We start from the raw sequence: 57,671 nt of genomic DNA on the forward strand, positions 1-57,671 counted from the left end.
TATAGGCGGCAATGTCGTTGTTATCTAAATGTGTTTTTAATGCTTTGAGTGTCAACACAAATGCTTTATACCGGCTCTCAAGTGCTGCGAGATTTTCTTTTTCACTCAAAAGAGGTTGGTTTTTAAACCTGATGTAGTCTTTCTCAGCTTCTTCGAGTAATTTATCAAAAGTCACTCTCGTTTCTTCAATCAATGGTTCGTTACCACCCACTTTATGCAGTAAAGCAATTTGCGTCAGGCTATTACGTGCTTGCATCAGGTGTTTACTGGTTTCTTCAAGCATCGCCCGCTTATCAGACCCCAAATCAATACGCTCTAAAGATTTTAATTCACTTACAACAATCCCAACAGAAACCCCGCTAGACACAATCTGCATCCCACAAAATAAAATGAGAAGTAGATACAAACTCACCGAAATTCGGATATTTTTACCAAACATAGAAATCCCCACTTGTGCCAGCTAAGAGAACTGAACCTCTGAAACATTGCCTTGTTTTCTAATGCACAGAAACGCTGCAAAACCGAGGCTTTGCAGCGAAAAACTGAGCTTAACCCTTAGAAAGTTTCCCAATTGTCATCATCTTTATGTTCTTTCGATGACAGTTTTGTCAGATCCGGTGTTTTAACGATATTTGAAACCGTTCTTGCTGCCGGCTGAATATTGCGTATTTCACTTTGTTTTAATGGTGGTAAACGGAAGATAGAGATCAGTTGCGACAGTTTCGCCACTTGTTCTTCCAAGACATTAGCTGCCACCGCAGATTGTTCAACCAACGACGCATTTTGCTGTGTAACTTTGTCCATTTCTGCAACAGCGATACTGACTTGTGCAATCCCTTTGCTTTGCTCATCGGATGCGGTCGCAATGTGCGTCATAATGTCAGTCACCCGTGTGACAGACTCGACAATCTTGGTCATCGTTTCACCTGCATCTTCTGCTTGGCGAGCACCTGTCCCTGTTCTTGACACTGAATCTTCAATTAACGTTTTAATCTCTTTAGCGGCATCAGCACTACGCTGTGCTAAGTTACGCACCTCATCAGCGACGACGGCAAAACCACGTCCGTGCTCACCGGCTCGTGCCGCTTCGACAGCCGCATTGAGCGCTAAGATATTAGTTTGGAAAGCGATGCTATCGATAACTGCGGTGATATCAGAGATTTTCTGTGAGCTATCCGCAATATTTAGCATGGTACTGACGACATTCGATACCACTTTGCCGCCTTCTTTCGCTATCACTGAAGCTTGGTTTGCAAATTCACTGGCTTGGTGGGCATATTCGGTATTTTGTTTTACGGTTGCAGTCAACTCACTCATACTGGCGGAGGTTTCTTCTAAGCAAGCGACTTGTTGCTCAGTTCGTGCCGACAAGTCATTGTTACCTGCAGCAATTTCAGTTGTACCTTGGTAAATAGTTTCGCTACCATCTAGCACACCACGAACGGTATTAATCAGTTCCTGCTGCATATGTTGAACACCATTGGCCAACTCACCAATTTCATTATTGGCAATCGTGGTCACGTTAGGTGTTAAATCGCCTGACGCAAAAACTTTAATACGTTCAATTAAGATATTGAGTGGCTCAATAATACCTTTACGAACATAGCGATAACTGAAGAAACCAATTAAGGCGAGTAAGATAGATAACGTCACCAACATATATAACGATTGGCGATAGTTATTATCTGCATTGACGACTTCGGCCTGGAAATCAGCAGAGATGTCCGCAAAATACGCATTAAATTGCTCTTCAAATTTCACTTGGTGCCCTGAGGTTCTGTGTGCATAAAAACCTTCAAGATCGCCTTTTTCCGCAAATTCACCTAACTTGATTAATGCGTCTCGATAGGTTTCATAGGTGCTAAACAGTTTTTCAAATTTGGCTTTATCATAATCTGAACTTTGCATCAGCTTGTTATAGCGGACATAAGCATCATCAGCAGCTTTAAAGTTACGTTTAGCGGCTTTAATCAAGTCTTCTGTCGTTGCATCGTCTTGAATTTTACGACCTTCAAGTAAATAGGCATTGATAGAGCGGTTTAAGTTTGCCCGAGCTTGTAACAAATTGACCCAGCTTTCTGTTAATACTTGTCTTTGGCGTTGTAATGAATTCAAATAACTGATGCTGTCGCTGTTATCGCCCAGTTTGGTAAACATCAACCCACTAGACACCAGTTGCAGCAAAATAAAGATAAAAATGACGGACAAAAGTCCCGATACGATTTTAATTCGACTGTACATGACGTTTTACTAACATAATTTTGTTGTATTTTGGATATCGGTAATCCAACCAAAAACTTTAGTTAATGACTTATTATTATTTGAACAATTATTGGGGCTGAGAGTTACTCAGCCATGCTGTCAATCAGCGCCATTTCATCGCTAGTTAATAATTTTTCGATATCGACTAAAATCAACATACGGTCATTTAATGTTCCGAGCCCTGTCAAATATTGAGTCGATAATGTCACGGCAAAATCAGGCGGTGGCGCAATTTGTTCTTCATTCAAAACCAGCACATCTGAGACGCCATCGACCACAATACCGACGACACGATCTTTTAAATTCACGACAATAACGACCGTGTTATCGTTATACACCACGTTTTCATGGGAGAATTTCACCCGTAAATCAATAATCGGAATAATGACCCCACGTAAGTTAGTCACTCCTTTAATAAAATCAGGGGTATTCGCGATACGAGTTACTTGTTCGTAGCCACGAATTTCCTGCACTTTTAAGATCTCAATGCCATATTCTTCTTCACCCAAGGTGAAAATAAGGTAGCCTTCGCCGTTTTTTTCTTCTTCGTGTTTATTTAAATCATCATCTAACATAGACATGGTGTATGGCCTCTATTTAGTGCACGACAGGTTGAGAAACCTGCTGTTTCTTTTTAATCAAAATGCTGTTATTCATTTTTTGTAGCTCAGCCACATCTAAAATCAATGCAACAGAACCATCGCCCATAATCGTTGCTGCAGAAATACCGGGGATCTTGCGATAATTACTTTCGATATTTTTTACGACGACTTGTTGTTGCCCAACTAATTTATCGACTAACAACGCAAAACGGTGGCCTGCATTTTGAATAATCAGCACAATACTGTTATCTAGATTTCGCTCGGCTTCTTCGATGGAAAATACTTGGTGTAATTCAACAAGTGGTAAATATTCACCGCGCACAAGCAACATTTTTTCCTCGCCAGCTAAGCGATAAATATCCTCTTGGCGAGGTTGCAAGGTGCTGATAATGGCACTCAATGGGACGATGAAAACATCCTCCGCAACTTTCACAGACATACCATCCAAAATGGCTAGAGTGAGCGGTAATAAGATGCGGATAATAGTCCCTTTGCCTTCGGTAAAACCGATTTGAATACGGCCGCCCATGTCTTGGATATTTCGTTTAACCACATCCATTCCAACGCCACGTCCCGAAACATCCGTTACGACTTCTGCCGTTGAAAAACCCGGAGCCATAATCAGCATCGCAACTTCATCATTGCTCATACCATCATGCACACTCATGCCTTGTGATTTCGCTTTCGCCAAAATACGTTCACGGTTTAGCCCAGCGCCGTCATCACGAACTTCAATGCAAATATTGCCACTTTGGTGTGCTGCCGCTAAGGTCAATGTGCCAGCTTCTGGCTTACCATTTGCCACACGAACTTCAGGCTTTTCAATCCCATGGTCGAGGCTATTACGAACAAGGTGATTCAGGGGGTCGACGATGCGCTCAATCAAACTCTTATCCAGCTCAGTTGAGCTTCCTTCGACTTTCAGCTCGATTTTTTTACCTAATTTGGAAGCTATATCGCGTACCATCCGCGGGAAACGGCTAAACACGTAGTCCATTGGCATCATGCGAATTGACATAACGGATTCTTGCAAAGCGCGGGAATTACGCTCTAACTGTACGATTGAGCTTAACAAATCACTGTATTCGTTCTGATCGACATGTTGACTATGTTGGGTCAACATGGATTGGATAATCACCAATTCCCCCACTAAGTTGATCAACTGGTCAACTTTCTCTACGGCCACACGAATGCTGCTCGAATCCCCTTTCGGTTTAGCGACTGCCGTTTTTTTAGCTGGGGTAGCTGACACGGGTACGGTAGGTTTTACCGAGGTTTGTGGCGTATCTTGCGATTCTGCGACGTCACTTACCTCTGTTTCAATTTCACTTGCTTCAACTTTATCGTCATTTAATAACGTTTCTTCTTTCGAAAAAGCGCGGCAATCTGCAAAGGAAATGGCTTCATGGTTAATTTGCGATTCATCCACCACAAAACATAGTACTCCACTAATATCATCAATATCCGTATTAGTGCCCACCCATGCTTGCAAACTATTTGCTGTTTTTTCAGTGTGATATAAATGCCCAAATAAACTGAGTTCATCCGCCAGTAAATCAACTTCATTTTCTTTGAGCTGATTTAACGAGATCATAAAGTAGTGTGAATATTCACCTTGCTCCGTGGAAGTTTCTTTAACAACCGTATTCTCAACTTTAGGCTCAGGTAGCGCAGCATCTATCTCAGCAACCTCTTCTGCTCTATTTTCAACCCGGCTAAGCACCTCACAAATGCGTTTGAAAGTGTCTTCATCTGGCAAAGAATCATTTTTATAGGCATCTAACTGTGATGCCATGACATCCTTAGCATCGAGAAAGACATCAATTATGTCAGGTGTGAGCGTTAACTCATCATGACGCGCCTTGTCTAAAAGATTTTCCAATGTATGAGTCGTATTCTGCAACTGAGTGAAACCAAAGGTTGCAGCCCCTCCTTTGATTGAATGGGCACTGCGGAAGATGGCATTTAGTTGCTCGCTATCCGGGTCAAAAGGATCAAGATCAAGTAAATGTTGTTCCATATCCCTGAGCAACTCATCAGCTTCATCGAAAAATGTTTGATAAAACTCGGTAATATCCATGGTTTTTATCCAATTTCGCTTAAGTTTCACTTAACGCTGACTGCCGAGCAACCCGGCAGACAACTAAACAAGTTATGTAATAAATTCAAATAACAGCAATTCATCACGGTATTTTCACCGCAGCGACAACACCCACGGCCGTTTCTGGCATGGGCTTTTGCGGTTTATTGAGCACATCATTAATCGGCTTCGTGCCATCGTATTCACGGAGAATTTGTTTAGTTTCTTCATCATTCAACACAATGATGCTTATCCGACGGTTGATCGGGGCAAAGCCATCTTCTTTATCTAAATGAATGGCTGAAGCCATCCCCACCACGCGTAAGACTTTGTTTTCATCCATTCCACCGCGGATCAACTCGCGGCGCGAAGCATTTGCACGATCTGATGATAATTCCCAGTTGCTATAATTAGCCCCGTTGGCATAAGCCAGATCATCGGTATGCCCAGAGACACTAATTCGGTTTGGTACATCATTAAGAAGTGGCGCTATTGCACGCAAAATGTCGTGCATATAGGGTTCAACCGCTGCCGAACCCACTTTAAACATCGGTCGATTTTCACTATCAACAATTTGAATACGTAGCCCATCATTAATCATGTCAATCAGTAAATGGGGCTTTAATTCGTTCAAACGCGGATCTTTTAAAATAGCCTGCTCAAGAGACTCTTTTAATTTTTCAAAACGATAATTTGCATTACCATCAATAATATTATTAGGTTCAGGCATCACATCCCCATCACGAAAAATAGGGTCTTTCCCCCCACCAGGGATCGGATTTGTGGCATCGCCACTTTTACTTCCTGGGTTGATAGCTGTACTTAAGGGGGTGCGAAAATATTCAGCAATTTGTGTTAACTCTTGAGGACTTGAAATTGAGATCAGCCACATCACTAAAAAAAACGCCATCATCGCTGTCATAAAATCGGCATAAGCGATTTTCCATGAACCACCATGCCCGTTTTGCTGATGCGAACTGCGCTTTTTAACTCGAATAACATGAGGTGTATTGGCTGCCATCCGTTAGTTACTCCTCTGTTGTTTCTTGTGAGCGAGCACCTACTTTCACTTCTCGAACTTTATCCTCGAGTTCAACAAATGAAGGCCTATCTGCGCTGAATAACACCTTGCGGCCAAATTCAACCGCTATTTGAGGAGCGTAGCCTTGCAATGCTGAGAGGAAAGTCACTTTAATGCATTCCATCATTTTCAGTTGTTCACTACTACGCAACCTAATCAGTGCAGCTAAAGGTAAAATAAAGCCATAAGCCACTAAAATACCTAGAAATGTCCCGACCATTGCATGGGCAATTAAAGCCCCCAACTCACCCGCAGGGCGATCCGCTGAGCCCAAGGCATTAACAACCCCCAGAACAGCCGCAACGATCCCAAAAGCTGGCATAGAGTCACCGACCATATTTAAACCTGAAGCTGGCACTTCATTTTCTTGACGAAAGGTTTCTAACTCTTCATCCATTAAAGCTTCAATTTCATGGCTTTGTAAGTTACTACTCACCATCAGACGTAAGTAATCCACGATAAACATCATGGTGGACTCATCTTTTAAAATACGGGGATATTGGGAAAAAATTTCACTTTCACTTGGATTATCAATGTCTTTTTCAAGTGCTAGCAGCCCTTGTTGGCGTGATTTATTCAGTAATTGAAATAACAACGCCATTAAGTCCATTGACATTGTTTTATTGTAGGAGGAACGACGGAAGAGTTTTGGTAATACTTTGCACAAGGCGACGATGGATTTGCCACTGTTACCAACAACAAAGGCACCTAAACCTGCACCTAAAATAATGACAAATTCAGCGGGTTGATAAAGCGCACCTAAATGGCCACCGACCATTAAGTATCCGCCAATAACCGCAACTGTAACAATGATATACCCGATGAGTATTAACACAATATTCCCTTTCACTCCGTTGGTTAACAGATGGCAGTCAAAGGGAATATTAGGAGTGACAGGCAAAACCTTTGCCTGTTAACCAAATCAATCCAATTACATTACCGCTTTAGTAATGCCATCCTGTCGATATACCGTAATATCGGCTAGATGCTCGGAAAGTTTACGTTTTTTTATTGCCCGTGATGGCGGTTGGCATAAACTGCAAGTGAAGCTATTTTCAGGAATATATGCGTAGGTAATAAAAGAACCATGGCAACAACTACATTGTGAACTTTGTAACATACCACTTTCCACAAAACGGACTAGGGTCCAAGCACGTGTTAAAGCCAACAAAGGCTCTTCACCGGGTTCTGGTATACACTGTTCAAGATATAATCTATATGCTCGTAATATGGCATCAACACCGCGACATTGGCCACTTTTAAGTAAAAATTGATAAGCATTATAGAACATGGATGAATGAATATTCTGTTCCCACGTCATAAACCAATCTGTGGAGAAAGGCAACATCCCTTTTGGTGGAGGGCAACCTCTCAGCTCTTTATATAAACGAACTAAACGGCCACGACTGATTTGAGTTTCACTTTCTAACATTTGAAGGCGAGCGCCTAAAGAGATCAATTCCATGGCTAGTCGAATATCATTCGCTTCTTGGACAATACTTTTTTCAGCTGAGGTACTCATCTTTTTCTCGCTATTTCGGTGTCGCCCTCATTATGCGTTTGCAATAATCGGGTCGAAAGTAAAATACCTGTATGAATTTGTTGTAATTCATCAACTCTTGAATCACGGGTTAGCTTTTCAATTGTGTCACTATTATCAAATCTAAACTGGCAGATTAGCTGGTTTGTCTCTGCTAATTTGACTAATTGAGGAAGTGTAAGGTCTGCTAAAGTAGTTGCCATTGCATCAGAGATACCTAGACGAAACATCGCAGAGGCTTTCTCTTGAGAGATGAGTTTTTGGGCTAATAGCAAATATGAGAGGTTAATATCGTATATATGCTTCAGAAAATCTGTCGTCGAGCTCATTTTTTTTCCTTTCCGAATATTATCAACATCTGTGCGATCTGTGTGCAAAAAGAACAAATATGAATTTGAAAGTATTGTGTAATCAAATTATTAAATTTAAAAAGTAATTAAATTGGGTAAATGTAATTCCATTATTTTCCCATGTCATCCATTCAAAAATACCCAATTTGGAGTATAGATACACTAATTTCCAAACCTAAATTAAATATATTTCCTGAATACCTACAACAATAAGGAGTGACCAAAAAATTAGCGATTTCCATAAGAATCAGAAATTACTGATGTCATTATTAGTCGCCAATTATTATGCACCACTAAATTAACTATTCAAGGTACTTATGTTTCTTTTTGTACCAATGAGATGATTACCCATCAATTCATTAAATAATCTTCATTATTTCTTTATCTTCTATCACCTTATCCTAAATATCAACAACATTTTCAGTCACCCTAAGCAAAATGACAGGATTTTAATCAAAGCAACAACTCTTTAGATGCGATAACTAAGCAAAAAAAACCAAGCACAACATCAAAAACAAAATATTGATCCAAATCAATTTTTAGCATTAAGAAACTGAGTTGCACATAAGTGCATTAAGCCGTTATCGGCATTATTGGAATAAAACTTAATCATTAATTTTCAATAAGTTTAATCTATACTCCAACCATCGTTCAAAATTATTCAATCGTAGTTATCATAAAAACACTCATTATATTGTCATACATATTAAGTGTTCGCTTCTATTTTCATTAGATTCATTAAACAATGATTTTAATACCACCATATGACAATATTAATAAAATTTATAAAATTCACATTATTGACCAGTAATAAAAATCTATTTAGCTTAAATGCATCTGTTAGATCATTTTACTTATTTGGTAATTTAAGTAATTATCTTGTTATTAGTTCATTAAAGTAATTTTTTTGATTAATTAATATTTACTTTTTTATCTAAAATAACTGAAGTCTCATTTTTTTTAATAAAAAGATCAACCTACGCCAACCTGCCACTTTTGAGTCGAGAGCAAAAAATGAAGGTTTCAATTGAGAACATTCCGCTTTCCATATGTTTTTTATATCTCTTTTAAAATATTTGATCGGCACTTAAAATAGAAAGAACTAAAGATATTATTACTTGCCTTCATGCCTATCGTTTTTAGCTATTTTCACGTAACACCTCAAATTTAATTAACGTTAGTTATAGTAACTATTGATTACTATATACTTTTATTTTAACAAAATACCCTAAACAGCAATCAAACTTAAGTAAAATCGCTTAATCGAATAATGAAAAATTAAAAATTAAATTACTTTTAGTTAAAATAATTCAGTGAGGAACCTGCTTATAAAAGAAGCTAATTTATTACAATTTTTATGGTCAAAAAATTTTTTCAATTTGGGATAGCCCTCACACTTGTTTTCTTTATTTCTCAATAATTTCCGAATAAAACGATTCTCACATTGGTATATTTATGTTAAGAAGATCACATTAATCATTTCCAATGACGACCAGTGAATAAAATACAGGGCCAATAGACATAGAAATAAAGGAAGAAATGACTAGTTAAGTGAAGTGATAAACTTGTTTTCCTCATACGCCAATGCAACACTTAACACACTGGAATATAATTTGAAGGAAAAACATGTTCACTTATCAAGCAGCAGTTGAATTTATTGAGGAAGAAAATATTTATGAAATCAATTTTAGCGATTTTCCTGACCTACAGGGTGTTAGCTATTGTAAAGAAGACGTTGAGTTAGAAGCCCAAGAAATTTTGCTAGCCACTTTTGCGGAACATATTGAGCTCAGGAAACCAATTCCACTCGCAACGCAAACAAAAAGTGATGCAACCTTTACTGTTTATTTACCTATAATCTGCTGCTTAAAAATTGCTTTGCATAACGCTATTCTCAACTCTGCAATACAACGTGTCGATCTCGCTCGCAGGTTGAACATCAACGCACAACAAATAGAACGCTTACTAGATATTCATTACGCATCCAAAATTGACCTTTTAGAACAAGCCTTATATCTATTAGGCGTCGAAGCTTCAATCACTGTGACGCAAAAATTGCTTGATAACAGCTAAACTAACCATAATTCAAAGCCAATATAATGAAAATCTCATGGAAAAAACTAGGATCCCTTTACTGATTTCTTACGTATACTAATAAGTGCTAATGTAATAGCAGAGACTTGAGTTAAATTTAGCCCCTAATATCTCAAACTCTGCAGTTACAATAATTCTTGTTTATTCAGTGCATTACAGAATAATAGTACCCTATTTCAAACCGCCTCTTTTTAACTGCTCAAAACTCAATCAAATTTTACGTTCCCAACCAAAATCAACTCTCCTTTCAAATAGCCTCTCAGTTTTTTAGTTCCGCGCTCTAATAGCCTGTGATTTTATCCTGCCATTGAGTGCTAAAAAATTAAGCGATACTTTATATTCCGTTCCTAAACTAGCTAATTTTTCACAATAATAGTGAGGTAGTAACGCAAAAAGACTAATCAATATTTGACAGGTATTTACCCATTCTATAATCCTTAAAATAATTCATTTCAAATTAAAACCTCAATGAGGTACAATTAATTAGTTTTTAGATAGGGTATATGTATGAAGAAAGAAAATAGCTTAATCTCAAATATAAAAAATAGCGAGCAACCATACTGGCCTACACTAAAATTAATGTTAAGCTCATTAATTGTTTTTAATTTTTATTTAAATTTAGTTGATAAAAACAAATATTCATTGCTTATTAATGCTTTTGACTTAACATTAATACCTATGTTTGTATTTATAGTCGCATTTATAACAAAAAATACAACATGGAAAGAGTTACAATCTCACCTTCTTCCTGCTTTTATAATTTACTTTACGTTTCAAACAATCGATATGCTCCCACTCTATTTTACCGGTGAGTTAACGTTAAAAACATATCTATTTTCTCCTCAGTACGGAGTTTGGTTTTTTTTAGCAACACCTATATGGCAAGCTATCTTTTTATTACTACCAAAAAGCGTTAAATCAAACAAATTCAAGCTATCTACAATCTTAGCTATATCACTATTAATTTCATTAATAACAAAAACTTACCTTATGCCGATCTCAGGTTTTTTCTCGGTTATTTTATACTTTCCTTTTTTTGTAATAGCTTACTTCATTAACAATGAAAATATATCTTCGCTAAGAAAAACTCCTATTATTTCTATTTTCTGCATAACAACCTTAACTATTTTATTCCTTAATTATCGAGAGACTTTCTTTGAATCAGTATTCAACAAAATTAGTTCATATTTATTCCTCGTCTCATTTTCTGTCTATATTTTAAATTTTGCAATAAGCCTAATATTAGGTTTGAGCATTATTTACTTTGCTTTATCAACCCATAAATATGCAAAAGTATCAAACAATGCCTTAGGTGTTTATTTGATCCATCCTATTATTTGCTTTGTTATATTACAAACTTTAAATTATTTAGGCATAGAACTTAGCTTGCCCCTAATAATAACAGCGACTCTAGTCACAATTAGTTTAGCACTTTTATTAGCGTCAAACTCAATTATTCATTGGTTTATTGAGCCAGTATTTCGCTCTAATAAATTGAAATAATAAATTCATGAAGGATGTAATAGCACCCTCTTAAATGTCAAATATATTATTGGCATAGATAATGTGAACAGAACCTTTACAAAACTTGTAACCCATTTAATATTCATTTGATAGTATCCCATTGAATTCATCACAATGGAGTGTTTTATGCGCAAATATATTGCACCTTTAGCGGTAATCTCAATCACACTATCTACGTTCGCTATGGCCAGCTCTATACAAACCTCATCAGAATCTGTACAGGTAAAAAATGGTGTTATTAGTGCCCCTGAAGTCACCATTAAGTTAAACGGAACACAATCAGACAAAGGGTCACAGGAAAAGATTATCGTAGAAGCTGATTCTATCGAAATTGTCGATGGGGAACTGCGAGCAAAGGGCGCTAAATTATATGAACAGAATAAGGAAATAGAATAAGTAACTTATTGCCTGGGCAACGACAGCTCAGGCAATAAAAAACCCACCAGAGTATTTTTTTATTCCAACTTCGTATTCTTCTTTATACTCATTCTTTGTTGCAACACATAGCCACTTATCTGTGGATTTGCCATTTTCACTTCTATGTGCCCTTATTTGTTCTAGAATTTTCCCTTGCCTCTATCAGCTATGCAAGAAAGGGGCGATTAGAAAAGTATTGAAATGGTTCTGCGATATGCATACTTAGCACCAGATCACTTAAGCAATTGCAAGTAAATCCTAAAAAATTGTTCGACCTAATGAGCCATAGCAAATGGATTTACCGCCGTATCGGTTCGGTTTGGATTGGCTATCAAGATAAAATCCAGCAAGACTTACTTGAGCATAAAGTTTCTGTAGTAAAAAATCGCACTGGTGAAGATAAGCAAGTGTCACAAGTTCGTGTTACTGCCAAAGGTTTATCTAAATTAGCAAAACTGTTAAGCGTGGAGGTAATGGCATGAACGCATTAACCGTTCAAAATTTACCGCCTGTTCAACATAACGGGTTTCGTGTAATCACCACCGAACTCTTAGCTAACGTTTATGAAACTGAAATTAATAATATTCAGCAAAATTTTAAACGTAATAAAAAACGCTTTATCGAGGGCAAGCATTACTTCAAGGTTGTCAGTGACGCACTCAATAATTTGCGACTGACAGTGAGTCAGTTACAAATATCAGCCAAGGTTAGAAGCCTTATCCTCTGGACAGAATGCGAAGCTTAACCCTACCTAAGAGTATGAAGTTACGCGCAGACTGGCAGAAATGAATGGTGTTATTTACGCCAACCTCATGAGTCCGCAAGGAACTAAATCAGGCAAGCTATTAGCCTAACCACCCAGCCCAAGGACGGGCTAGATTTGGTTATCATTTTGGACTTCTACCGTTTGCATCAATCAACTTCCAGACCCCGCTATTGTATTGAAATGTCATTGTGAATTGATTATTTACCATCTCAGACCAGTAATCCAATATGACGGTATTTCCTTCAATATAAATAACATTTAAATTGTGAGGAAAGTCAGATTCTTTGTTTCTGTGATAAAAATACCTTTGAACTTGATTATCAAAATCTGGAATAGCTTTGCTAATTTCTACTATAAAACCTTTTAAGCTTTCAAAGTTGTCTACTTGCTCTGGCTCTAGCCCAATAACAATGTCGTGCTTTTGGGATACAGTAACCTCATCGTAATTGAGAATTACATCACCCAACGTTGTAATAAAATCTTCAGCTTGATACCTATTTATTCTTTTCATCTCACCATCCTATCAATTAGTTTCAGTAATGCTAACTTAGCGGGAGTGCGAATTGAAGCAAAGCACACTTTCAGATTATGCGTTTAAGTGATATTTTATTTTCTCTAATTTAATAAGGGTGACTGTATGGGCGTAGAATTTCATATAACTCGTTCTGAATGCTGGTTTGATAGTGAAAGTAACCCGATCAGTAGCGATGAATGGCTACTTATCTAACTCATGGCAAGCCAAAGAACTTGATGAGACTGGCGACTCAGCGGCAGAACAAATGGGGTTGATAGCTGACGCAGCTTACTTGATGGCAATTCAATGTTAAAGGCTAGGGGCGATTGGATAGGAGGCTCAAATCATGCCATTCATATAGCCAATCTTAACCACCAAATCAAACACTACAAACGGGTCACTCAATGTTTGCATATACCCCATTCCATTGAACGTAGTGAAATTAATAATAAAAGCAGCGTAAGGTGACATTTTTATACCTGAAGAAAAGTAAAATTATCAATCAATAATAATTTACAAGAATTTTTTCTCAATCAGACAAAAGCTAAATACCCCACCACAACACATTTCATATCGCTATTAATAGTGAGGAATACGCATATTTAAGGAATAGAAAATGACGATTCAAGAATCAGATGAAGCATGGAGCGCTTTTTTTGAGACTGAAAAAAGCGAAAGAAGGTTATTGTGAGAGAGGGAGTTATTTACGGGCTAAGTAATGAAGACTATCACAATGATGAGGCTATAAGCTCAACGTCAGTCAAAGCTATTAGCGTTAGCCCTGCCAATCTGTATTTTAACCCATTTAAAGGAAGTAAATCGGCGCAGATTGGAACGGCAATTCATGCAGCATTACTCGAGCCAGAGGTATTTGAAACTGATTTCATACTTGAGCCAGAAATAAAAACTCGCGCATCCAAGGAGTATAAGGAGCTAGCGAAAACCTACAACGCTGACAATATTCTAATAAATGGCGAAGTAGAAACAATCACACCGATGATTGAGTCTGCAAGGATGAATACCGACTTTATGGATTACATGGCGGCAAAGGAAAAATCAGAAGTATCCATGTTTGCCACCTGTCCGATTACTGGATTATCACTAATAATGAATGCCAAAACGTGATAGCTAAGATGAAAAACAGGGGGGCACAAAAAGGCTTTCCCTCACAGTCATCAAAGTATTCACACTTGGCATTTATTCGCTCACTACTGAGAATCGCTGCTAATGAGTGGGGGTGGCTGACTCGAGAACAAGCTACGGCGTTAATTGATAATGCCGCCGATTACCTAAAGCCAGTTATTACCTTTGCATTAGCTACTGGTCTGCGAAGAGGGAATATACTTTGCCTTGAGTGGAGTCAGGTTGATTTAGTGAGAAAAGTAGCTTGGATTAACCCCGAACAATCCAAAAACTATCGCGCGATAGGTGTTTCGCTCAATGACACTGCCTGTCAGATTATTCGGGATCAGATAGGCAGACATACTAAATATGTTTTTGTCAGAGAGCGTAAGCAAAATGGTGTTATTGATTTAGTGCCAATGACGGTTAACGCAAACAAGGCATTTAATTCTGCCATGAAAAAAGCTGGTATTGAAGGGTTTCATTTTCATGATTTGCGTCATACTTGGGCGAGTTGGTTAATTCAAGCTGGTGTGCCATTATCAGCATTGCAAGAAATGGGCGGATGGAAAAGCATAGAAATGGTAAAACGATATGCCCACCTATCACCCATTCACTTGCAAGAACACGCCAAAAACATCGATGATATTTTAAATCTGAATGGCACGAATATAGCACGCAAGATAATTTAAAAAATCACAATCACACCTAACTCATTGAAAATCTTGGTGGGTTGTGGGGGGCTCGAACCCCCGACCTAATGATTAAGAGTCACCTACTCTGCCAACTGAGCTAACAACCCGATACAAATTATTTAACGCCTAACAATTGCTACAGTCAATATGATTCTGCTATTTTTATTACCTAAGTTAATTTTAAGTTGCGAATGTAAAATTTAAGAAAACTAATGCTTGAATAAACATCACTTCGTTCCTAACAAGATAACTTTTCCTTACTCTAATTGAGATTTGTGTCACAATATTTCACGCAAACATAACCACAAAATTAAAAAAAAGACTGTGGCTAATTATCACAAACCACTACGGACATCTTTAGTATGGAAGAAAATGCGAATTCACTATCAACACAACCCAATACTGATCGTAATCAACTAAAACGTAGCCTTAGTAACCGCCATATACAACTTATTGCAATTGGTGGTGCAATTGGTACTGGCTTATTTATGGGTTCTGGCAAAACCATTTCACTCGCAGGCCCATCGATTATCTTTGTATATATGATAATTGGCTTTGTACTATTTTTCGTGATGCGCGCAATGGGTGAACTGCTACTTTCTAATCTGAACTACAAATCATTTAGTGATTTTTCTGCTGACCTTATCGGCCCATGGGCAGGCTTTTTTGTCGGTTGGACATACTGGTTCTGCTGGGTTATCACCGGTATTGCCGATATCATTGCGATTACAGCCTATGTGAGCTTTTGGGCTCCTGATTTTCCTGAATGGGTAACCTCGTTTATCTGCGTGGTCACCTTATTAACGCTCAACCTAGTTTCTGTCAGGCTATTCGGTGAGCTTGAATTCTGGTTCGCCATGATAAAAATTGTGGCCATTGTGGCTCTCATTGCTGTAGGCGGCACATTAATCGCCATGAATTTCCAATCCCCTACTGGCCATACTGCATCTTTAAGTAACATTTGGAGCGATGGTGGAATGTTCCCGATGGGGATCAGCGGCTTCTTTGCTGGCTTCCAAATTGCTATTTTTGCATTTGTTGGAATTGAATTAGTAGGTACGGCGGCTGCGGAGACACGTGATCCTGAGAAATCTTTGCCAAAAGCTATCAACGCAATCCCTATCAGGATCATTGCATTTTATGTCTTATCTTTAATTGTCATTATGGCTGTCACTCCTTGGCGAACCATATTGGCCGATAAAAGCCCATTTGTAGAAATGTTTGTCCTGATAAGCCTACCGGCAGCGGCAAGTATTGTTAACTTTGTGGTTCTAACTTCTGCGGCATCTTCAGCAAATAGTGGTGTGTTTTCCACCAGCAGAATGCTGTTTGGGCTTTCAAAAGAAGGTGATGCACCAAAACAATTTAGCCAATTATCTAAAAAAGCAGTGCCTGCTACCGGGCTAATTTTTACTTGTATCTGCCTCAGTTTTGGTATTGTTCTGATCTATTTTATTCCTGATATCATGCATGCATTCACGCTAGTCACAACCGTGTCTGCTATTCTCTTTATGTTTATTTGGAGCATGATTTTATATAGCTACTTAAATTTCCGTAAAAAACGCCCTGAAATGCACAAAGCATCTCATTACAAAATGCCTGCTGGAATTGTGATGTCATGGTTAAGCCTCGCCTTTTTCGCCTTTATGGTCGTGCTATTAGCATTTCAGCACGACACAAGACAAGCCTTAATTGCCACACCAGTTTGGTTTATTCTATTATTTATTGGTTACCAATTCGCCAAGCGTAGAAAAAACCATTAATGATAAAACGTAAAAAGGCCGAGTAACAATACTGTTAGTCGGCCTTTTGATTTTATAAGCTCGCTCGATTAGCTTGCTTTATATTCTGCCTCAGCCTCATCAAAACGAGCTTGAGCTGCTGCACTTGGCGCTTTAGTCATTAAACTCACAACAACAATAGCGATTGTTGCTAATAAGAAACCAGGAATGATTTCGTACAAATCAAACCATTTGTATTTCATCCAAACTAGCACTGTCACAGCGCCAACTAGCATTCCTGCAAGTGCCCCCGTACGGGTCATTCGTTTCCACATTACAGAAATTAAAACAACAGGACCAAATGCCGCACCGAAACCCGCCCACGCATTACTCACTAAAGCCAAAACTTTATTATTTGGGTCACGAGCAATATAAATGGCAATTGCAGCGACCAACAACACCATAAAACGCCCTACCCACACTAACTCTTTTTGACTCGCACTCTTACGGATAAAAGGCTTATATAAATCTTCCGTTAACGCGCTTGCACAAACTAATAACTGGCAACTTAACGTACTCATTACCGCTGCTAATATGGCTGATAATAAAATACCAGCGACCCATGGGTTAAACAAAATCCCCGTTAACTCCATAAATATGCGCTCATTATTTTGCATGACCGACCCCGCTAAAGCCGGGTTATTTTCAAAATAAGCGATACCAAAGAAACCAACCGCAATTGTTCCACCTAGGCATAACACCATCCATGTCATACTAATACGTCGAGCAGAACGAATAGTACGCGCAGAGTCTGCTGCCATAAAACGCGCTAAAATGTGAGGTTGCCCAAAATAGCCTAATCCCCAACCTAGTAATGACAGAATTGCGATAATATTCATGTCTTTAAACATATCAAGATATTCAGGGTTTTTAGCTTTAATGACTTCAATAGAGGTATCTATTCCCCCTAAAGAAAGGATCACAACAATAGGTGTTAGAATCAATGCGAAGATCATTAATGAAGCTTGAACTGTATCAGTCCAACTCACCGCTAAAAAACCACCTAAGAAAGTGTAAGCAATGGTCGCGAGTGCCCCTAACCACATCGCTTTCTCATAACTCATATTAAATGTGCTTTCAAATAATAAACCACCTGCGACCACACCTGATGCACAATAAATCGTAAAGAAAACTAAAATAACAACAGCAGAAATAATACGTAAAATCTTACTATTATCTTCAAAACGGCTCGTAAAATAATCAGGTAATGTTAGTGCATTATTATTTTTTTCTGTTTGGACACGTAAACGCCCTGCAACAAATAACCAGTTAAGATATGCACCGAGACTCAAGCCGATAGCAATCCAACTTTCAGAAATCCCAGCTAAGAAAATCGCACCCGGTAACCCCATAAGCAACCAACCGCTCATATCTGAGGCTCCAGCGGACAATGCAGTTACGACACTGCCTAAACTTCGTCCACCCAGAATATAATCGTCAAAGTTTTTAGTTGAGCGATAGGCTATATAGCCAATTAGTAACATGCCAGTAATATATACGACGAACATAATGATCATCGGAGTGCTTACAGTCATCCTGTTTTCTCCATTGAGTAGCTTTAAAATTATTAGTTATCTTTATAAGTTGCCGTTGATAACTTGTAACTTCATGGTGTTGCACTTTATTGCACATATTTAATTTATCTGCACTAACACCAAATAGGTTGTGATTGTTTGTGTTGCACTAACTTAATATCTTAACTGCCCCATCCTAGACAGACTCACATTAAATTAACAAGAAATTAACTATTTTTTATTGCATAAATAGAATCCATATCACAAATGTTAAAATTTAAACTAAAATTCACAATCAGATGTTTAACTGTCCCGCCTAAAAAAATAAAACGTAACCACATGTAAAATATAACAATTAAATAAACACTAATTTAATTGAAATTATTAAAACTTAAAAAACTCGATATGTTTCACATTTCCTTCAGAAACCACACTTAACAATGTTGCACAAAGTTGCAACATTAAGATAATGTGGTGTAACTTTTTTGATTAAAATGACTCGTGACCTAGAGGAATTAAGATGAGTAGCACTACAACTATGGGTGTGAGACTTGATGAAGCAACTCGTGAACGCATTAAAAATGCCGCTCAGCGTCTTGACCGCACATCACATTGGCTTATCAAACAAGCTATTTATAATTACCTAGAACAACTCGATAATGGCCAAGCCTTTCCAGAGCTATCACCCGGTATCGATGTAAAAGAAAATCAAACTTCTGATGAAGACACCACTGTTGAATCTAACTATCAACCATTCTTAGATTTCGCAGAGCACATTTTACCACAATCTGTAAAACGCTCTGCAATTACTTCTGCTTACCGAATTCCTGAAACACAAGCTGTGCCAATGTTATTGCAACAAGCACAACTCCCTACAGAACAAGCTGAAGCCGCTCATAAATTAGCGTATTCAATCGCTGAAAAACTGCGTAATCAAAAAAATGGCATCGGCCGTTCAGGCTTAGTTCAAGGTCTACTTCAAGAATTTTCACTTTCATCTCAAGAAGGTGTCGCATTAATGTGTCTCGCAGAGGCCTTATTGCGCATTCCTGATAAAGCAACGCGAGATGCGCTTATCCGTGACAAAATTAGCAATGGGAATTGGCAATCACACCTTGGCCAAAGTAGCTCAATGTTTGTCAATGCCGCAACTTGGGGATTGCTGTTTACGGGTAAGCTAGTTTCTACACATAATGAAGCAAAACTATCAACCTCACTTAATCGCATCATCAGTAAAAGTGGTGAGCCACTAGTGCGCAAAGGCGTTGATATGGCAATGCGCCTTATGGGAGAGCAATTCGTCACTGGCGAAACTATCTCCCAAGCACTCGCTAACGCACGCAAACTCGAAGATAAAGGCTTCCGATATTCTTACGATATGCTAGGGGAAGCCGCATTAACGGAAAAAGATGCGCAAGATTACATGGTGTCTTACCAGCAGGCTATCCATGCTATTGGTAAAGCATCAAATGGCCGCGGTATCTACGAAGGCCCGGGTATTTCAATTAAGCTATCGGCACTGCATCCACGTTATAGCCGTGCACAATACTCTCGCGTGATGGAAGAGCTTTATCCACGCCTGTTATCCCTCGTATTACAAGCACATCAATACGATGTGGGGATTAATATTGACGCCGAAGAAGCTGACCGCTTAGAAATCTCTTTAGATTTGCTAGAAAAACTCTGCTTTGAACCACAACTTGCGGGTTGGAATGGGATAGGCTTTGTTATCCAGGCTTACCAAAAACGCTGCCCATTTGTGATTGATTCAATTATAAATTTGGCTGAACGCAGCCAACGTCGTTTAATGATCCGCTTAGTAAAAGGTGCTTATTGGGACAGTGAAATCAAGCGCGCTCAAATGGATGGACTAGAAGGTTACCCAGTTTATACGCGTAAAGTGTATACTGACGTTTCTTATATTGCCTGTGCGCGAAAACTCCTATCGGTTCCCAATTTAATTTACCCACAATTTGCAACGCACAACGCACACACCCTCTCAGCTATCTACCAAATTGCAGGTAAAAATTATTACCCTGGCCAGTACGAATTCCAATGTCTACATGGAATGGGCGAGCCACTTTATGAGCAAGTTGTTGGTAAAGTCGCTGATGGCAAACTAAACCGCCCTTGCCGTATTTATGCACCTGTTGGTACACACGAAACTTTATTAGCCTATTTAGTGCGTCGATTATTAGAAAATGGCGCAAATACTTCATTTGTAAACCGTATCGCTGATGCCACTATTCCTCTCGATGAATTAGTTGCCGACCCAGTCAAAGATGTTTTAGAACTGTCAAAAACTGAAGGGCAAATTGGCTTACCGCATCCAAAAATTCCATTACCACGTGATCTGTACGGCCTAGAACGTGTGAATTCAATGGGGCTTGACCTATCAAACGAACATCGACTGGCTTCGTTATCAAGTGCCCTACTGAGTGCGGCTATGCAGCAAAAAATCGCAGAACCACTGTTAGGGGGGGATTTCCAAGCTTCGCAAGCGTTACCTGAAGCGACACCGATTACTAACCCGGCTTGTCATAAAGATATTGTCGGCCACGTTCGCGAAACAACAGAACAAGAAGCTGAACATGCATTAAATACGGCTAACGATGCAGGTACTATCTGGTTTGCAACCCCGCCTTCTGAACGAGCTGCTATCTTATTACGTGCGGCGGATCTCATGGAACAACAGCTACAGCCGCTGTTAGATATTTTAGTGCGTGAGGCAGGTAAAACCTACAACAATGCGATTGCAGAGGTTAGGGAAGCGGTAGATTTTCTTAACTACTATGCAACCCAAGTCAAAAATGATTTTGATAATAATACGCACCGTCCTTTAGGGCCTGTGGTCTGTATTAGCCCATGGAACTTCCCATTAGCAATATTTTCAGGACAAATTGCTGCCGCTCTCGCAGCAGGTAACACCGTACTCGCGAAACCGGCTGAACAAACACCATTAATCGGTGCTATCGCGGTATCTATTTTGCATCAAGCGGGTATTCCTCGCGATGTACTGCAATTTTTACCGGGTAAAGGTGAAACCATTGGTGCCCAACTCGTTGGCGACACTCGTGTTCGAGGGGTCATGTTTACTGGGTCAACAGAAGTCGCAGGGTTACTTCAACGTAATATTGCAGGACGCCTAGATGCACAAGGCCGCCCTACCCCTCTGATTGCAGAAACTGGCGGGTTAAATGCAATGATAGTTGATTCTTCTGCACTCACAGAACAAGTTGTCACTGATGTTGTCGCATCTGCATTTGATAGTGCGGGTCAGCGTTGTTCGGCACTGCGCATTCTATGTATCCAAGAAGATGTCGCAGATAGAACCATTCGTATGTTAAAAGGTGCAATGGAAGAGTGCCGCATGGGGAATCCAGAGCATTTATCAACCGATATTGGCCCTGTGATTGACCGTGAAGCAAAAGAGAATATCGATCAACATATTCAGAAAATGCGCAGTAAAGGGAAATCTGTTTTCCAAGCTGCATTTGAAAACCATGATGATCAGCAAGAACAAATGGAAGGAACCTATGTTAAGCCGACATTAATAGAACTTGATGATGTAAGTGAACTGAAAAAAGAGATCTTTGGCCCTGTTCTTCACGTTGTGCGTTTTAAACGAGATGAGCTAGAAGCACTCGTTGAACAAATTAACGCTGCAGGTTATGGGCTGACATTGGGTGTCCACACTCGTATCGATGAAACTATCAACCAAGTCGTTTCAAAAGCTAAAGTTGGCAATCTGTACGTAAACCGAAATATGGTTGGTGCCGTTGTTGGCGTGCAACCTTTTGGTGGTGAAGGTTTATCCGGGACTGGTCCTAAAGCAGGTGGTCCATTATATCTTTACCGTTTATTAAGCGAACGCCCAGATAATGCTGTTTCAAATACTTTAGAGCGACAAGATAGCTATTTACCTATGGATGCAAGTGCCAGAACTATTTTACTTGAGCCATTTGAAGCACTTACACAATGGTCTGAAAAACAAAACTCGGCTATTTCGCCTTCCGTAATTGAGCTATTTACACGCCATAGTCAAACAGGAACCACCCGTGTATTACCGGGTCCAACGGGAGAAAGAAATACCTATACCTTGCGCCCTCGTGGTTTGATTTTATGCCTTAGTGATAATGAACAAGATTGTTTAACCCAGCTAACCGCTGTACTTTCTGCGGGTTGTCAGGTGTTATGGCCAGATAGTGAGCTCCATCAGAAGCTGTTCAAATCACTGCCTGAAAAAGTGAGAAAAACCATATCGCTAACTAAAAACTGGATAGAAACTAAAGAGCCAATCGAAGGCGTTATTTATCATGGTGATAGCGATCAGCTAAAAGAGGTTTGCGCGGTAGTTGCACAACGTAAAGGGCCAATTATTTCAGTACAAGGCTTCGAACGCGGTGAAATTAATCTTCTGACTGAACGCTTACTTCATGAACGTTCACTGAGTGTCAATACCGCTGCAGCAGGCGGTAATGCTAGCTTAATGACAATAGGATAATAAACAAAAAGCCTGACCTCGTTATCTACGATGGTCAGGCCATATATCACAGTATCTTTGTTTAAAAATATATTTGTTTAAAAATACATTTATCTCATAACAACAACAGTCATCGTTCCTATCAGATAAATGCTATCCCAGATACCTGCACGCTAAAAACATAAAAGGTGCCCATGAGGACACCATTGCTTAAAAACAACAATGAAAATAGCGATACTTATTTTCAATATGTCATTCTAATTATTGCGTTTTTCTGATTCCCAGAATAAATACTGTTCATATTTACGTAATGCAATATTGTAATTACTAAATGCAGAATCTGTCATTTTCTCACTTAACTCATCTTGAACTTTACTTGCAGTAAATTCTTTCATAGAAAAATTAGAGGACGATAACAGTTCGTCTAAACGGCGTAAGCGAACAACATATTCACGAACAGTACTATGGCTCATCTCAGTCTGTAAGAATAAATACTGTTTAAATGACATAATATCAAAATAATCAGTATTGCTATTGCAATAAATTTCACTACAAAAACGACAAAGTGCAGTAAATTTATCTTGCAGCTCCCCCCAGGCACCTTCATCGACCAATTCAGTCATATCAGCGATAGCTTCTTTATTTAAGATGTCATCGTTGAAAACTAAAGAGATGCGATCAAGAGTCTTGTGACAATGTGCACAATGAGTTTGGCTGTGTTTAAAATCTTTGATGTAACGACTCAGAGGCCGTTTCTTTACAATAGAAGCAGACATAATGGTAAAGCCCTGTGTGTAAGTCTAAATATAAAATTGTAACCAAATACATCAGGCTACATACATTGTATGCCCATAGCATTAATATAATATCTGCTATGTTGCATGGCGATATGGTGAACCCATATCATATATTCTTACTTTACCTTTAGTGAATTGATCACACTAAAAATGTACAGTAAGAAAAGTTATTACCCTTTGTTAAACACATTCTAACCCGTCTCTCGCTCTTTGGCGAATTTCTACGGTGAGTCAATTTTGGTATGAATTTGAGTTAGCGTCAACAAAATTAACTTAGTTGTCGTTAACTCTGTACACCTATCATTAACCATTAGTTAAGCGATACTGACATATTAGTTCGCTTAAAAACAAAGACTCTACCTGATAATTTCATCTGCGTACAAAGAAAATTTAATTTAAAAATCAAACTTATACTGATACAAAGGTTTTATTCTTAAATTTGTGAAGTAGCTCACTTTTCACATCTATAATTGCATCTTAAATGAACAGCCATTAATTCTGTAAATATTTCATAGTGAAAACGTATCATTCGACCGTAAATATTTTGTTACAAATAAACGATTTTTTAATACATTTAATTTCATATAAAAAATGTTATTTCGATATTAAAACGCTGATACGGGCACTCAATATAGGTAAATCCACGTATTAAACATAATTCTATGGTGATGGCTGAAGCATAATTATTGCCAAAAAATATGTTTATTAAATTAAGAGACCGTAACGCCACCTATCCTTCTTTTGCAAACTCGCCTTTAACTTTTTTCTCTCTAACTTCAATTACGTTATCCACCAATCACTCTAAATATACGTATAGCAGTCAAAGAGATACCATAACCGCATGATAAAAAAAGATTTACCTAAACCCATGAAGTTATATAGTGAGAATGCCTACAAATAAAATACGATAGCCTAATCAAATTAAAATTTAATTAGCTAGCTAAAATATTATTTTAGGATTTGTCACGTTTGATATTAAAAACATCTCTTATATACTCAATTCGCTATATAAATAAATAATTTTAATAAGGTTGATTATGAAAAAGTTAATTTTAGCTTGTGGTATGGGGTTATTGGCACTGACAATCACTGCTTGTTCGGAAGAAGAGAAAAAAGGCGAAGTTGCTGGTGCAACTGAAACTTGTAATGCTTACTTCGCTGAAGTTGATAGCTTAATTGCTAAAGCTTCAGAAAACCCGCAAGCAAAAGCTCAGCTAGATGCAATGAAAGGTCAGCTGGAAGAAGGTAAAAAACAAGTTGCTGCACTACCTAAAGATCAACAAGATAAAGCTTGCCAACAAGGTATTGATGCAATGAAACAGATGAAAACTGCTTTAGGTCTGTAATAAGCCCTATTCTTTTTATTCTGTAAGATCAAAAAGAGCCATTGTCATTATGGCTCTTTTTATTTTTTGAATATTAATGAGTTACAGTAAATATTAAATAACCCACACTAGATACCTAACAAAACAGATAAGAGGTTATTGGACCTCCCCCCTTTTAACCCTATTTTATAACCAAGTTCCAAAACGTTTGATATAAAATTGCTTCATCAGCTGAGCGACAACACAATAGCTCACTAATGTAAGTGCTAGCCATGGGAAATATTCTATTGGTAACGGTTGTAATCCTATCATTTCACCAAATGAAGAAAATGGAATATATAACCCAAGAGCCATAATTAACCCCGTTGTTAGCATAACAGGTAGTGCAGCAGTACTTTGTATAAACGGTATTTTTTGTGTTCTTAACATATGAACAACTAGCGTCTGTGAAAGTAACCCTTCAACAAACCAACCCGATTGGAACAACGCTTCATGAGCAACACTATTCGCTTGGAACACGTACCACATTAGTGCGAAAGTCGTAATATCAAAGATAGATGATGTTGGCCCAATCCAAATCATAAAGCGACCGATATTTTTTGCATCCCATTTGCGGGGGCGCTTTAAAAACTCTTTATCCATTTTATCCCATGGCAATGCAAGCTGGGAAATATCATACAGCAAGTTTTGAACGAGCAAATGAATGGCTAGCATCGGTAGGAAGGGAATAAATGCGCTCGCAATTAATACAGAAAATACGTTACCGAAGTTAGAGCTCGCGGTCATGTTTAAGTATTTAATAATATTACCAAAAGTCTCTCGTCCTTTAATCACCCCTTGCTCTAATACCATCAAATCTTTTTCAAGTAGGATAATATCCGCAGACTCCTTAGCAATATCCGTCCCTGTATCAACTGAAATTCCCACATCAGCATCACGTAACGCAGGCGCATCATTGATCCCATCACCAAGAAAACCAACCGTATGTCCATTAGCTTGTAACCGTTTTAAAATACGGGATTTTTGCAGCGGTGTTAATTTACAGAAAACTGAAACCTGTTCAACTTTTTGGCTCAACTCTTCGTCTGTCAGCTCCTCAACCTCTAAGCCGGTCATGATTTCACTGATATTTAAACCAACATCATGACAAATTTTTTCAGTAATAATCGCATTATCACCCGTCAACACCTTAACCATCACACCATTTTCACGTAGTGCAGCAATAGCTGAAATTGCACTTTCTTTTGCAGGGTCAAGGAAAGTTAAAATGCCTTGTAATTCTAACTGATACTCAGCTTGAGCCGAAAGCGGTAAGCTGGCTTCCGCCTTATTCAAATGACGAGTAGCGAGTAACAATACACGAAATCCCTGTCTGTTATAGTCACTCACTAGCTCAGTAATTTTTGTTCTTGCTTGGTCATCCAGTAAATGAAGCTCACCATCTTGTTGGTAACTTTGGCAAACAGCTAACATTTCCTCAGCCGCTCCCTTACAAATAAGTAGGGCTTCACCTTCCGGTGTTCTCACAGTTACTGACAATTTGCGTCGAATAAAATCAAAGGGCAATTCATCAATTTTTTGGAATGCTTTTAGCTGCTCAACTTCACTGTTACCTCTACCTCGACGGATAATAGCCTGATCCATCATGTTCTTAGCACCACTTTGGTGAAAGCTGTTTAGCCAGGCTAATTGCAAAATTTTACTATTTTTCTGCCCATTACTATCTAAATAATGTTCTAAAATAATACGATCTTGCGTTAATGTTCCCGTTTTGTCCGTACACAGCACATCCATCGCACCAAAGTTTTGTATCGCATTTAACCTTTTGACAATCACCTTGTGTTTCGACATGGCGATTGCCCCTTTGGCTAAGTTTGAGCTTACAATCATCGGTAACATTTCGGGCGTTAGCCCCACGGCAACAGCCAGTGAGAATAATGTCGCTTCGAACCAATCTCCTTTTGTAAACCCATTGATAAGCAATACAATTGGTACCATGACTAACATAAAACGGATCAATAACCAACTGACACTATTCACACCACGATCAAACGATGTTTGCGCACGGCTTCCCACAATCGATTTGGCCAGTGAGCCTAAATAGGTTTTTCCGCCCGTTGCTACTACAATTCCACGCGCTGTACCACTGGTAACATTGGTTCCCATTAAGCAGATATTTGAAATTTCTAACAATTCATTTTCTGTTGGCGATACAGGTTCTAAACTTTTAGCTGAAACATCACCCAATGTGTCATATTTTTCTACAGGTATTGATTCCCCTGTTAGAATGGCTTGGCTGATAAACAAGTCTCTTGATTCAACAAGTTTTAGGTCAGCAGGAACCATATCTCCTGCGGATAACAACACAATATCCCCAGGGACTAGGCATTTAATTGGTACCTCTTTTCGAACAGAACGCCCCGTTTTATTATCACGCCGAAATACAGTCGCTGTCGTACGAACTAAGGATTTCAAGGCTTCTGCGGCTTTATTGGTTCGATACTCTTGCCAAAAACGTAAAAATCCACTCAATAAAACCATCGTGACGATAATAATCACCCCGGTTAAATCTGTTTCTTCGCCTTGACGTTTGGGAATAACATAATCCGTAAAAAAGCTCACAATGGCTAATATAATCAGTACGAATATGAATGGATTTTTAAAAGAAGAGATCAATTGTTTCCATGCTGGAGGGGCTTTTTCATGAGCAACTTCATTTTCGCCTTCAGTAACAAGGCGATCCATTGCCTCATTCTCTGGTAAGCCTAATAAATTTGTTTGATATTCATTGAGCACTTGCTCAATGTTTTTACTCGCTTGTTCGCCAACAATAAATTTTTGGCGTGCAGCCGCTTTGACGCTTTTGCGCGGTTCTCTTATTTCAGTCATAACGTTGTCTCGAATACAACACTCGTGATTTTTACGCTATCCAACTGAAATAAAATTAAATTATTATCAGTAGGATAGCTCCAATTTATATCTCCATGACGGAGGGTGGTCGTCCATTTCAGCTCCTATAGTGAGTTAATTTAAAGTCATCAGGCAGGTAGCTCTGATGCCACTTTCCAATTGATAGCACTAACACTTTGCTCAAGACTTATTCTGCATACCAATGCTTCAATTTCTTTTTGCTCGGCAGGTGTCGCGAGAAATTCAGCACACACTTCCAGCTGTTCAGGTTTCAATGTGTCTGCACTGCTTAACGATCGCAACCGAATATGTAATCCGTTAATTGCTTGTAAAATAAGTGTTCTTACTAAGATTTCATCCGTTTGATGGCACATGACACGAATTTTATAACGTTGTTCTACATCGAGTGCTTGCTGTTGTGGTTGCTTATTAATTCGTGAAGCGGCTTCTCTTAACAAAATATTGGCGCATAAAATTAATAACGTCGCCATCAATGCCAGAGAGTATTGCCCTAATCCACATAAAACACCGATCCCCGCAGAACACCAAAGTGTTGCCGCAGTGTTTAGCCCTCGGATGTTCATGCCTTCACGCATGATTACTCCCGCCCCAAGGAAACCAATTCCAGACACCACTTGAGCGGCAATACGCCCGGGACTATCTGGTGATGTCGTTACAGAACTTAAAATAAACACGGCTGCGCCAGTTGCAACCAGTGCATTCGTTCTCAAACCCGCCATTCGTTGACGCCATTGGCGCTCAGCACCAATTAATGCACCAAAACACATAGCAGACAGTAAATTTAAAATATCAGGGGAAAAAAGCATGATAATCCCTCCAAAAATAACTTGGATAATGATTTATATGCTTAATAAAAAGCATATAGCTATATTTTGAGTAAAATAAATTACTCAAAAACCATTAGCTATTGCCTGGAGGAAATAGAGAATAAATATATACCAACATGATACACACTCAATACAGCTATAATACGCTATTTAATTAAATACAATTATAAGGGAGTAGTGTGATGAGGAAACATCAGATACCGCCCGCCGTCGTGGCAAGCAGCAAAAAGAAAAGAAGATTACTGGCTTGCCATTAAATTAAGTTTTTATTCCAACTCTGACTGTCCAAGTAATAATCTCCTAAGTAAAAGATGGGAGGAGTATAAGTGGGGAAAATTATTAAGTAAAGAACAAAGTGTCCATTAAATTGAAACTTATCTTTCAACTGGCGTAACAAAAATCCCTTCATCACCTTCTTTTTCATTAAAGAACCAAATACCTTCAGGGTAATCAGGTAATGCAATTAAATACATTATCCCTTCATTAAAAGGTTCTATAAGTAAAATAGTACCTTCTCGGCGCTCTTCTCCGTCTGTTTTTACATAAACACGGTCATTAATATTCATAACACTCTTTTCCCAACAAAATAAGTTAACCATAAATGTAGCGCATACGAAAAAGCCCGTCATTAAAAATGACGGGCTTTAGAAAATCAGTTAAGCAATTAGCTTAGATAGCAGTTACGTTAGCAGCTGCTGGGCCTTTTGCACCGTTTTCAATGGTGAATTCAACTTGCTGACCTTCAGCCAGAGTTTTGAAACCATTGCCCTGAATGGCAGAGAAGTGGACGAAAACGTCTTTGCTACCATCAGCTGGAGTGATGAAACCGAAGCCTTTAGACTCGTTGAACCACTTAACTTGACCTTTCATTTTGTCGGACATTTGACTTTTCCTATATAACATCAAAAAAACTTGCCTTTTGGCATATACGGGCCAGAGTCAACTATTTAATCAGGGAAACACCAAGATGAAGCGTCACGGTCAAAGGCTATCTGTGATAACTTTTTTCTTTAGAACACACTAACTCAGTAATCATACATCAAATAGGACTGCTAAACAGGCCGATACTCATTAACTCATGACTTAAAGATAATAGCAACTATTTTATACGAGCAAACCTGAAAAATATGCCGTTTTTTCGATTACATCACTTTTATCGACTATAACGTTAACAAAATCGTTGCATTTAGTTGATAATTTAAAGAAAACTTTAATTTAAAAAGCCAGCAACTCACTCTATGTCAGTAAGAATTATCTGATACGATGACAATCTGTGTAAATATTTTTTTTAACTGATATATAACAATCTCAATTGCTCGTGATACCCTCCTAGTATAGATATCTGACAGAGAGTTATACACATGGATATTATCAAACAAATACTCGTCGAAGATTTGGATACCATCAATAAACGTGAAAACCGTGATGGGAAACCTTATTTTAATAGCCAATTTCTTGCCAATCACCCTTATTTATGTGTCGGCATGGTTGCAGCTTATGTCCCTCTTGCCATTATTCTTTGGTATGCCCCTTATTTTGGCCCTTATTGGGCTCTGGGTATCACCATCCTCTTTATTGTGTTAGCCAGTGTGCTACTTTTTGACATTAAGCCTGTTTATCATTTTGAAGATATTGGTGTGCTAGATTTACGTGTTTGTTATAACGGGGAATGGTTTGTCACTGAACCAGTTTCTGATAATGCAATAAGCAAAATTATTGATTCACAAGATGTTAGCCCTGCTATCAAACAAGAAATATCACGTTTAATTGCTTTAAAGGGAATGATTTCATTTTATGATATCTATCACGTCGCTTACCCTGAAGTTTCTCCGCAATTATCTGGCACGCTTGCGGCTCAAAATTAATTCAATATCAATTAACTAGAGTAAAACTTCATCATAATGTGCAGTGAATGAACAGTTAGATATTTTTTCTGTTTTTATGATTGACAGCCTGAGATGATATCGTTAATATTCGCCTCGTTCTCAGGAACAAGCAATTCCTCCATAGTTCAGTCGGTAGAACGGCGGACTGTTAATCCGTATGTCGCTGGTTCAAGTCCAGCTGGAGGAGCCAAATTTAAAAAGCCCGCTTAATGCGGGCTTTTTGCTATCTGTATCTATCTGAAAATTTTACTTATTAATATTGCTCTGCTTACTACTCTTATTGTGTTTCCAAAGCAGATACTAAGCACCTACCATAAAAATAAAACGTTATTCTTTCTCTAGAAAAAATTGTTTAATCGTCTGGCGCAGCCATTGATGCGCAGGGTCTCTGTCCAACCTTGGATGCCATGCTTGCACGATAAATATCGATTCTAACTCCAAGGGAAGTTCAATCTCAACCAACGGCAAATTAACACTCTTTACCCCTTGCAGCACATGACGAGGGAGCGGCAAAATATAATCAGAGTTCATTGTTAGCATCATGGCTGAATGAAAGCTAGGTAAGGTCAACACAACATTGCGTTGTAATTGAAGGTCGCGTAATGCGTCATCAATTGGCCCAAGCGTACGCCCTCTGCGTGATACGCTGATATGCGGGAAATGTGTTAAACTTTCAGGCGTCACCTGCCCGATAATCGGGTGCCCTGGGCGAACTAGTGCCTGAAAAGTGCTGGTGAATAAGCTCTGAGCCTTAATTTCAGGGTGCCAATCTCGGGAAGAACCGATAACCAAATCTACCTTACCACTACGCAAAGAATCATCTTCTGTATCGCTTTCTGCGATAAAAACTAAACGGCTTTGTGGAGCGAGTTCCCTCAGCTTTTCTAATAACCCGCCTCCTAAAGCACCAATAAAAATATCATTCGCACGAATAACAAATGTTCTTTCTAATGTTTTTGGATTGAGTAATTCGTCAGGATCAATTAGCGCTTCTGCTTGAGCAATAATATGGCTAAGTTGTTCTTTTAGTTCTAATGCTCTCGGTGTTGGTACTAATTTACGCCCCGCCCTGACGAGGATCGGGTCATTAAATTGCTCACGAATTCGCCCTAAAATTCGGCTCATAGCGGGAGCACTTAAATTCATTTTTTCGGCTGCCCCTCCTACACTCCCCTCTTCCAATAATAAATTCAACGCATAAATCAAATTGAAATCAATTTTTTGTGGCATTTATCCTCCTCGCCCCTTTGCAGCCCTCCTTATTAGTGGATTGCGTTTTATGCAATAATTTAATTACATCATTTCATTTTAAACAATTTAATAAAGTTTAGATACTACTGCTGAAAAATGACAGAACAAATTTTTAAATAGCAGGAGTTTGAAATGGTTGATGCGTCTATCACGCAGCCCAAAAAAAACAAATGGATAGCCAGCGCGAGTGAGATCAGTGGTCGCACATGGATGGGGCTATTTGGTGTTTTTTTAGCGGTAATGGCGAGTGGCGTGGGAGAAAACGCCAGTAAATTCGCTCTAGGCGATATTCAGGGCGCAATGGCATTAAATATTGATACTGGCAGTTGGTTAATCACTTGTTATGTAACCGGTTTTGTAATTGGTTCAGGATTTACGCCTTGCTTTTGGCCGACATTCTCACTACGTCGTGTGGCTCTTGTTATGTGCTCTATTTATCTGATTGGCGGGTTAATTACACCATGGCTTGGAGACCATTATGCCCTTCTATTGACAATACGTAGTTTACAAGGCTTTGCTGGCGGCGCTCTCCCACCGATGTTAATGACGGTAGTGCTGCGTTTTATGCCTCCGCTTATTAAAGTTTTAGGTTTAGGGGCTTATGGCTGGGTTTCTGCCTGGAGTGCTACTTTTGGTGCCACTGCAGCCGCTTTTGCCTTCCACTGGGGATGGAGTGGATATTTTTATTGGAATTTGCCTCTTATGGCGATAGCCACCATCTGCATTGGCTTTGGTTTGCCGCAAGACCCTTTACGCTTAGAACGACTCAAACAGTTTAACTGGCGAGGTTTACTTCTGGGTGGAAGTGCACTTGCCATGCTCACTGTGGGAATTTCTCAAGGGGAACGCCTTGATTGGTTAAATTCATCATTAATTTATGTTTTATTAATTGGTGGCCTTGGCCTATTAGCCCTGTTTTTGATAAACGAGTGGTATCACCCATTACCCTTTTTCAATTTACAGTTACTTGGCAAACGAAACCTGTCGTTCTCATTAATCACCCTGGGTGGTGTGTTGTTGATTATGGTTTCTTTGGTGAATATTACCTCTGGCTATTTATCGGCTATTCAAGGGTATCGCCTAGAACAAACCTCAGACATGATGCTATGGGTATCACTTCCACAACTCATTACGCTCCCTATCATTGCCATTATTTGTAATACCCCAAAAGTTGATTGCCGTTGGGTACTCGCCATGAGTTTACTTTTGATGGCAGCCGCTTGTGTTCTCGCATCGCAGCTGACTCCTGATTGGAATGGCGACAACTTTAGAATGATTTCCCTCTTGCAAGCCGTAGCACAACCCATGGCCGTCATTCCGCTGTTGATGATGGCAACAGGTGGGTTATTGCCCACTGATGGCCCCTTTGCTGCGGCTTGGTTTAATGCCGTTAAAGGTTTTGCGGCAACGGCTGCTGGGGGAGCAATCGCCCTGTTAAGCCGCCAGCGAGGCGATTTCCATTCGGGCGTGATTGCTGACAGCTACGGCAGTACTTATCGCGATACTGCCACAAACTCTATCGGTGAACTCACTAAACTCGCCTCAAACCAAGGGCATGTTTTAGCTAGCTCAGACCTATATTTGCTAGTTTCTGGTTTGGCACTGTTATTAACCGGGCTAATTTTAGTGATGCCGACTCGTATTTACCCACCGCGGTCTGTTGCCGCTGCTTAGTTATTGATTATCAGGAAATTAGAATGAGTAAGATCAAATTAAAAATTAATAAAAATGTCGCTCTGGCTATCACCGCTATTGCTGTTTTGATGGGAGGGTTATTAATTAATAAGTTCGCGATTAAAAAAACCGCTCAAAATACCAATGATGCCTATATCCGTGCAGATATTTCACGTATTTCACCACAAATTTCAGGCGTAGTGACCGAAGTCCTTGTACAAGATAACCAATGGGTTAAAGAAGGTGAATTATTAGCCGTCATTGACCCTAGAGAATTCACGGTTGCACTTTCTCAAGCGGCTGCACAAGAGCAATCCGCTCGCGCACGTCAAGATGATGCAAAAGCCAATTTAACACGTCAGCAAGCCTTGATCGCTGCAGCAGAAGCCCAACTACAATCGGCAAAAGCTGAACTGCAATTTGCGCACCAAGAAAAAATTCGCTACCACAAAATGGCAAATACCGGTGCTGGCTCACAACAAGCTGCACAACAAGCAACCACACGTGTACAAACAATGACAGCAAGTGTTGCACAAGCCGAAGCATCATTAAAAGCAGCCAAAAATATGTTGCAAGTATTAGAAGCAAAACAGGCCGATAGCAATGCTGAATTGACATTAGCACAAGCTAAAAAAGAGATGGCCGAGCTTAATCTCTCCTACACCCGTATTACTGCGCCCATTGGAGGCATAATTGGTAAAAAAAGTTTGCGTGTCGGTGAGTTTGTCAAGCCTGGTGATGCCTTAATGGCCATAGTTCCCCAAAACAAGCTCTACATCATCGCGAATTATCAAGAAACTCAATTGGAAAATATTACTCACGGCCAAGTTGTTGATATCAGTATAGACACCTTCCCAGGGAAAATATTGAAAGGCTATGTCGACAGTATTGCGCCAGCGTCTGGTGTAAGTTTCTCCCCCGTTGCCCCAGAAAATGCGACAGGTAATTTTACTAAAATTGTACAGCGTATACCTGTAAAAATTATTTTTGATAGCAACGCCGACCACGCTGCGATGATGGATGCATTACGTGTGGGCATGTCCGCAGATGTCACCATTAATACACTGGATGGGAGCCGCTGATGAACAAAACTGGGCTACCACACAGAACTCAGCAACTTTGCCCACCGAATGGTGGGTTGTTTTAAATTTATCAATGAACGGATGGCCCCAAAACCTCGCTGCTTGCCAAAGGGGATTGGAAGAAAGGGGAATCTAACTTTAAGAGCGCTATTTAGGTCGCTTATTAGGAAATAATCATGATTAATAATGTATTGTTAGCGGTCGACAGCTTTGAAAATAGCAGTAATGCCCTTAGCTTTATGCAACGCATGGCTGGCTGCGTCAGCAATGTCATTGTATTAACTGTTGTTGATAATACCTTTGCACTAAGCCGTACTGGATTAACTAAAGAGAGTGATGAGTGGGATGAATACCCTGCCGCGCAAAAAGAAGAAGCTTTGGCACAAAAACAGTTAAAAGAAGTCACAACCGCCTTAAACAACATGGGGTTTAAAGCCGAAGGGCTACTCGCGGCGGGTACACCTATCAATACCATCCCCAAGAAAATGGAAAAGTATAATTGTGAGTTATTAATCATTTCTCATCGTCATCTTTCTTCACTTGGGCGCTGGCTTAATACCTCGGTGACTCGTAGTTTACTCGACGATATCACCCAACCCGTTCTCGTCATTCCACTGTAGATATTTCTGGTAAATGATATCCAGCTATTACCCAGTGGTTAACCGCAGTTAGCCACTAAAATCAAAATAATATACAGCCCATCAACACAGATTTGTGACACGCCTTTCGTTAGTGTATCGCTTTGATTTATCACCACTAGGCTATTTTCGATCAAACTTCCGACAGTTCGCACAGATAACAGGCAAACAAACATTTTTTTCGCTATTCTCCTTTGACAATACAGTAAGAGAAAGCTAATATCCTCTGCGTACCAAGGAGTTCCTCCATAGTTCAGTCGGTAGAACGGCGGACTGTTAATCCGTATGTCGCTGGTTCGAGTCCAGCTGGAGGAGCCAAAATTTAGAGAAACCTGCTTAAGGAAACTTAAGCAGGTTTTTTGCTATTAAACGATTTGAATAATTAACCTATTTACGTCTTTTGCGCGATCTGCCTCTGAAATACGCTATAATCGCGATTTCTCATAGCTATTTTTTCACTTTACCTTTATCATTCTATTCCGGCTTGAGCACTCGCTCATCATTCACTCTTCCCTTATGGAGCCGGTTTAATGACAACTGTAACTACCCTAACGATCCGCCGCCCTGATGATTGGCATGTTCATTTTCGCGATGATGATATGTTAAAAACGGTCGTTCCCTATACCAGTGAATTTTTTGGCCGTGCAATTGTCATGCCGAATTTAGTTCCGCCAATCACAACGATTGAAGCCGCAAAGGCTTACCGTGAGCGCATTCTAAACGCAGTTCCCGAAGGGCATCAATTTACCCCTTTAATGACTTGCTACCTTACTGATAGCACAGATCCTACTGAAGTCATTCGTGGGTTTAACGAAGGGGTATTTACGGCCTGTAAACTCTACCCGGCTAATGCAACAACTAACTCTAGCCATGGCGTATCTGATATTAAAAAGATTTACCCCGTATTAGCAGCAATGGAAGAAGCAGGAATGCCACTGCTTATCCATGGTGAAGTCACAGCAAGCCATATCGATATTTTTGACCGAGAAGCACTGTTTATTGAACAAGTTATGTTGCCACTACGGGCACAGTTTCCAAAACTGAAAATTGTTTTTGAGCACATAACCACCAAAGAAGCGGCTCAGTATGTCCAAGAAGCAAATGAATTTACAGCTGCAACTTTGACACCTCAACATTTAATGTTTAATCGTAACCACATGTTAGTTGGTGGTGTAAGACCGCATTTATTTTGCTTGCCTATTTTGAAACGAAATGTGCACCAAGAAGCACTACGTGCAGCCGTTGCTTCAGGGTGTGAGCGTTTCTTCCTTGGTACCGATACCGCACCACACATACAGTCACGTAAAGAGTCTTCCTGCGGTTGCGCTGGGGTCTTTAACGCTCCTACTGCATTAGCGGCTTACGCAAGTGTTTTTGAAGAACTCGGGGCTTTAGCACATTTCGAAGCTTTTTGTTCATTAAATGGCCCTAAATTCTATAACTTACCCGTGAATGAAGGAACCATCACGCTAACTAAAGAGCAAAATATCATTTGTGAATCGATTGACTGCTGCAATGATAAATTAGTTCCTTTCTTAGCAGGAGAAGACGCTCGCTGGACAATTTCTCTGGGCCAGTAGTGAACACGTCAATGGGAAGTTAAAATGACTTCCCATATCATTATTAGCTAAGTAGGATAAAAACATAATTTACCGACTTAGCATGGCCAATTAAAGATCAATAAATTGATTTTCCTTGTGTATTTTCACAATTGATGACACTTGCCGACGAACATAATGATTCACTTTATGCATTTTCTGTCATATAAACAAAAAAAATGTTTTATTTGCTTTATTATTGGTGAAATCTCCTTATACTGGAAGTGGACTCATCACGAGATCATTGCTCTTAGTCAGTTATAGATATTTATTATTTATCACGATGTTTGATTAGGAGGTTTATATGAATAAAAAAAATGATGTCATTCAAACCCACCCAGTAGTTGGCTGGGACATCAGCACAGTCGATGATTACGACGCTATGATGTTGCGTTTGCACTACCTCCCTGAACAAGATAAACACACAGGTGACGCTATTGTGGATAAAACCATGTGGCTAACGACTGATGTGGCTAAACAACTCATTCATATTCTCCAAGCTGGCGTAGACAAGATAGAGTCAGGTGAATATGTCGAGCTTGGTTTTAAAACACACTAGGGAAATAAATGGATATTAGTGTCACTAATATCCATTTATTTATATATTCATCCATATGGGTAATTATATATCCTTATATAATTACCTTATCAATTAATTAATAATTTGCAATTGTAAATAAGAACACTATTTATTGTTTTTATTAATCCTTGGTTGACTTCTCTATCAATTCCAATTTATTGTAAGATATCTTCTTGAACAAGGATGTTCCAATGCGAATATTAGTTATTGATGAATGTTATTATACACGTCTTGGCATTACAGAATATTTATCCAAAAATAAAAAACTCGAATTTATTAGTACAGGATGTATAAAAGAAGCCATTGGCTTTATAAACACAGAACTACCAAGTATTATATTAGTGAATCTTACATACTATTGTAATTACTCTAATTACTGCCCTATCCTACAGCAGTTATTAAACAATGCTAATAATACACGTTTTTATATTTATATAAATGCCCCTTACCCACAAACAAACAACCCATTACTATTAAAAGATAATTATTTCATCCTATCAAAAAGCATTATTATTCAAACGCTTGATAGAGTTATTCAAGACCATGAGCAAATCGAAAAAATTACCAAACTTGCTAATAATATAGATTCATCCATTTTTACAATTAAAGAACAAAACATTATTAATAATTGGATGAATGAGACGCCTAATCATATTATTTCTCGAAAGTTAGGGATCAGTAACAGTACTGTTTATTCACAAAAAAGGCATATAGCCTCGAAAGTTTTCGTCAAAAATAGAATTGAGTTATTTTTTATATATAATGTATTTAAATATTTATATTAAAAATGTTTTAATTTAAATTGACTGAAACAAAACTAAAAGGCCTGACTCCGTTTAAATAGCGAAATCAGGCCTTGCAAACCGGTCAACAAAAGTGTCCATCGTTATAAAGTCACTCTAACTGCTGACGGGCCATAAATTTTAGTTCTATGATTTTATATCTTTATTTTCAATAGCGATAACTCGAGGTTTTTCTTCATCCGGGATTTCATATTCAATATCCAGAGTTAGTAAACCACTAGATAACTCAGCACTTTCTATCTTCACATTTTTACCGAGGTTAAACTCAAGGGAAAACTTACTTTGCGTTATTCCTTGATGGATCCATTTCTCAGAATCATTAACTAATTCTGCTGATTGCTCACCTTGAATATACAATTTCCCACCTTTTAGGGATACGCTTAAGTCCTCTTCCTTATAACCTGGAACACTAACCGTTAATTGATAGCTTGTTTCATTTACTTGTTTTAAATTATACGGATGCTCTGAAGTTAAAGGCCTATTACCTGTTAGCTGGCTAAACAAACGATCCATTTGGTCAAATCTGTTAGAAAGTAGGCTATCGGATAATGTTGGGAATAATGAAAAAGATCTAATGTTAGACATAATTTCTCCTTCAATATTTTTATATCAATCTAACACGTACGACTATGCACCATTACCTGTGTACCTAGTATGGAATAATGCTCTTTCTTGGTGCAATTCTTATATAGTGCCAGTTACGCGTATTTCAAGCCTTAAATTACACTTCTTTACAAAATGGCGTTACCAGCTGTAAACCATTAACAAAAACCCCATGAATTTCATACAAAATGCATGGGGTATAAGCAACGTGATGACATCGAATGAAATAAATTTTTTATTTCAATTAATTTTATCTTGCTCTAATCAGCCCTAATTATAGGGCTATCTTATTATCGAGAATATCAATAACTAGTTATCTTTATTTAATAACCCATCAGATAAACGGTGACGTGACTTATTAAAGATTTTATTACTGACTTCACGACCTGCACGGCGTGCCCGTTGTTCTTGCTCTGGAAGTTTCATTTCTTCTGTGCAAGATGAACTGCAACAACCTTCATACTTTTCTGCGCAGCTAGGGCATTGAATGAACAACAAATGGCAACCATCGTTACGGCAATTGGTATGCGCATCACAAGGAGCCCCACATTGGTGGCATTGTGCTAATGTGTCCTCTGTAATACGCTCACCCATACGGTTGTCAAAAACAAAGTTTTTCCCTTTGAACCGTAAAGGTAGGCCTTGTTCTTTCGCCTTACGTGCGTATTCAATAATCCCACCTTCAACATGGTAGACATTTTTGAAGCCGTTATGCAGCATATAGGCACTGGCTTTTTCACAACGGATCCCACCAGTACAATACATTACAACGTTTTTGTCTTTTTGCTCTTGCAGCATTTCAACCGCCATTGGCAGTTGCTCCCTAAACGTATCTGACGGTATTTCAATTGCATTATCAAAACGCCCTACTTCATACTCATAATGATTTCGCATATCGACGAAAACAGTATTTGGGTCATCAATCATCTCATTCACTTCATGAGCTTTTAGATATTGCCCCGTATTTGCTGGGTTAAATGTTTCGTCATCAATACCGTCAGCTACCACTCGCTCACGGACCTTCATGCGCAGCACCCAGAACGATTTACCGTCATCATCAATCGCAATATTTAAACGTAGGTTTTCTAATGCAGGGTCTGTTGCATAGATAAGTTCGCGTAATGCGTTCACATTGGATTCAGGCACACTAATTTGGGCGTTAATACCTTCTTTGGCAATATAAACACGCCCAAAAACGCTTAATGATTTAAATTGTTGATACCATTGATTGCGAAATTCGTTTGGGTCTTGAATAGTGAAATACTTATAAAAAGAGATTGTGGTACGAGGCTCAGTTTCAGCCAACATACGCTCTTTTAAAATTTTATTTGAAACTTGATTATGTAACACTGGCATGGTGTTCTCTTTTCCTTTGTAACGAGTTAATTTCTAAAGCAAAAATCGGATGGTGTCCACGAAGTGTCCACACTTGACCATTATTAAATATTATCGCTGTTATTTTGTTAATAAAAAACCCTTTATTTGCAGGGTTATTGTGATGAAAGTATTAACTAATCGTTTAGATACTATTTTCAATCATCAGCGGATATTTTTCTTTTTAGTTTGCGCTTCGTTATGTTATAACATTTTTTTGATAAAACAATTTAGCTGACTGAATGATGCGATTTTTTCCTTTCTATTTTTTATTTCTGTTTATGGTTGCTCCACACGCAGCGGCACACCCTCATAGTTTTATTGAGATGCAAATTTCCCTTGAAAGTAAACAAGATAAATATTCAGGGATTAGCTATGTTTGGAAAATGGACCCAATGACATCAGCGGATATCGCATATGAATTAAAAGGTATCAAACCGGATGACCCGCGTTGGAAACAGCAAGAAGCTATTATTATGGCGAATGTGTTGATGCAGGATTATTTCACTGACTTTTATTATCAAGGAAAGAAAGTCAGCTTTAAACGTATTCCTGATAGCTATCATTTAGAAAAAGATGGCTTTTCTTTAGTTTTTTTCTTTACCGCTTCCTTTATGCAGCCCTTGCCTATTACTGGTTCCCACATAGAAATTCAAACTTACGACCCAACTTTCTACGTCAGCATGACTTACCCAAATAAACAGCAAATTCACCTGCCTTTGGATATTGCCGCAAATTGCCAGATGGAACTACAAGAAGCAAATGTCACCGACTCAATGCGTGCCTACGCTTTTTCCTTAGATAAAAGTGATAACCCAGAAGAAGATTTGGCACTTGGCAAACAGTTTGCACAACGGGTTGATATTCAATGTCCATAATGCCTTTACGCACACCAAAATTAATAATCACTGCGCTGTTTATGGGGCTTGCTACCTATGCCGCTTGGCAGCTATTTACCCACTGGGGGTCATGGCTACAACTTAGCTTTGCTTGGCAAAAACAGTTAAACCAAGGGCTATCTTACCTATTACAAGAAACCACTTCTCGCCCATGGTATGCAGGCGGGTTACTGGTGGTTGCTAGTTTTGCTTATGGCTTTTTGCATGCCCTTGGCCCGGGACATGGAAAATTAATTATCACCACTTATATTGCAACTCAAGCAACTCATTTAAAGCAGAGTGTTATCATTAGTTTACTAGCCTCACTCTTACAAGGGCTTGTTGCGATCACTTTAGTTTCCTTAGTCTTGATCCTATTCAAACTCTCTACTAAACATCTCAACCAAGCCAGTTTATATGCCGAGCAAACCAGTTATCTATTTGTCATTTTGCTAGGTAGTTATTTATGCATCAGCGCACTGCGTCGTAGCTGGTCAATCCGCAAATCAAAACACTTGGCGCCACTCACGATAAAAAGCATTCAACCATTGAATTCTTCAACGAAAACAATAAGTAAAACAAAAGTCCATAGCCACTCAGACAACTGTGGCTGTGGACACCAACACGTTATCCAATCCCATCAATTGCAATCCAGTTTTAAAAGTAAGCTATTGATTATCTTATCGATGGGTATTCGCCCTTGTTCCGGGGCAATTCTTGTATTGCTGTTTTCTTATGTCATTGAGGTATATGCGTGGGGGGTTATCGCAGCCTTAGCAATGGCTATGGGGACTGCATTAACTATTTGTTTAATCGCTATTTTTGTTCATTTAATGCGTGATAATGCCGTTCGGGTATCACGCTTAAAAGGAAAGTCACTTTCCCCATATTGGGCAATCACACTGAAAATTTTGGCAGGTCTTTTATTTATTTTGATGGGCGTTTTGATGTTACAGAGTATTGGCTTAGAACAATCGGTTTCCCCGCTGTTGCGATAAACCATTAAAAAAGGGAGGGCTCCCCCTCCCTGGCATTTGCCGAAGTCACGGTGCAGTAACACCGTTTTATGCGCAATGTCAACTGCTTACTACTTATTACAACTTCCAACTATTACAACTTCCAATTTTATTGCCAACTACCAGATGGCTAATGATAAAGCTATGCAGGTCCTCATCACTAACCATCCTTACTACTTCATTTAACCAATTAACTCAATGCGAGCAGGTAAGCCTTGGCGAACTGATGCCCCCGAGACCCAATCTAACCACGTGTTGGCGACTTCACGCGTTGGGTCAGCGAACCCAAGGTCATTTAAGTTAATTCCTGAGCCATTTGCCGCATTCATTGGCATTGGTTGGCCATCAAGATAATGCTGCTTCGCCCCCATTTCTGTGTGTCCATAGCCATGTTCAATTGCAAGCACACCAGGCATTACGCCATCAAGAACACTCACTTGGGCTTCAGCATGGCCACCCGGAGTGGTGATGCGGATCCAATCTCCATGTGTTACCCCCATTCTCGCAGCGTCATCCGGGTGGATAGCGACAAGGTTCGTCGGTTTCACATGGCGTAAACGTTCAATAACAGTCGTTGAACTGCTCATGACATGGGATTTAAATGACATCAGTTTCAACGGCCACTCTTTTTCTGGGAATACCGTATTCACATCATCGCCATTTGCCATACGTGGTGGATAATAGGTCGGGCAACCACTATAGCGCTCACCGGTTATAGCATGGCGGTTAATTGCCACCGTTGGGTTCCAAATTTGTAGGCCTTTTTTCCACTGAGGGCCTGTTGCATCGCCATCCCATGCTTTTTCATAAGGTGCAAAACGGCCACCGCGTGTGAAAATATAGGCAACACGACGCACTTCTTCCGGTTTTAAAGTCCGCGTAATAGCCGGTAAAATGCGCTCCACGCCACTGATTTGGATATCTTCTGTTGCGGCTTCAGGGACTGGTTTTTCCCCTAACCACGCCATATTGGCAGCCACTCTTAAGTAATAGTCTTCCGCTGTATTGAGTGAATGCATGTTGCCATCCATGTCCTCAATCACGTTATCGCCAAAGCCTGGTAAATTAAGTTCTTTCGCTACTGCGATACAGAAACTTTCCATCGAAACCGGCTGGCCATCCACGGTTTTAGCTGTACGTGACTCAACAATTGGCCAACGTGCCGTACTGGCTTTGACCTGTACACCAGACCAGGGTGCGCTGAACCCCCAACTTTCGAAATTATGGGTATCCGGCACAATATAATCTGCTAATGCCGTGGTTTCATTCATAAAGGCATCAATACCAATAATCAGCGGTAAATGTTTTGGGTCTTTCAGTTTTTCTTCCATCACCTGACGAATACCTGCGATACCGTATACAGGGTTAGTCATATTGGTGATCCACGCTTTCAGTGCGTAGGGGTACCCCATCAAGGCAGATGCTAGTTGCTCAGTCAGTTGGCCTTTCGCAAACGGGTACCAAGGCGCTTTTGCAGGATATGGGCTTTCACCTGCCGCTTGGCGCGCTTTGAATTCATCTGACTTTTCATACACTTCATTACTGCGCGATAACACCACACCTTTAGGTTTCACTTTACCTTTATAGCTGGCAATTTTATAACGTGGTCCATCGTTTTCCCCGTTGAATTTACCGCCACCAACAGAGACACCGCCTTTTAAGTTTAAGTTACCAATCAATGCGTTAAGCATGATAACTGACCATGCAGTGTAGAAACCATTACCGCCCATCATACCGCCATGGGAGATAACCGCGGCTTTTCTATCATAAGAAGTTAATGCTTTACCGAGTGATTCAATGGTTTTTACTGGAACATGGCAACGCTGGCTGTACTCTTCCAACGTCATACGGTTTGCCGCTTCTTTTAAACACTGGAAGCTGGATTTAACGGTCACTTCACTGCCATCGTGCAAGGTCACTTGGCGTGTCACAAACAGCTCAGCCGTAGGGGCTTCATCCGCCAGTTTTAACTCACCCGCAGCATCTTGCACTAAATAGGCTTTCTCATTGTCACCTTCTCCTGTGATATAAGAAGAAATTAACAATTTGCCTGCTAATGGGTGGTTATCATCCGTAATCACTAAATGGGTTGAGTTAGTCCAGCTTTTCTCCCCCGCTGCTTCCATGGATTTTTCACTTGGCACGCTGAGGTATTTTGCATTATAACGCTCATTTTCGATGATCCAACGGATCATCCCCATCACTAATGCAGCATCAGTGCCCGGTTGCACCGGCACCCAGTGACCGTGGTCATTCGCTAAAGTCGTCGTTAATGGTAATGCAGGTGAAACCACCACATAGTTAAATGAATCGCGCAAACGCGCTGTCGCTAACTGGCGGCCTTGGCGCTTAAATGGGTTACCTGATTGCGCAGGCGATGTGCCGAGGAACAAAGCGAAGCGGACATTATCCCAATCAGGTTTAACGTGGGCATTTTTGTCCAAATCATCCATCAGTGCACCGGAGCCAGCACGGTAAGCCAGTCCACAATAAGAACCGTGTGCACCGAAGTTTTTACTACCAAAGGCATTTTGAGCAAAGCGACGGATAAAGCCATCACGGCCGTCATCACCTGCGTTGGTCACTAATAATTGGTTAGCTTTTGGCCCCAATTTAGGTTGAGATGGGTCTAAAGGCGTTTCTAAATCACGAATTGCCCGTAAGCCATCCACGTGCCCCTCACCAAATAGATCGCCCCCTTCAACCACTTCTTTAATTAATTGTTCAAAGCTGATGCGCTCCCATTTGCCTTCTCCACGTTTACCAACACGTTTCATCGGCTCTAGAATACGCAATGGGCTTGTTAAGCCTTCCATTAACGTCGCACCGCGAGCACAGGCAGTAGAACGGTGCTCGAGGCCTGACTCACCGCTCATTTTGTTAAATGCGGTTTTCAGCGGCATACCATAAGGAAAGTGCTCTTCATGGGAAAGTGGGTGATAAGGGTTCCCCGCGATACGCAATACTTCATTTTTTGCTGTATCGACGCGAGCACGAATACCACACTGAGTCCAACAACCAAAACACTGTGTCATCGCAACCACTTGTTCTGGATTTTCTTGCCAGCCTTTCAGCGCCTGTCCTTCAGGGCGTAAAGAGTTACCATTGATGCGATCAAGAGTGACTTTACCTGACGTACCATTAACCAGGCCATCGACTGCACGTTTGGCAACATCACGGTAGCTTGCACCAAATAATGCGATACCACCGACAACCAAACCACCTTTAAGCCATTGACGTCTTGAGAATTTAGCCATGTTGCACTCTCCTCGCAAACCAGCGAACACCTTCACGAACAATAATTGTTAACGCAATCCATAAACCGAATGTACCGACGATAGCCAGTAACCCATCTGTTCCCAATGGGAAATGGTATGGATTGGCGATAATGTTATATTTTGGAACCGCTTGAACTTCCATCAGGAAAATCCAACGTAACGTCCAAGCAAAAGCCATTGAAACTAAGGCTAAAATAGTGATAAATGGGATGGAGCGAGTCGCTTTTAAATTACTGACAGACATCGCAAAAGTGATTACCCACAATGCACAAACTCCCATCAACATCCACCAGCCAGGGCTTGCTGTATCTAACTGTTGGCGCACGGCAATACCTGAAGTCGTATCACCTGAGAGCCATAGCGCAAAACACACGGCGAACAGCAATAATGTCACCACTTGGAAGCGGGCTAAGCGATTTTGATATTGAGGTTCACGGCGTGCCCCTAAACCAATCAAAGCAGGTAAGACTTGTAGAGCACTCAGGAACATCAATACTGGTATCCACCAGCTATACCAAATTGGACGTGCATTTAACACTGAGGCTTCACGGCCGGTATATAACAATAAGCCGATCGCTGAAAGCGCAGCCAGCAAGGCTACCCAACGCGTTGCTTTAAACTCTTTTTTCCAAATCAGTTTCACCACTAACGCGACAAAATATAAACCAATAAATGTGGTGAATAATGGTAGTAACACAGAGCCCCACCACATCCAAGACCACATTGTTGGATGTGCGTAGAAATGCCATACCCTTGCGGTTTGGTGTAAATCTGCGGTTAATGCTAACGGGGCAGTGATCCCCATTGTGATAGCAATAAATACAGAGATCATCTCTAAGCGGCTGTTCTCAGGTTTGTTTCTCCAATGAAGGTAACAAGCGTACAGTACCGCACAAGACGCAATTCCAATGAAGAAGAAATATTGTACCGCCCAAGGAAGCCAGAAGAATTCTTGTGGCTGAGCCATAATTTCTGAAATATAAGTCACTTGGCCATTCATCAGAACACCTCCTGCCATAATGCGGGCTGCCCTTTGCCTTGCAGCGGCTGTACGAATGCATCATCTAAACCAATATAGAAAACTTGTGGTAAGGTGCCACTTTCCGGTTTGAGTACTTTAATTTCAGCCTCGTGCTCCGTCAGCATTTTACGAATTGTACTGTTAGGGTCTTTTAAATCCCCAATAATACGTGCACCACCCACACAGGATTCAACACAAGCTGGCAATAAGCCCACTTCTAAGCGATGAGCGCAGAATGTGCATTTATCCGCAGTTTGGGTAGAGTGGTTGATAAAACGCGCATCGTATGGACAGGCTTGCACACAGTAAGCACAGCCAACACAGCGTTCGTTATCAACGACAACAATGCCGTCTTCCCGTTGGAAAGTCGCTTGAACCGGACACACAGGAACACAAGGAGGGTTATCACAGTGGTTACATAAACGAGGTAACAACACATTAGTGAACCCTTCTTCGCCTTTCACTGCGACTTGATATTGATTCACTGTCGTTCTAAATTGGCCTTGTGGCGTTTGGTTTTCAACCGAGCAGCTTACTGTGCAGGATTGGCAGCCAATACAGCGGCGCAAATCAATCAACATTCCATAACGTTTTTCTGGGTTGCCTTCTCGGCGTGTTGGGGAAAAATTGAGCCCTGCTTCTGCAATGGGAATTAATGATGCCCCCGCAGTTACGGCTCCAATTTGTTGTAGAAATTTTCGTTTACTCAGATCCATAATTGGCTCCAGTATTGACATTGCTAATGCGAAAATAAAAGTTATTAATCAATATGTTATTTGTATTACATGCGTTATTGACAATGGGTACAGTCTCGTTAAGATAACCATTGAAATTGTTATTTCTCTTTAAACCAGTTGGGTTACCTTGATAGAACTTGTAGTGCCATTGTAAGAAGAGTGGAGCCACTGCCCTATTGTGGTTTACCACATACCCGTAGCTAAATTGATCTAACGCAACGAATAACTCAAATATGTTAAAAAAATCGTCTAGGCCGTTGTATCACATACTGTTAATCATGCTACTGACGTGGTCTTTGCCGGCAATTTCGGCCCAGTGGACTATTGGGGTATTAGCCTTACGCGGCCCAAGCTCTACCCAATCTCATTGGCAGCCTTTGATTGATACACTCAATGAATCAATTCCTGGGGAGCGTTTTACATTACAACCTCTCAATTTAGATGAGATGAAAGAGGCGATTTCCAATCGTAAGATTGATTTTTTGCTGACGAACCCTGCCCAATTTATTCAGTTAGATAACCGCTATCATTTACGTTGGTTGCTCTCCCTTCGCTCAGACGTGGAGCCCAACAGCACAACGCGTAATGTTATTGGCAGCTTAATATTAGTTCGTAAAGAGAGTGATATTTCAGACGTTAAAAACCTAATAGGCAAGAAAGTCGGAGCAATTTCACCTGATGCTTTTGGTGGCTATTTGTTAGGTTACAAAGTGCTAAGGGATATGGGATACGACGCTGCCAAAGACTTTAAAATGCAATTTTTAGGCTTCCCTGCAGATGCATTATTATACGCACTGCGTGATGATTCATTATCCGCAGCTATAGTTCCTGTCTGTTTATTAGAAAACATGCATAGCGAAGGGTTGATTGATAAAACACAATTTCGCCCATTAATTCAACATCCAAGCTCTCTCTCTTGTTTAACCAGCACAGAACTGTATCCAAATTGGTCTTTTGCCGCCTTAAGTGAAGTTCCAGACAATTTGGTCGACAAAGTGACCAAAACATTATTATCAACAGATAAAGCTGCTATGCGTTGGGGAGCCCCAGCGTCGGTGACTCAAGTCGAAACCTTGCTCAGAGACGTCAACCAACACCCACAACAGCGCCAGATCTGGCAGGATATCGTCAGTTGGACGATTCAAAACCAAATCACTATCAGCCTTGTCGCATTATTTTTCGTTTTACTGGGTATTAACCATGTTTGGATTGCCTTTTTGGTCAGGCGCCGCAGCCGCCAATTAGAAGAAGCACATGACCGCTTACGAGAGCAAGAAGCTAATTTACAAAAGGCGCAGAGGTTAAATATTTTGGGGGAAATGGCTTCTGGATTTGCCCATGAATTAAACCAACCGCTGTCTGCAATCCGCCATTATGCCCAAGGGTGCATTCTACGCCTGACTAAAGAGTCTGAAAGCCATCCATTAATTAGCGCATTAACTAAAATCGACGACCAAGCTCAACGTGGAGCCGACATCATTCGTAATTTACGTCTCTGGGCGGGTAAACCGGGCCATGACCCCGCAGTCGCATTAAACCCACAATCAGTTAAACAGGCTATTAATCATATTTGGCAATTATTGCGCGCGGACCAACACTACCCCAATTCGAGGTTAATCTTACCTGAAACCCCTGACATCTCCCTGATGTTGCCAGACACATTACTTGAGCAATTGCTCTCCAATTTAATCAGTAACAGTTTACAAGCAGGCGCAACGCTACTGCGTTTTGAGTTTCATTTTTCACTGCAGCATTTTTTACTTGTTCTGCAGGATAATGCGGGGGGAATGCCTTCCGAGCAACTAGAGCAAGGTATCACGCCATTTGCCACGACTAAAAAAGAAGGCTTAGGGTTAGGTTTGGTGATCTGCCAGCGTTTGATCCAAAGCCAAGGTGGGGATATTCGTATCGAAAATAACCTGAGTGATGATGGGTTGCATGGCTTAATGGTTACACTTATTTTCAATTATCACAGTAAAATCGTGGATTAAGCATATTTTGCCACGTAATTGATAACATTCGCATTAACTATATGTGACAATGGCTTCATTACGATAATCAATGCTCGTCATATAAAGCACCTTATTTTGTCACCCTCTACACGACGAGGTATATGTATGCCAGTGATCCATCTCGTGGATGATGACCCCGATGTAACGGATGCCTGCCAATTCTTACTCGAAACATTGGGCTATAGCGTTACTGTTTGGAATGACAGTGAAAAATTTATCCAAAATGCAGCACTACACCAAGAGGGTGTGGTGTTATTGGATATGCGCATGCCAAAGTTAGATGGCCGGCAAGTTCACCAACACCTTAGAGAGCAGCAAAGCACATTGGCCGTGATATTTTTGTCTGGCCATGGCGATATCCCGATGGCTGTGGAACAAGTGAAACTCGGTGCTGTCGATTTTCTACAAAAACCCATTGATAGCCAGCTGCTTGCCAAGACATTAAAACAAGCTCAATCACAAACCACCAAAGCCACTGAAGGGTATTTAATTCAGCAGCGCTACGACACACTCACTCCTCGCGAAAAAGATATCTGTGGTTATGTGTTGCAAGGCTTAATTAACCGTGAAATTGCTGAGGCAGCCTGTGTTTCTGTACGTACCGTTGAGGTTCATCGGTCCCGAGTCATGGAAAAAATGGCGGTTCGTAACTTAGCTGAGTTAATGAGCACCATGCAGGCAATTAACGCTTTAAACGAATAATTTGATATAGTTTAATCATACCTTTTTATTAATTTATGACTAATATATTCGGATAACAATGATACTAGCTCCAAAATTTCAAAAACGGTTCCTCCACCCTCGTTACTGGCTAACTTGGCTAGGCATTGGCGTATTATATCTTCTTGTATTGTTGCCTTATCCTCTCATTTATTGGATGGGAACGCGTTTAGGGTTATTTTCTAAACGCTTTTTGAAAAAGCGGGTGAAAGTCGCAGAGCGCAATTTGCAATTATGTTTTCCAGACATGAGCGAGCAAGAGCGGCAACGCTGTGTCGACAAAAACTTTGAATCTGTCGGCATGGGCTTATTTGAAACGGGCATGGCTTGGTTTTGGCCTGATTGGCGAGTTCGTCGCTGGGTCAACGTCATTGGGGAAGAAAATGCGGTTGCTGCCCGCCAAACAGGTAGAGGCATTATCGCCCTCGGCGTTCACTTTTTGACCTTGGAAATTGGAGCGCGTGCCTTTGGCATGTTAAATCCGGGGATCGGTGTATATCGCGCCAATGATAATGACCTGCTTGATTGGCTACAAACCCGTGGGCGGTTACGCTCCAACAAATATATGTTAGATCGCAAAGATATGAAAGGCATGGTGCGCGACTTAAAAAATGGGGAAATTTTGTGGTATGCCCCAGATCATGACTACGGCCCTCGCAATAGTACATTTGCACCGTTATTTGCTGTAGAAAATGCGGCCACGACCAATGGTTCACAAATTATTTTGCGTCTTGCCTCTCCTTTAGTGGTGCCCTTTACCCCAAGGCGCTTACCTGCAGGTAAAGGCTATGAGCTCATCATTCAACCTGCCATTGATGATTTCCCAATTGAAGATAATCTGGCTACCGCAACCATGATGAACCAAATTATCGAAAAAGAGATCCTCAGAGCGCCAGAACAATATATGTGGCTACATCGCCGTTTTAAAACACGCCCTGAAGGGGAGCCTTCGTTATATGGGGATTTAGATAAAATACATCATTAATCATTAGCGTAATCAGATAAATTATGGCGTGGTTTTTCAACTGTTTTTTTATGATGATTTTCTTGCTGTTTTTCATACTGTTTTCTCTAAATATGGCGTGATTTTTCAACTGCTTTTTATGATGTTTTTCTTGCTGTTTTTTATACTGTTTTCTCTAAATATGGCGTGATTTTTCAACTGTTTTTTATGATGCTTTTCTTGCTGTTTTTTATACTGTTCTCTCTATATGGCGTGATTTTTCAACTGTTTTTTTATGATGCTTTTCTTGCTGTTTTTCATACTGTTTTCCCTAAATAGTCGGGTCTACAGCTAGGCGGCAAAATGAAGATATCCCGAGGAGCATACATAAGTATGTGACTCGGGTAGCTGAGTGAAGCCAACAACGCTGTAGAACTGAATATGACGGGAAAAGTGACTCGGGGAGCTGAATGAAGCCAATACCGCTGTAGGGCTGAATATGACGGAAAAATAAATATGACGGGAAAAACAGAGTATTGGAAACGTAACCTATACGTCGTGTGGTTTGGCTGTTTTTTAACAGGCGCCGCCTTTAGCCTGATCATGCCTTTTCTCCCGTTATATATTGAAGAACTTGGCGTCAAAGACCATGCTTCACTGAATTTATGGACTGGCGCTGTTTTTAGTATCACTTTCTTATTTTCTGCTATTGCCGCCCCTTTTTGGGGTCGGTTATCCGATCGCAAGGGACGAAAGTTAATGCTATTGCGATCTGCGCTGGGCATGGCGATTGTTATGGTGTTAATTGGCTTTGCGCAGAATATTTGGCAATTATTAGCCTTAAGAGCCATATTAGGTTTATTGGGTGGCTTTGTCCCTAATGCTAACGCGCTGATTGCAACTCAAATTCCCGTGAAAAAAAGTGGTTGGGCTATGGGCGTCCTCGCTACGGGTGCCGTAAGTGGCGCACTTATTGGCCCACTCATTGGCGGTTTTCTTGCTGACCAGTATGGCTTACGCCCCGTCTTTTTCATTACCGCAACGGTGCTGTTTATCTGCTTTTTTGTCACGCTTTTTTATGTCAGAGAACGCTTTACACCGGTTTCGCGCAAAGATGCATTAACGAGCAAACAAGTTTTTGCCTCTTTACGTAATAAAAATTTAGTAATCAGCCTCTTTTTTACCACCATGATTATTCAAGCTGCAATGGGCTCAATCAACCCTGTCATCACGCTTTATGTACGTGATTTATCTGATTCCCTTGAAAACTTGGCCTTTGTCAGTGGTGTGATAGCTTCCATTCCTGGAGTTGCGGCTTTAATCAGTGCGCCCATGTTAGGTAAACTCAGTGACCGAATAGGCCCTGAAAAAGTTTTACTCGCCGTGCTGGGCGCATCTATTTTTGTCTTATTCCCAATGGGGCTAGTGAGTAGTTATTGGGAGTTAGGTTTTCTCCGATTTATGCTTGGGGCTCTGAATGCGGCACTACTACCTGCGGTACAAACGTTAATTATCTATAATATTTCCCACCAAGTAACCGGACGTATTTTCAGCTATAACCAAGCATTGCGTGATGTTGGCAACGTGACAGGGCCATTAATGGGGTCCTTTGTCGCAGCAACTTATGGTTTCAGAGCCGTATTCTTTTTCACCGCGGCATTGGTTCTCTTCAACCTAATCTATTCGTGGTTAGTCATCCGACGACAATCTGATGGCCTACGAGCCTCCCCTACCGACCAATAAACATCTTGCTATTTTTTGTACAGAAACCTGATGATTTATAGGCTTTATTGTCTTACCTTCCTTAAAATCAAATTTTAATAAGCATAACCAATTGATTTTACATAACTTAATCGATTCAAAATTCTTTCTTTTATTGTCAACTAAAATCCTGTATCTTCCCCTAGCTTATCGTGAGAAATGAGAGTTATATCGACTTTTCACCTTAAAAACACACCTTTTACAATAAATTCATTCTGTATATAGGTGATTCTATAATAATGTATGTTAAAAATATGTTTCACATATTCATGTTAACATATCAATAACAATTGACACTCGAGCGCACGGCTTGGTGTTTTATATCATGCACAACCTCTCAAGAGAGTATTTATGGGAGTTCACAGATGAACAATTCTGCGACTAAAACAAAAACTTTTTTTGGGCATCCATACCCATTGAGTTCGCTTTTCCTCACAGAAATGTGGGAACGCTTCTCTTTTTACGGAGTTAGACCGTTACTTATCTTATTTATGAGTGCGGCATTATTGCAAGGCGGGATGGAATTACCCATTGAACAAGCCTCCGCTATCGTTGGTATTTTTGCAGGTGGGGTTTATATCACCTCACTACCCGGCGGTTGGTTAGCCGATAACTGGTTAGGCCAACGTCGTGCTGTTTGGTATGGCTCATTAATCATTGCGTTTGGGCATTTGTCTATCGCAATGTCTGCATTTTTATCAAACACCTTCTTTTTCGTTGGGTTATTACTCATCGTATTGGGTACAGGGCTATTTAAAACCTGTATTACAGTAATGGTAGGAACCCTGTATAAGAAAGAAGATACACGCCGTGATGGCGGTTTCTCCCTGTTTTATATGGGAATTAACATGGGTTCATTTATTGCCCCGTTGATTATTGGTCCACTTCATGAAAAGTATGGTTGGCATTTAGGTTTTGGCCTTGGTGGCTTAGGCATGTTAATTGCGCTGCTAATCTTCCGTTTTTACGCCATTCCTCAAATGCGCCGTTATGATAAAGAAGTTGGCCTTGATTCCACATGGAACCGCCCAACGGTTGAGCGCAAAAATGTGGGGAAATGGGTGACCTTTGCCATGGTGTTATTAGCCATACTGGTTGTCTTGATTGATAATGGTACTATCCCATTTAATGCCTCAATAATCGCGAAAAGCTCTGCTTATGTTATCTCGACCTGTGTGGGCATCTATTTCTTATTTATGTTCTTCCTTGGCGGCTTAACCAGCAGTGAACGTTCTCGCTTACTAGCTTGCTTAATTTTACTAGTTGCAGCCGCATTTTTCTGGTCAGCCTTTGAGCAAAAACCGACTTCATTTAATATCTTTGCTCGTGACTATACTGACCGTCAAATGGGCAGTTTTGAAATCCCAACCATTTGGTTCCAATCAATCAATGCGCTGTTCATTATATTGTTAGCGCCAGTATTTAGCTGGTTCTGGCCTTCGCTGGCTAAACGTAATATGAACCCAAGCAGTATGACCAAGTTCGTGATTGGTATCTTATTTGCTGCTGGCGGCTTTGCTATCATGATGGTAGCGGCAAACCAAGTGCTTGCAACACAAAGTGGCGTTTCACCTTTCTGGTTAGTTGGCAGTATCTTATTACTGACATTAGGGGAACTGTGCTTAAGCCCTATCGGGTTAGCAACAATGACCTTACTTGCGCCACAAAAAATGCGCGGCCAAGTGATGGGGCTATGGTTCTGTGCGAGTGCATTGGGTAACCTTGCTGCGGGCATCATGGGCGGTAACATCCGTAAAGACCAATTAGATTCCATGCCTGAGCTCTTCTCTCACGTCTCTATTGCGCTGGTTATCTGTGCCATTGTATTGGCAGCGTTGATTATCCCTGTTAGAAAAATGCTTAAAAATGCAGACAAAAATGAAGCAAATGCTTAATAACGCTCATTAATTGTCCTCTATCCGGTAGCAGCTCACTCGCTACCGGACCTCCTCTGCGTCATTAACTCCCTAATAATTTGCTTATTATATTTCATAGAATAGGCGCTATACTGCTCTCTCACCGTCCCATAATGACTTTAGGAAATCATTCAATGAGCCTATCCGCCCCTATTTACTATGTTGATGCCTTCACTGATACCCTTTTTCACGGTAATCCTGCTGCGGTTGTGTTACTCGATAACTGGCTACCAGATGAACAGCTCATTGCTATTGCCGCAGAAGTGAACTTATCAGAAACCGCATTTTTAGTCGGTCGTCATATCCGATGGTTCACCCCTAAAGTTGAAGTAAAACTGTGTGGTCATGCAACACTTGCCGCTGCCTTTGTGTTAAATCATGTGCTCCAACAAGATATTCATCCTTTAATATTTAATTCTCTATCCGGTGAGCTAGTTGTGACGCAAAATGGCCCAGGATTTACTCTGGATTTCCCAATACTAGGATCCGTACAAAACGACCCAAACCAGTACCCACACCTCGCCGACATCCTTGGAGTTAAAATCAAAGAGCTTTGGATAGCGAAAGACCGTTACCTGTGTTTTCTTGAAAGTGCACAGCACGTTCAAGACTGTCAGCCGGATATGTCAAAACTTTCGCAGCTTTCTCTTCCTGGATTAGCAATTACAGCAGAAAGTGCTAATGGCGACTGTGACTTTGTTTCTCGCTATTTTGCCCCAGCAAAAGGGGTAGATGAAGACCCTGTAACCGGTACCTCACATTGTGCTATCGCGCCAATATGGGCAGACCGGCTGAATAAATTGCAGTTAGTTGGCCAACAAATTTCATCACGCGGAGGAGTAGTTCAATGTGAGCTGACCTCTGAACGAGTAAAATTAACAGGTAAAGCCGTCTTATTCCTAACAGGTGAAATCCACATTTAAGATTAAAAATCAAACAAGTAGAAACAGAATCATTTCTATCCTGTCTATTCTTCTATCCAAATAGTGCCAGCGCCAGTATTTTTCTTGAACATTATTACTCTTGAAATAGTGGCGCCCATTTCATATCCGAAAAACATCTTTAACATTTAATTAAAAATTTTAATTTCAACCCAATTTGGTTTACAATTATAATTATTATTAAAGATATAATTACAATTATAAATATTTCTAATTGAAGCTTTGGTCAATTGTGAAAAACTCATTCGATATAAGGAACTTAATAAGATGGCTATTACTAGAAGAAAATTTTTGATTGGTGGTGGCGTTGTTGCCGTTGCTGCAGGGGCCGGAATTTTAACTCCAATGTTAACTCGTGAAGGTCGATTTGTGCCTGGTAAGCCACGACATGGCTTTGTTGCAGGAACTGAAGGCTCTCTACCACAGCAAGCTGACGTCGTTGTTATTGGCGCTGGAGTTCTGGGGATCATGACTGCAATTGAGCTGGTCGGGCGTGGTTTAGATGTTGTTATTGTTGAAAAAGGTAACATCGCAGGCGAGCAATCATCCCGCTTCTACGGCCAAGTTATCACGTATAAAATGCCAGATGAAACGTTCTTACTACACCACTTAGGGAAACAGCGTTGGAGAGAGATGAACGCGAAAGTCGGTGCAGATACTAGCTACCGTACTCAAGGTCGCGTTGAAGTACCATTTGATGAAGAAGATCTTGTCAACGTTAGAGAGTGGATTGATACTCGCAGTAAAAACGTCGGTTCAGATATTCCGTTCAAAACACGTATTATCGAAGGTGCTGAGCTCAACCAACGTTTGAATGGTGCACAATCTAAATGGACTATCGCTGGTTTTGAAGAAGACTCTGGTAGCTTAGATGCTGAAATTGCGACCTTCGTCATGGCAGATTACGCCAAAAAATTAGGTATAAAAATTTATACTAACTGTGCAGCTAGAGGCTTAGAAACCCAAGCAGGCGTCATTTCTGATGTCGTCACCGAGAAAGGGGCTATTAAGACTTCGCGTGTTGTTGTCGCAGGTGGCGTATGGTCAAGGCTGTTTATGCAAAACTTAGGTGTTGATGTCCCAACACTGCCCGCTTATCAATCTCAGCAACTGATCACCGGATCACCAACTGCACCGGGGGGTAACGTTGCTTTACCTGGCAATATTTTCTTCCGTGAACAAGCTGACGGCACCTACGCAACATCTCCACGTGTGATTGTTGCCCCTGTTGTTAAAGACTCCTTCGTTTATGGTTATAAATACATTCCATTGCTGTCTATGCCTGATTTCCCTGTGCATATTTCATTAAATGAGCAGTTAATTAATTCATTTACCGAACCAACCAGCTGGAAGTTGGACGAAATTTCACCATTCGAAAAACACAGAAATATGACGGCATTGCCTGATTTACCTGAGTTGAATGCATCATTTGAGAAATTAAAAACTGAATTCCCTGCATTTAAGGATTCTAAACTTATTGACCAATGGAGTGGTGCTATGGCCATCGCACCTGATGAGCATCCAATTATTTCTCAGGTTAATGAGTATCCGGGCCTTTTCATTAATACTGCTACAGGTTGGGGAATGACAGAAAGCCCAGTTTCTTCTGAGCTCACGGCTGACTTGTTACTGGGTAAAGAGCCATCATTGAATGTTAAACCATTTAGCCTATACAGATTCAGCTAAACTGGCTTGTAAAACTTGCTCACAAAAACCCTTCAATTTGAAGGGTTTTTTTATTGCCTATTGTGTCTTTATTACATAGTATTCGAAACTTAAATCAAATGGAGTGATTATGAATAAATTACTATTAACAATAGCGATTTCACTATTAAGTACCACTGCTTTCGCTGAGAAAAGTTATACCGTAGAGCAATTAGAGGATATGATTGCTAAAAACAATAAACCACAAATTGCAGTGCCTGTTTTAGATGGTTCAATTGCAAAAAACGATTTTCCAACCTGTAAGTCAGGCTTAATCGAGTGGCTTGATGGTGTTGAAAAATACCCTATTACTGTTGAAAAAGATGTTGATGGCGAAGATTTTTCTGCCACGATTTGGGCTGAGTCTAAAGCATTTTTAGTTTCTTGCGTTAAAAGTGGCAACAATGCAAAAGCTGTTCGTATGAGCGCAGAGTATTTAGATAATTAATTTCATGCCTCACTTATAATTTAAAGGCTCATAATTTGAACTCAGAGCCTTTAATATTACCCTTCTGATTTTAGCTACAGCTGATATTCTCAAAAACTTCCC

General features: G+C 40.1%; 48 protein-coding genes, 3 tRNA genes and 2 pseudogenes. 30 read left to right on the forward strand and 23 right to left on the reverse strand.

Annotated elements, in window-relative coordinates:
* The 8 genes from PSF67_RS17790 to flhD form a co-directional block, all read right to left on the reverse strand.
* Positions 1 to 439 (reverse strand): Tar ligand binding domain-containing protein (locus tag PSF67_RS17790; protein ID WP_272677392.1); only part of this gene is annotated, 439 nt, incomplete at its 3' end.
* Between the two features lie 116 nt (positions 440 to 555).
* Positions 556 to 2,241: a methyl-accepting chemotaxis protein gene (locus PSF67_RS17795; RefSeq protein ID WP_102139582.1), complete on the reverse strand. Its 1,686-nt coding sequence runs from the start codon at positions 2,239 to 2,241 to the stop codon at positions 556 to 558.
* Positions 2,242 to 2,345: 104 nt separating this feature from the next.
* Positions 2,346 to 2,843, reverse strand: a complete 498-nt coding sequence (cheW, locus tag PSF67_RS17800; protein WP_004909833.1) for a chemotaxis protein CheW — start codon at positions 2,841 to 2,843, stop codon at positions 2,346 to 2,348.
* A 16-nt stretch (positions 2,844 to 2,859) separates the two neighbouring features.
* A complete protein-coding gene (gene cheA / locus PSF67_RS17805) occupies positions 2,860 to 4,944 on the reverse strand; it encodes a chemotaxis protein CheA (RefSeq protein ID WP_195698492.1) in 2,085 nt (694 codons plus the stop codon).
* Positions 4,945 to 5,047: 103 nt separating this feature from the next.
* A complete protein-coding gene (motB, locus tag PSF67_RS17810) occupies positions 5,048 to 5,965 on the reverse strand; it encodes a flagellar motor protein MotB (protein ID WP_272677393.1) in 918 nt (305 codons plus the stop codon).
* A 7-nt stretch (positions 5,966 to 5,972) separates the two neighbouring features.
* Complete coding sequence (motA, locus tag PSF67_RS17815; protein WP_004909829.1) at positions 5,973 to 6,860, reverse strand: flagellar motor stator protein MotA; 888 nt, start codon at positions 6,858 to 6,860, stop codon at positions 5,973 to 5,975.
* A gap of 96 nt (positions 6,861 to 6,956) precedes the next feature.
* Positions 6,957 to 7,547 carry a flagellar transcriptional regulator FlhC gene (flhC, locus tag PSF67_RS17820; protein ID WP_272677395.1) on the reverse strand — a complete coding sequence of 197 codons (591 nt, stop codon included), beginning with the start codon at positions 7,545 to 7,547 and terminating at the stop codon, positions 6,957 to 6,959.
* A complete protein-coding gene (gene flhD / locus PSF67_RS17825) occupies positions 7,544 to 7,894 on the reverse strand; it encodes a flagellar transcriptional regulator FlhD (RefSeq protein ID WP_004909823.1) in 351 nt (116 codons plus the stop codon). The genes flhC and flhD overlap by 4 nt, the downstream gene beginning before the upstream one ends.
* Positions 7,895 to 9,541: 1,647 nt before the next feature.
* Here flhD and PSF67_RS17830 point away from each other — a divergent pair.
* From PSF67_RS17830 to PSF67_RS17850, 5 genes and pseudogenes are all read left to right on the forward strand, one after another.
* A complete protein-coding gene (locus PSF67_RS17830; protein WP_102139578.1) occupies positions 9,542 to 9,988 on the forward strand; it encodes a hypothetical protein in 447 nt (148 codons plus the stop codon).
* Positions 9,989 to 10,516: 528 nt separating this feature from the next.
* Positions 10,517 to 11,512, forward strand: coding sequence for an acetyltransferase (locus tag PSF67_RS17835; protein ID WP_272677397.1), 996 nt, complete (start codon positions 10,517 to 10,519; stop codon positions 11,510 to 11,512).
* A gap of 147 nt (positions 11,513 to 11,659) precedes the next feature.
* Positions 11,660 to 11,929, forward strand: coding sequence for a hypothetical protein (locus tag PSF67_RS17840; protein ID WP_272677398.1), 270 nt, complete (start codon positions 11,660 to 11,662; stop codon positions 11,927 to 11,929).
* A 239-nt stretch (positions 11,930 to 12,168) separates the two neighbouring features.
* Positions 12,169 to 12,432, forward strand: coding sequence for a phage antirepressor KilAC domain-containing protein (locus PSF67_RS17845; protein ID WP_256372932.1), 264 nt, complete (start codon positions 12,169 to 12,171; stop codon positions 12,430 to 12,432).
* A pseudogene (locus PSF67_RS17850) lies at positions 12,429 to 12,683 on the forward strand (ORF6N domain-containing protein); the annotation flags it as partial. The gene PSF67_RS17845 and the pseudogene PSF67_RS17850, both read left to right, overlap by 4 nt.
* A 154-nt stretch (positions 12,684 to 12,837) precedes the next feature.
* On the opposite strand, the gene PSF67_RS17855 reads toward PSF67_RS17850, so the two are convergent.
* Entirely contained in the window at positions 12,838 to 13,227 is a 390-nt protein-coding gene (locus PSF67_RS17855; RefSeq protein ID WP_102139573.1) for a hypothetical protein, read from the reverse strand.
* A 172-nt stretch (positions 13,228 to 13,399) separates the two neighbouring features.
* Here PSF67_RS17855 and PSF67_RS17860 point away from each other — a divergent pair, with 172 nt between their 5' ends.
* Complete coding sequence (locus tag PSF67_RS17860) at positions 13,400 to 13,543, forward strand: hypothetical protein (protein ID WP_272677399.1); 144 nt, start codon at positions 13,400 to 13,402, stop codon at positions 13,541 to 13,543.
* Between the two features lie 26 nt (positions 13,544 to 13,569).
* Here PSF67_RS17860 and PSF67_RS17865 read toward each other — a convergent pair whose 3' ends face one another.
* The gene (locus tag PSF67_RS17865) at positions 13,570 to 13,701 is read right to left on the reverse strand and encodes a hypothetical protein (RefSeq protein WP_256372931.1); all 132 of its coding nucleotides are present in this window, start codon (positions 13,699 to 13,701) and stop codon (positions 13,570 to 13,572) included.
* Between the two features lie 216 nt (positions 13,702 to 13,917).
* On the opposite strand from PSF67_RS17865, the gene PSF67_RS17870 reads away from it, so the two are divergent.
* Positions 13,918 to 14,355, forward strand: coding sequence for a PD-(D/E)XK nuclease-like domain-containing protein (locus tag PSF67_RS17870; protein ID WP_102139572.1), 438 nt, complete (start codon positions 13,918 to 13,920; stop codon positions 14,353 to 14,355).
* Positions 14,356 to 14,396: 41 nt separating this feature from the next.
* A pseudogene (locus PSF67_RS17875) lies at positions 14,397 to 15,044 on the forward strand (site-specific integrase); the annotation flags it as partial.
* A 34-nt stretch (positions 15,045 to 15,078) separates the two neighbouring features.
* Here the strand turns inward: PSF67_RS17875 and PSF67_RS17880 are convergent.
* A tRNA-Lys gene (locus PSF67_RS17880) sits at positions 15,079 to 15,154 on the reverse strand.
* A 255-nt stretch (positions 15,155 to 15,409) separates the two neighbouring features.
* Here PSF67_RS17880 and cycA point away from each other — a divergent pair.
* The gene (gene cycA, locus PSF67_RS17885) at positions 15,410 to 16,810 is read left to right on the forward strand and encodes a D-serine/D-alanine/glycine transporter (protein ID WP_102139570.1); all 1,401 of its coding nucleotides are present in this window, start codon (positions 15,410 to 15,412) and stop codon (positions 16,808 to 16,810) included.
* A gap of 68 nt (positions 16,811 to 16,878) precedes the next feature.
* On the opposite strand, the gene putP is transcribed toward cycA, so the two are convergent.
* Positions 16,879 to 18,363: a sodium/proline symporter PutP gene (putP, locus tag PSF67_RS17890; protein ID WP_102139569.1), complete on the reverse strand. Its 1,485-nt coding sequence runs from the start codon at positions 18,361 to 18,363 to the stop codon at positions 16,879 to 16,881.
* 499 nt (positions 18,364 to 18,862) lie between these two features.
* Between putP and putA the strand changes: the two genes are divergently transcribed.
* On the forward strand, positions 18,863 to 22,846 hold the full coding sequence (gene putA / locus PSF67_RS17895; RefSeq protein WP_272677401.1) for a trifunctional transcriptional regulator/proline dehydrogenase/L-glutamate gamma-semialdehyde dehydrogenase: 3,984 nt from the start codon (positions 18,863 to 18,865) through the stop codon (positions 22,844 to 22,846).
* A 236-nt stretch (positions 22,847 to 23,082) separates the two neighbouring features.
* On the opposite strand, the gene fliZ is transcribed toward putA, so the two are convergent.
* On the reverse strand, positions 23,083 to 23,601 hold the full coding sequence (gene fliZ / locus PSF67_RS17900; RefSeq protein WP_102139567.1) for a flagella biosynthesis regulatory protein FliZ: 519 nt from the start codon (positions 23,599 to 23,601) through the stop codon (positions 23,083 to 23,085).
* Positions 23,602 to 24,659: 1,058 nt separating this feature from the next.
* Here fliZ and PSF67_RS17905 point away from each other — a divergent pair.
* Positions 24,660 to 24,968, forward strand: a complete 309-nt coding sequence (locus PSF67_RS17905) for a DUF5339 domain-containing protein (RefSeq protein ID WP_102139566.1) — start codon at positions 24,660 to 24,662, stop codon at positions 24,966 to 24,968.
* A 165-nt stretch (positions 24,969 to 25,133) separates the two neighbouring features.
* On the opposite strand, the gene mgtA is transcribed toward PSF67_RS17905, so the two are convergent.
* The 4 genes from mgtA to cspE all read right to left on the reverse strand — a co-directional run bounded on the left by mgtA (position 25,134) and on the right by cspE (position 29,587).
* Positions 25,134 to 27,836, reverse strand: a complete 2,703-nt coding sequence (gene mgtA / locus PSF67_RS17910; protein WP_272677402.1) for a magnesium-translocating P-type ATPase — start codon at positions 27,834 to 27,836, stop codon at positions 25,134 to 25,136.
* Between the two features lie 149 nt (positions 27,837 to 27,985).
* Positions 27,986 to 28,684 (reverse strand): MgtC family protein, encoded by a 699-nt coding sequence (locus PSF67_RS17915; RefSeq protein WP_042847948.1) that lies wholly within the window; start codon positions 28,682 to 28,684, stop codon positions 27,986 to 27,988.
* Positions 28,685 to 29,079: 395 nt separating this feature from the next.
* Entirely contained in the window at positions 29,080 to 29,271 is a 192-nt protein-coding gene (gene dsrB, locus PSF67_RS17920) for a protein DsrB (RefSeq protein ID WP_181489861.1), read from the reverse strand.
* 103 nt (positions 29,272 to 29,374) lie between these two features.
* Positions 29,375 to 29,587, reverse strand: a complete 213-nt coding sequence (gene cspE, locus PSF67_RS17925) for a transcription antiterminator/RNA stability regulator CspE (RefSeq protein WP_004909801.1) — start codon at positions 29,585 to 29,587, stop codon at positions 29,375 to 29,377.
* A gap of 479 nt (positions 29,588 to 30,066) precedes the next feature.
* Here cspE and PSF67_RS17930 point away from each other — a divergent pair, with 479 nt between their 5' ends.
* Positions 30,067 to 30,570: a YlaC family protein gene (locus PSF67_RS17930; protein WP_206276187.1), complete on the forward strand. Its 504-nt coding sequence runs from the start codon at positions 30,067 to 30,069 to the stop codon at positions 30,568 to 30,570.
* 135 nt (positions 30,571 to 30,705) lie between these two features.
* A tRNA-Asn gene (locus PSF67_RS17935) sits at positions 30,706 to 30,781 on the forward strand.
* 137 nt (positions 30,782 to 30,918) lie between these two features.
* On the opposite strand, the gene PSF67_RS17940 is transcribed toward PSF67_RS17935, so the two are convergent.
* Complete coding sequence (locus PSF67_RS17940; protein ID WP_272677404.1) at positions 30,919 to 31,821, reverse strand: LysR family transcriptional regulator; 903 nt, start codon at positions 31,819 to 31,821, stop codon at positions 30,919 to 30,921.
* A 153-nt stretch (positions 31,822 to 31,974) separates the two neighbouring features.
* Between PSF67_RS17940 and PSF67_RS17945 the strand changes: the two genes are divergently transcribed.
* The 7 genes from PSF67_RS17945 to PSF67_RS17975 all read left to right on the forward strand — a co-directional run bounded on the left by PSF67_RS17945 (position 31,975) and on the right by PSF67_RS17975 (position 38,199).
* The gene (locus PSF67_RS17945) at positions 31,975 to 33,516 is read left to right on the forward strand and encodes an MFS transporter (RefSeq protein ID WP_102139561.1); all 1,542 of its coding nucleotides are present in this window, start codon (positions 31,975 to 31,977) and stop codon (positions 33,514 to 33,516) included.
* Positions 33,517 to 33,539: 23 nt separating this feature from the next.
* Positions 33,540 to 34,598: an HlyD family secretion protein gene (locus PSF67_RS17950; RefSeq protein WP_102139560.1), complete on the forward strand. Its 1,059-nt coding sequence runs from the start codon at positions 33,540 to 33,542 to the stop codon at positions 34,596 to 34,598.
* Between the two features lie 176 nt (positions 34,599 to 34,774).
* On the forward strand, positions 34,775 to 35,218 hold the full coding sequence (locus PSF67_RS17955) for a universal stress protein (protein WP_195698485.1): 444 nt from the start codon (positions 34,775 to 34,777) through the stop codon (positions 35,216 to 35,218).
* 260 nt (positions 35,219 to 35,478) lie between these two features.
* Positions 35,479 to 35,554 (forward strand) — tRNA-Asn (locus PSF67_RS17960).
* Positions 35,555 to 35,766: 212 nt separating this feature from the next.
* Complete coding sequence (gene pyrC / locus PSF67_RS17965) at positions 35,767 to 36,816, forward strand: dihydroorotase (RefSeq protein ID WP_102139558.1); 1,050 nt, start codon at positions 35,767 to 35,769, stop codon at positions 36,814 to 36,816.
* Positions 36,817 to 37,138: 322 nt separating this feature from the next.
* Positions 37,139 to 37,393, forward strand: a complete 255-nt coding sequence (gene bssS, locus PSF67_RS17970) for a biofilm formation regulator BssS (protein WP_004909784.1) — start codon at positions 37,139 to 37,141, stop codon at positions 37,391 to 37,393.
* 212 nt (positions 37,394 to 37,605) lie between these two features.
* A complete protein-coding gene (locus tag PSF67_RS17975; RefSeq protein ID WP_181489862.1) occupies positions 37,606 to 38,199 on the forward strand; it encodes a LuxR C-terminal-related transcriptional regulator in 594 nt (197 codons plus the stop codon).
* Positions 38,200 to 38,343: 144 nt separating this feature from the next.
* On the opposite strand, the gene PSF67_RS17980 is transcribed toward PSF67_RS17975, so the two are convergent.
* Together PSF67_RS17980 and trhO are read right to left on the reverse strand one after the other, a co-directional pair.
* Positions 38,344 to 38,802, reverse strand: a complete 459-nt coding sequence (locus tag PSF67_RS17980; RefSeq protein ID WP_166266847.1) for an Hsp20 family protein — start codon at positions 38,800 to 38,802, stop codon at positions 38,344 to 38,346.
* A gap of 327 nt (positions 38,803 to 39,129) precedes the next feature.
* A complete protein-coding gene (trhO, locus tag PSF67_RS17985; protein ID WP_102139556.1) occupies positions 39,130 to 40,176 on the reverse strand; it encodes an oxygen-dependent tRNA uridine(34) hydroxylase TrhO in 1,047 nt (348 codons plus the stop codon).
* A gap of 260 nt (positions 40,177 to 40,436) precedes the next feature.
* Between trhO and PSF67_RS17990 the strand changes: the two genes are divergently transcribed.
* A complete protein-coding gene (locus PSF67_RS17990) occupies positions 40,437 to 41,072 on the forward strand; it encodes a DUF1007 family protein (protein WP_166266845.1) in 636 nt (211 codons plus the stop codon).
* Positions 41,063 to 42,070 (forward strand): nickel/cobalt transporter, encoded by a 1,008-nt coding sequence (locus PSF67_RS17995; protein ID WP_272677405.1) that lies wholly within the window; start codon positions 41,063 to 41,065, stop codon positions 42,068 to 42,070. The genes PSF67_RS17990 and PSF67_RS17995 overlap by 10 nt, the downstream gene beginning before the upstream one ends.
* A 200-nt stretch (positions 42,071 to 42,270) precedes the next feature.
* Here the strand turns inward: PSF67_RS17995 and ttrA are convergent, their stop codons facing one another.
* The 3 genes from ttrA to ttrB are packed head-to-tail and all read right to left on the reverse strand — an operon-like array spanning position 42,271 to position 47,103.
* A complete protein-coding gene (gene ttrA / locus PSF67_RS18000) occupies positions 42,271 to 45,345 on the reverse strand; it encodes a tetrathionate reductase subunit TtrA (RefSeq protein ID WP_272677406.1) in 3,075 nt (1,024 codons plus the stop codon).
* A complete protein-coding gene (gene ttrC / locus PSF67_RS18005; RefSeq protein WP_414153901.1) occupies positions 45,338 to 46,384 on the reverse strand; it encodes a tetrathionate reductase subunit TtrC in 1,047 nt (348 codons plus the stop codon). The genes ttrA and ttrC overlap by 8 nt, the downstream gene beginning before the upstream one ends.
* The gene (gene ttrB / locus PSF67_RS18010) at positions 46,366 to 47,103 is read right to left on the reverse strand and encodes a tetrathionate reductase subunit TtrB (RefSeq protein WP_036957869.1); all 738 of its coding nucleotides are present in this window, start codon (positions 47,101 to 47,103) and stop codon (positions 46,366 to 46,368) included. Before ttrB ends, ttrC begins: the two co-directional genes overlap by 19 nt.
* 254 nt (positions 47,104 to 47,357) lie before the next feature.
* Between ttrB and ttrS the strand changes: the two genes are divergently transcribed.
* The 8 genes from ttrS to PSF67_RS18050 all read left to right on the forward strand — a co-directional run bounded on the left by ttrS (position 47,358) and on the right by PSF67_RS18050 (position 57,569).
* Positions 47,358 to 49,115 carry a tetrathionate respiration histidine kinase TtrS gene (ttrS, locus tag PSF67_RS18015; RefSeq protein ID WP_272677407.1) on the forward strand — a complete coding sequence of 586 codons (1,758 nt, stop codon included), beginning with the start codon at positions 47,358 to 47,360 and terminating at the stop codon, positions 49,113 to 49,115.
* Positions 49,116 to 49,241: 126 nt separating this feature from the next.
* Positions 49,242 to 49,838, forward strand: a complete 597-nt coding sequence (gene ttrR, locus PSF67_RS18020; protein ID WP_102139550.1) for a tetrathionate respiration response regulator TtrR — start codon at positions 49,242 to 49,244, stop codon at positions 49,836 to 49,838.
* A 58-nt stretch (positions 49,839 to 49,896) separates the two neighbouring features.
* On the forward strand, positions 49,897 to 50,841 hold the full coding sequence (locus tag PSF67_RS18025) for a Kdo(2)-lipid IV(A) acyltransferase (RefSeq protein ID WP_102139549.1): 945 nt from the start codon (positions 49,897 to 49,899) through the stop codon (positions 50,839 to 50,841).
* Between the two features lie 474 nt (positions 50,842 to 51,315).
* Positions 51,316 to 52,542 (forward strand): multidrug efflux MFS transporter MdtG, encoded by a 1,227-nt coding sequence (gene mdtG, locus PSF67_RS18030; RefSeq protein ID WP_102139548.1) that lies wholly within the window; start codon positions 51,316 to 51,318, stop codon positions 52,540 to 52,542.
* Between the two features lie 383 nt (positions 52,543 to 52,925).
* Positions 52,926 to 54,455, forward strand: a complete 1,530-nt coding sequence (locus PSF67_RS18035) for a peptide MFS transporter (protein ID WP_102139547.1) — start codon at positions 52,926 to 52,928, stop codon at positions 54,453 to 54,455.
* 155 nt (positions 54,456 to 54,610) lie between these two features.
* A complete protein-coding gene (locus PSF67_RS18040) occupies positions 54,611 to 55,399 on the forward strand; it encodes a PhzF family phenazine biosynthesis protein (protein ID WP_272677408.1) in 789 nt (262 codons plus the stop codon).
* Between the two features lie 285 nt (positions 55,400 to 55,684).
* A complete protein-coding gene (locus tag PSF67_RS18045; RefSeq protein WP_272677410.1) occupies positions 55,685 to 57,103 on the forward strand; it encodes an NAD(P)/FAD-dependent oxidoreductase in 1,419 nt (472 codons plus the stop codon).
* 109 nt (positions 57,104 to 57,212) lie between these two features.
* Positions 57,213 to 57,569, forward strand: coding sequence for a hypothetical protein (locus PSF67_RS18050; RefSeq protein WP_206276191.1), 357 nt, complete (start codon positions 57,213 to 57,215; stop codon positions 57,567 to 57,569).
* The last annotated feature ends 102 nt before the right edge of the window (positions 57,570 to 57,671 follow it).

The sequence above is a fragment of the Providencia sp. PROV076 genome (assembly GCF_028483405.1).
GTDB classification, from domain to species: Bacteria; Pseudomonadota; Gammaproteobacteria; order Enterobacterales; family Enterobacteriaceae; genus Providencia; species Providencia huaxiensis.

What these genes read in the sequence shown, in the direction of transcription:
- motB (WP_272677393.1), bottom strand. Translation starts at nt 5,965, where the DNA reads ATGGCAGCCAATACACCTCATGTTATTCGAGTTAAAAAGCGCAGTTCG.
- trhO (WP_102139556.1), bottom strand. Translation starts at nt 40,176, where the DNA reads ATGCCAGTGTTACATAATCAAGTTTCAAATAAAATTTTAAAAGAGCGT.
- PSF67_RS17980 (WP_166266847.1), bottom strand. Translation starts at nt 38,802, where the DNA reads ATGTCTAACATTAGATCTTTTTCATTATTCCCAACATTATCCGATAGC.
- PSF67_RS17930 (WP_206276187.1), top strand. Translation starts at nt 30,067, where the DNA reads ATGGATATTATCAAACAAATACTCGTCGAAGATTTGGATACCATCAAT.
- dsrB (WP_181489861.1), bottom strand. Translation starts at nt 29,271, where the DNA reads ATGAATATTAATGACCGTGTTTATGTAAAAACAGACGGAGAAGAGCGC.
- flhD (WP_004909823.1), bottom strand. Translation starts at nt 7,894, where the DNA reads ATGAGCTCGACGACAGATTTTCTGAAGCATATATACGATATTAACCTC.
- PSF67_RS17865 (WP_256372931.1), bottom strand. Translation starts at nt 13,701, where the DNA reads ATGTCACCTTACGCTGCTTTTATTATTAATTTCACTACGTTCAATGGA.
- PSF67_RS17950 (WP_102139560.1), top strand. Translation starts at nt 33,540, where the DNA reads ATGAGTAAGATCAAATTAAAAATTAATAAAAATGTCGCTCTGGCTATC.
- PSF67_RS17975 (WP_181489862.1), top strand. Translation starts at nt 37,606, where the DNA reads ATGCGAATATTAGTTATTGATGAATGTTATTATACACGTCTTGGCATT.
- putA (WP_272677401.1), top strand. Translation starts at nt 18,863, where the DNA reads ATGAGTAGCACTACAACTATGGGTGTGAGACTTGATGAAGCAACTCGT.
- PSF67_RS17905 (WP_102139566.1), top strand. Translation starts at nt 24,660, where the DNA reads ATGAAAAAGTTAATTTTAGCTTGTGGTATGGGGTTATTGGCACTGACA.
- pyrC (WP_102139558.1), top strand. Translation starts at nt 35,767, where the DNA reads ATGACAACTGTAACTACCCTAACGATCCGCCGCCCTGATGATTGGCAT.
- PSF67_RS18035 (WP_102139547.1), top strand. Translation starts at nt 52,926, where the DNA reads ATGAACAATTCTGCGACTAAAACAAAAACTTTTTTTGGGCATCCATAC.
- PSF67_RS18040 (WP_272677408.1), top strand. Translation starts at nt 54,611, where the DNA reads ATGAGCCTATCCGCCCCTATTTACTATGTTGATGCCTTCACTGATACC.
- putP (WP_102139569.1), bottom strand. Translation starts at nt 18,363, where the DNA reads ATGACTGTAAGCACTCCGATGATCATTATGTTCGTCGTATATATTACT.
- PSF67_RS17840 (WP_272677398.1), top strand. Translation starts at nt 11,660, where the DNA reads ATGCGCAAATATATTGCACCTTTAGCGGTAATCTCAATCACACTATCT.
- ttrC (WP_414153901.1), bottom strand. Translation starts at nt 46,384, where the DNA reads ATGGCAGGAGGTGTTCTGATGAATGGCCAAGTGACTTATATTTCAGAA.
- PSF67_RS17990 (WP_166266845.1), top strand. Translation starts at nt 40,437, where the DNA reads ATGATGCGATTTTTTCCTTTCTATTTTTTATTTCTGTTTATGGTTGCT.
- PSF67_RS18045 (WP_272677410.1), top strand. Translation starts at nt 55,685, where the DNA reads ATGGCTATTACTAGAAGAAAATTTTTGATTGGTGGTGGCGTTGTTGCC.
- PSF67_RS17945 (WP_102139561.1), top strand. Translation starts at nt 31,975, where the DNA reads ATGGTTGATGCGTCTATCACGCAGCCCAAAAAAAACAAATGGATAGCC.
- PSF67_RS17855 (WP_102139573.1), bottom strand. Translation starts at nt 13,227, where the DNA reads ATGAAAAGAATAAATAGGTATCAAGCTGAAGATTTTATTACAACGTTG.
- cheW (WP_004909833.1), bottom strand. Translation starts at nt 2,843, where the DNA reads ATGTCTATGTTAGATGATGATTTAAATAAACACGAAGAAGAAAAAAAC.
- cspE (WP_004909801.1), bottom strand. Translation starts at nt 29,587, where the DNA reads ATGTCCGACAAAATGAAAGGTCAAGTTAAGTGGTTCAACGAGTCTAAA.
- ttrB (WP_036957869.1), bottom strand. Translation starts at nt 47,103, where the DNA reads ATGGATCTGAGTAAACGAAAATTTCTACAACAAATTGGAGCCGTAACT.
- ttrA (WP_272677406.1), bottom strand. Translation starts at nt 45,345, where the DNA reads ATGGCTAAATTCTCAAGACGTCAATGGCTTAAAGGTGGTTTGGTTGTC.
- ttrR (WP_102139550.1), top strand. Translation starts at nt 49,242, where the DNA reads ATGCCAGTGATCCATCTCGTGGATGATGACCCCGATGTAACGGATGCC.
- cycA (WP_102139570.1), top strand. Translation starts at nt 15,410, where the DNA reads ATGGAAGAAAATGCGAATTCACTATCAACACAACCCAATACTGATCGT.
- PSF67_RS17940 (WP_272677404.1), bottom strand. Translation starts at nt 31,821, where the DNA reads ATGCCACAAAAAATTGATTTCAATTTGATTTATGCGTTGAATTTATTA.
- bssS (WP_004909784.1), top strand. Translation starts at nt 37,139, where the DNA reads ATGAATAAAAAAAATGATGTCATTCAAACCCACCCAGTAGTTGGCTGG.
- PSF67_RS18050 (WP_206276191.1), top strand. Translation starts at nt 57,213, where the DNA reads ATGAATAAATTACTATTAACAATAGCGATTTCACTATTAAGTACCACT.
- mdtG (WP_102139548.1), top strand. Translation starts at nt 51,316, where the DNA reads ATGACGGGAAAAACAGAGTATTGGAAACGTAACCTATACGTCGTGTGG.
- cheA (WP_195698492.1), bottom strand. Translation starts at nt 4,944, where the DNA reads ATGGATATTACCGAGTTTTATCAAACATTTTTCGATGAAGCTGATGAG.
- fliZ (WP_102139567.1), bottom strand. Translation starts at nt 23,601, where the DNA reads ATGTCTGCTTCTATTGTAAAGAAACGGCCTCTGAGTCGTTACATCAAA.
- PSF67_RS17835 (WP_272677397.1), top strand. Translation starts at nt 10,517, where the DNA reads ATGAAGAAAGAAAATAGCTTAATCTCAAATATAAAAAATAGCGAGCAA.
- PSF67_RS18025 (WP_102139549.1), top strand. Translation starts at nt 49,897, where the DNA reads ATGATACTAGCTCCAAAATTTCAAAAACGGTTCCTCCACCCTCGTTAC.
- PSF67_RS17955 (WP_195698485.1), top strand. Translation starts at nt 34,775, where the DNA reads ATGATTAATAATGTATTGTTAGCGGTCGACAGCTTTGAAAATAGCAGT.
- PSF67_RS17915 (WP_042847948.1), bottom strand. Translation starts at nt 28,684, where the DNA reads ATGCTTTTTTCCCCTGATATTTTAAATTTACTGTCTGCTATGTGTTTT.
- flhC (WP_272677395.1), bottom strand. Translation starts at nt 7,547, where the DNA reads ATGAGTACCTCAGCTGAAAAAAGTATTGTCCAAGAAGCGAATGATATT.
- PSF67_RS17995 (WP_272677405.1), top strand. Translation starts at nt 41,063, where the DNA reads ATGTCCATAATGCCTTTACGCACACCAAAATTAATAATCACTGCGCTG.
- PSF67_RS17795 (WP_102139582.1), bottom strand. Translation starts at nt 2,241, where the DNA reads ATGTACAGTCGAATTAAAATCGTATCGGGACTTTTGTCCGTCATTTTT.
- ttrS (WP_272677407.1), top strand. Translation starts at nt 47,358, where the DNA reads ATGTTAAAAAAATCGTCTAGGCCGTTGTATCACATACTGTTAATCATG.
- mgtA (WP_272677402.1), bottom strand. Translation starts at nt 27,836, where the DNA reads ATGACTGAAATAAGAGAACCGCGCAAAAGCGTCAAAGCGGCTGCACGC.
- PSF67_RS17830 (WP_102139578.1), top strand. Translation starts at nt 9,542, where the DNA reads ATGTTCACTTATCAAGCAGCAGTTGAATTTATTGAGGAAGAAAATATT.